This window comes from Chitiniphilus eburneus, from assembly GCF_005048205.1.
Classification (GTDB): Bacteria; Pseudomonadota; Gammaproteobacteria; order Burkholderiales; family Chitinibacteraceae; genus Chitiniphilus; species Chitiniphilus eburneus.
The window spans coordinates 1-57,671 of record NZ_SUMF01000006.1 but is presented as its reverse complement, the minus strand read 5'-3'; the positions used below and the strand labels follow the sequence as shown (position 1 = coordinate 57,671).

Annotated in this window: 51 protein-coding genes (1 of these 51 running past the window's edge); 24 read left to right on the top strand and 27 right to left on the bottom strand. The window is 61.0% G+C overall.

Annotated elements, in window-relative coordinates; genetic code table 11:
• Positions 1–331: the 3' end of a TniQ family protein gene (locus FAZ21_RS08050; RefSeq protein WP_136772753.1), read on the top strand. It extends 1,871 nt beyond the left edge of the window; the window shows 331 of its 2,202 coding nt (coding positions 1,872–2,202); its start codon lies off the left edge, out of view; it ends in the stop codon at positions 329–331.
• On the opposite strand, the gene FAZ21_RS08045 is transcribed toward FAZ21_RS08050, so the two are convergent.
• Positions 300–539 (bottom strand): helix-turn-helix domain-containing protein, encoded by a 240-nt coding sequence (locus FAZ21_RS08045; RefSeq protein WP_136772752.1) that lies wholly within the window; start codon positions 537–539, stop codon positions 300–302. The two genes, FAZ21_RS08050 and FAZ21_RS08045, sit on opposite strands and share 32 nt — an antisense overlap.
• Positions 540–614: 75 nt before the next feature.
• Between FAZ21_RS08045 and FAZ21_RS08040 the strand changes: the two genes are divergently transcribed.
• Genes FAZ21_RS08040 through FAZ21_RS08030 form a run of 3 tightly spaced genes read left to right on the top strand, consistent with a single transcriptional unit; the run spans position 615 to position 2,141 of the window.
• Entirely contained in the window at positions 615–932 is a 318-nt protein-coding gene (locus FAZ21_RS08040) for a hypothetical protein (RefSeq protein ID WP_136772751.1), read from the top strand.
• A gap of 40 nt (positions 933–972) precedes the next feature.
• Complete coding sequence (locus tag FAZ21_RS08035) at positions 973–1,542, top strand: 3'-5' exonuclease (protein WP_246038557.1); 570 nt, start codon at positions 973–975, stop codon at positions 1,540–1,542.
• A complete protein-coding gene (locus tag FAZ21_RS08030; protein WP_136772749.1) occupies positions 1,527–2,141 on the top strand; it encodes an HAD family hydrolase in 615 nt (204 codons plus the stop codon). The genes FAZ21_RS08035 and FAZ21_RS08030 overlap by 16 nt, the downstream gene beginning before the upstream one ends.
• A 123-nt stretch (positions 2,142–2,264) precedes the next feature.
• Here FAZ21_RS08030 and FAZ21_RS08025 read toward each other — a convergent pair whose 3' ends face one another.
• Entirely contained in the window at positions 2,265–3,083 is an 819-nt protein-coding gene (locus FAZ21_RS08025) for a BrxR family helix-turn-helix transcriptional regulator (protein ID WP_211243409.1), read from the bottom strand.
• A 140-nt stretch (positions 3,084–3,223) separates the two neighbouring features.
• On the opposite strand from FAZ21_RS08025, the gene FAZ21_RS08020 reads away from it, so the two are divergent.
• The 4 genes from FAZ21_RS08020 to FAZ21_RS08005 are packed head-to-tail and all read left to right on the top strand — an operon-like array spanning position 3,224 to position 9,620.
• Entirely contained in the window at positions 3,224–6,907 is a 3,684-nt protein-coding gene (locus FAZ21_RS08020; protein ID WP_136772748.1) for an ATP-binding protein, read from the top strand.
• Entirely contained in the window at positions 6,900–7,523 is a 624-nt protein-coding gene (locus FAZ21_RS08015; protein WP_136772747.1) for a RasGAP domain-containing protein, read from the top strand. Before FAZ21_RS08020 ends, FAZ21_RS08015 begins: the two co-directional genes overlap by 8 nt.
• A 4-nt stretch (positions 7,524–7,527) precedes the next feature.
• Positions 7,528–8,763 (top strand): hypothetical protein, encoded by a 1,236-nt coding sequence (locus FAZ21_RS08010; protein WP_136772746.1) that lies wholly within the window; start codon positions 7,528–7,530, stop codon positions 8,761–8,763.
• On the top strand, positions 8,760–9,620 hold the full coding sequence (locus FAZ21_RS08005; RefSeq protein ID WP_136772745.1) for a DUF7281 domain-containing protein: 861 nt from the start codon (positions 8,760–8,762) through the stop codon (positions 9,618–9,620). The genes FAZ21_RS08010 and FAZ21_RS08005 overlap by 4 nt, the downstream gene beginning before the upstream one ends.
• Positions 9,621–9,676: 56 nt before the next feature.
• Here the strand turns inward: FAZ21_RS08005 and FAZ21_RS08000 are convergent, their stop codons facing one another.
• Positions 9,677–10,879 carry a Fic family protein gene (locus tag FAZ21_RS08000; RefSeq protein WP_211243408.1) on the bottom strand — a complete coding sequence of 401 codons (1,203 nt, stop codon included), beginning with the start codon at positions 10,877–10,879 and terminating at the stop codon, positions 9,677–9,679.
• Between the two features lie 156 nt (positions 10,880–11,035).
• On the opposite strand from FAZ21_RS08000, the gene proA reads away from it, so the two are divergent.
• The 9 genes from proA to FAZ21_RS07955 all read left to right on the top strand — a co-directional run bounded on the left by proA (position 11,036) and on the right by FAZ21_RS07955 (position 28,018).
• Positions 11,036–17,662: an anti-phage protein ProA gene (gene proA / locus FAZ21_RS07995; protein ID WP_211243407.1), complete on the top strand. Its 6,627-nt coding sequence runs from the start codon at positions 11,036–11,038 to the stop codon at positions 17,660–17,662.
• A 432-nt stretch (positions 17,663–18,094) separates the two neighbouring features.
• Positions 18,095–19,486 carry a hypothetical protein gene (locus FAZ21_RS07990; RefSeq protein ID WP_136772744.1) on the top strand — a complete coding sequence of 464 codons (1,392 nt, stop codon included), beginning with the start codon at positions 18,095–18,097 and terminating at the stop codon, positions 19,484–19,486.
• Positions 19,487–20,266: 780 nt separating this feature from the next.
• Entirely contained in the window at positions 20,267–20,608 is a 342-nt protein-coding gene (hypA, locus tag FAZ21_RS07985) for a hydrogenase maturation nickel metallochaperone HypA (protein ID WP_136772743.1), read from the top strand.
• Positions 20,609–20,760: 152 nt separating this feature from the next.
• On the top strand, positions 20,761–21,633 hold the full coding sequence (gene hypB, locus FAZ21_RS07980; protein WP_136772742.1) for a hydrogenase nickel incorporation protein HypB: 873 nt from the start codon (positions 20,761–20,763) through the stop codon (positions 21,631–21,633).
• Positions 21,630–23,930, top strand: a complete 2,301-nt coding sequence (gene hypF / locus FAZ21_RS07975) for a carbamoyltransferase HypF (RefSeq protein ID WP_136772741.1) — start codon at positions 21,630–21,632, stop codon at positions 23,928–23,930. Before hypB ends, hypF begins: the two co-directional genes overlap by 4 nt.
• A gap of 45 nt (positions 23,931–23,975) precedes the next feature.
• Complete coding sequence (locus tag FAZ21_RS07970) at positions 23,976–24,221, top strand: HypC/HybG/HupF family hydrogenase formation chaperone (RefSeq protein ID WP_136772740.1); 246 nt, start codon at positions 23,976–23,978, stop codon at positions 24,219–24,221.
• An 8-nt stretch (positions 24,222–24,229) separates the two neighbouring features.
• Entirely contained in the window at positions 24,230–25,351 is a 1,122-nt protein-coding gene (gene hypD, locus FAZ21_RS07965; RefSeq protein WP_136772739.1) for a hydrogenase formation protein HypD, read from the top strand.
• Between the two features lie 69 nt (positions 25,352–25,420).
• Positions 25,421–26,464, top strand: coding sequence for a hydrogenase expression/formation protein HypE (hypE, locus tag FAZ21_RS07960; RefSeq protein ID WP_136772738.1), 1,044 nt, complete (start codon positions 25,421–25,423; stop codon positions 26,462–26,464).
• 198 nt (positions 26,465–26,662) lie between these two features.
• Entirely contained in the window at positions 26,663–28,018 is a 1,356-nt protein-coding gene (locus FAZ21_RS07955; RefSeq protein WP_136772737.1) for a TrpB-like pyridoxal phosphate-dependent enzyme, read from the top strand.
• A gap of 184 nt (positions 28,019–28,202) precedes the next feature.
• On the opposite strand, the gene FAZ21_RS07950 is transcribed toward FAZ21_RS07955, so the two are convergent.
• From FAZ21_RS07950 to FAZ21_RS07900, 11 genes are all read right to left on the bottom strand, one after another.
• Complete coding sequence (locus FAZ21_RS07950) at positions 28,203–28,604, bottom strand: response regulator transcription factor (RefSeq protein ID WP_136772736.1); 402 nt, start codon at positions 28,602–28,604, stop codon at positions 28,203–28,205.
• Positions 28,605–28,740: 136 nt separating this feature from the next.
• The gene (locus tag FAZ21_RS07945; RefSeq protein WP_136772735.1) at positions 28,741–29,271 is read right to left on the bottom strand and encodes an NADH-quinone oxidoreductase subunit B family protein; all 531 of its coding nucleotides are present in this window, start codon (positions 29,269–29,271) and stop codon (positions 28,741–28,743) included.
• A 9-nt stretch (positions 29,272–29,280) separates the two neighbouring features.
• Positions 29,281–29,820, bottom strand: a complete 540-nt coding sequence (locus FAZ21_RS07940; RefSeq protein WP_136772734.1) for a 4Fe-4S binding protein — start codon at positions 29,818–29,820, stop codon at positions 29,281–29,283.
• 20 nt (positions 29,821–29,840) lie between these two features.
• Positions 29,841–30,755 (bottom strand): respiratory chain complex I subunit 1 family protein, encoded by a 915-nt coding sequence (locus FAZ21_RS07935; protein ID WP_246038551.1) that lies wholly within the window; start codon positions 30,753–30,755, stop codon positions 29,841–29,843.
• Between the two features lie 5 nt (positions 30,756–30,760).
• Positions 30,761–32,440 carry a hydrogenase large subunit gene (locus FAZ21_RS07930; RefSeq protein ID WP_169307305.1) on the bottom strand — a complete coding sequence of 560 codons (1,680 nt, stop codon included), beginning with the start codon at positions 32,438–32,440 and terminating at the stop codon, positions 30,761–30,763.
• Positions 32,441–32,467: 27 nt separating this feature from the next.
• Positions 32,468–34,330 carry a proton-conducting transporter transmembrane domain-containing protein gene (locus FAZ21_RS07925; protein ID WP_136772732.1) on the bottom strand — a complete coding sequence of 621 codons (1,863 nt, stop codon included), beginning with the start codon at positions 34,328–34,330 and terminating at the stop codon, positions 32,468–32,470.
• A gap of 2 nt (positions 34,331–34,332) precedes the next feature.
• Positions 34,333–34,821, bottom strand: a complete 489-nt coding sequence (locus tag FAZ21_RS07920) for a hydrogenase maturation protease (RefSeq protein ID WP_136772731.1) — start codon at positions 34,819–34,821, stop codon at positions 34,333–34,335.
• A complete protein-coding gene (locus tag FAZ21_RS07915; RefSeq protein ID WP_136772730.1) occupies positions 34,818–35,696 on the bottom strand; it encodes an FAD/NAD(P)-binding protein in 879 nt (292 codons plus the stop codon). The genes FAZ21_RS07920 and FAZ21_RS07915 overlap by 4 nt, the downstream gene beginning before the upstream one ends.
• A gap of 12 nt (positions 35,697–35,708) precedes the next feature.
• Positions 35,709–36,770, bottom strand: a complete 1,062-nt coding sequence (locus tag FAZ21_RS07910; protein ID WP_246038549.1) for a 4Fe-4S dicluster domain-containing protein — start codon at positions 36,768–36,770, stop codon at positions 35,709–35,711.
• Positions 36,771–36,787: 17 nt separating this feature from the next.
• On the bottom strand, positions 36,788–38,701 hold the full coding sequence (locus FAZ21_RS07905; RefSeq protein WP_246038547.1) for a molybdopterin oxidoreductase family protein: 1,914 nt from the start codon (positions 38,699–38,701) through the stop codon (positions 36,788–36,790).
• A gap of 20 nt (positions 38,702–38,721) precedes the next feature.
• Positions 38,722–39,000, bottom strand: coding sequence for a hypothetical protein (locus FAZ21_RS07900; RefSeq protein WP_136772729.1), 279 nt, complete (start codon positions 38,998–39,000; stop codon positions 38,722–38,724).
• A 393-nt stretch (positions 39,001–39,393) separates the two neighbouring features.
• On the opposite strand from FAZ21_RS07900, the gene FAZ21_RS07895 reads away from it, so the two are divergent.
• Positions 39,394–40,290 carry an energy-coupling factor ABC transporter permease gene (locus FAZ21_RS07895; protein WP_136772728.1) on the top strand — a complete coding sequence of 299 codons (897 nt, stop codon included), beginning with the start codon at positions 39,394–39,396 and terminating at the stop codon, positions 40,288–40,290.
• 112 nt (positions 40,291–40,402) lie between these two features.
• On the opposite strand, the gene FAZ21_RS07890 is transcribed toward FAZ21_RS07895, so the two are convergent.
• Entirely contained in the window at positions 40,403–40,600 is a 198-nt protein-coding gene (locus FAZ21_RS07890; RefSeq protein WP_136772727.1) for a hypothetical protein, read from the bottom strand.
• 402 nt (positions 40,601–41,002) lie between these two features.
• Between FAZ21_RS07890 and FAZ21_RS07885 the strand changes: the two genes are divergently transcribed.
• On the top strand, positions 41,003–41,419 hold the full coding sequence (locus FAZ21_RS07885) for a GFA family protein (RefSeq protein WP_136772726.1): 417 nt from the start codon (positions 41,003–41,005) through the stop codon (positions 41,417–41,419).
• A 632-nt stretch (positions 41,420–42,051) separates the two neighbouring features.
• Here the strand turns inward: FAZ21_RS07885 and FAZ21_RS07880 are convergent.
• Positions 42,052–42,795 carry an SDR family oxidoreductase gene (locus FAZ21_RS07880; protein WP_136772725.1) on the bottom strand — a complete coding sequence of 248 codons (744 nt, stop codon included), beginning with the start codon at positions 42,793–42,795 and terminating at the stop codon, positions 42,052–42,054.
• Positions 42,796–42,896: 101 nt separating this feature from the next.
• On the opposite strand from FAZ21_RS07880, the gene FAZ21_RS07875 reads away from it, so the two are divergent.
• Positions 42,897–43,820, top strand: a complete 924-nt coding sequence (locus FAZ21_RS07875; RefSeq protein WP_136772724.1) for a LysR family transcriptional regulator — start codon at positions 42,897–42,899, stop codon at positions 43,818–43,820.
• Positions 43,821–43,839: 19 nt separating this feature from the next.
• On the opposite strand, the gene FAZ21_RS07870 is transcribed toward FAZ21_RS07875, so the two are convergent.
• Positions 43,840–44,301, bottom strand: coding sequence for a YybH family protein (locus FAZ21_RS07870; RefSeq protein WP_136772723.1), 462 nt, complete (start codon positions 44,299–44,301; stop codon positions 43,840–43,842).
• A gap of 121 nt (positions 44,302–44,422) precedes the next feature.
• Positions 44,423–44,848: a VOC family protein gene (locus tag FAZ21_RS07865; RefSeq protein WP_136772722.1), complete on the bottom strand. Its 426-nt coding sequence runs from the start codon at positions 44,846–44,848 to the stop codon at positions 44,423–44,425.
• 116 nt (positions 44,849–44,964) lie between these two features.
• Here FAZ21_RS07865 and FAZ21_RS07860 point away from each other — a divergent pair, with 116 nt between their 5' ends.
• Positions 44,965–45,609 (top strand): TetR/AcrR family transcriptional regulator, encoded by a 645-nt coding sequence (locus tag FAZ21_RS07860; RefSeq protein ID WP_136772721.1) that lies wholly within the window; start codon positions 44,965–44,967, stop codon positions 45,607–45,609.
• Positions 45,610–45,764: 155 nt separating this feature from the next.
• Here the strand turns inward: FAZ21_RS07860 and FAZ21_RS07855 are convergent, their stop codons facing one another.
• Positions 45,765–46,349, bottom strand: a complete 585-nt coding sequence (locus FAZ21_RS07855; protein WP_136772720.1) for a GNAT family N-acetyltransferase — start codon at positions 46,347–46,349, stop codon at positions 45,765–45,767.
• Positions 46,350–46,570: 221 nt separating this feature from the next.
• Between FAZ21_RS07855 and FAZ21_RS07850 the strand changes: the two genes are divergently transcribed.
• Together FAZ21_RS07850 and FAZ21_RS07845 are read left to right on the top strand one after the other, a co-directional pair.
• Positions 46,571–47,200, top strand: coding sequence for a DJ-1/PfpI family protein (locus tag FAZ21_RS07850; protein WP_136772719.1), 630 nt, complete (start codon positions 46,571–46,573; stop codon positions 47,198–47,200).
• Positions 47,201–47,270: 70 nt separating this feature from the next.
• The gene (locus tag FAZ21_RS07845) at positions 47,271–47,711 is read left to right on the top strand and encodes an acetyltransferase (protein WP_136772718.1); all 441 of its coding nucleotides are present in this window, start codon (positions 47,271–47,273) and stop codon (positions 47,709–47,711) included.
• Between the two features lie 124 nt (positions 47,712–47,835).
• On the opposite strand, the gene FAZ21_RS07840 is transcribed toward FAZ21_RS07845, so the two are convergent.
• On the bottom strand, positions 47,836–50,088 hold the full coding sequence (locus FAZ21_RS07840) for a heavy metal translocating P-type ATPase (protein WP_136772717.1): 2,253 nt from the start codon (positions 50,086–50,088) through the stop codon (positions 47,836–47,838).
• Between the two features lie 188 nt (positions 50,089–50,276).
• Here FAZ21_RS07840 and FAZ21_RS07835 point away from each other — a divergent pair, with 188 nt between their 5' ends.
• Positions 50,277–50,693, top strand: a complete 417-nt coding sequence (locus FAZ21_RS07835) for a VOC family protein (RefSeq protein ID WP_136772716.1) — start codon at positions 50,277–50,279, stop codon at positions 50,691–50,693.
• A 30-nt stretch (positions 50,694–50,723) separates the two neighbouring features.
• Here FAZ21_RS07835 and tauD read toward each other — a convergent pair whose 3' ends face one another.
• The 7 genes from tauD to FAZ21_RS07800 form a co-directional block, all read right to left on the bottom strand.
• The gene (tauD, locus tag FAZ21_RS07830) at positions 50,724–51,560 is read right to left on the bottom strand and encodes a taurine dioxygenase (protein ID WP_136772715.1); all 837 of its coding nucleotides are present in this window, start codon (positions 51,558–51,560) and stop codon (positions 50,724–50,726) included.
• Between the two features lie 78 nt (positions 51,561–51,638).
• Positions 51,639–52,481: a taurine ABC transporter permease TauC gene (gene tauC / locus FAZ21_RS07825; protein WP_136772714.1), complete on the bottom strand. Its 843-nt coding sequence runs from the start codon at positions 52,479–52,481 to the stop codon at positions 51,639–51,641.
• A complete protein-coding gene (gene tauB, locus FAZ21_RS07820; protein WP_136772713.1) occupies positions 52,478–53,281 on the bottom strand; it encodes a taurine ABC transporter ATP-binding subunit in 804 nt (267 codons plus the stop codon). The genes tauC and tauB overlap by 4 nt, the downstream gene beginning before the upstream one ends.
• A 124-nt stretch (positions 53,282–53,405) precedes the next feature.
• Complete coding sequence (tauA, locus tag FAZ21_RS07815; protein ID WP_136772712.1) at positions 53,406–54,395, bottom strand: taurine ABC transporter substrate-binding protein; 990 nt, start codon at positions 54,393–54,395, stop codon at positions 53,406–53,408.
• A gap of 259 nt (positions 54,396–54,654) precedes the next feature.
• Complete coding sequence (locus FAZ21_RS07810; RefSeq protein ID WP_136772711.1) at positions 54,655–56,412, bottom strand: GGDEF domain-containing protein; 1,758 nt, start codon at positions 56,410–56,412, stop codon at positions 54,655–54,657.
• A 420-nt stretch (positions 56,413–56,832) separates the two neighbouring features.
• Entirely contained in the window at positions 56,833–57,111 is a 279-nt protein-coding gene (locus FAZ21_RS07805) for a DUF971 domain-containing protein (protein WP_136772710.1), read from the bottom strand.
• Positions 57,108–57,671 (bottom strand): HEAT repeat domain-containing protein (locus tag FAZ21_RS07800; RefSeq protein ID WP_211243406.1); only part of this gene is annotated, 564 nt, incomplete at its 5' end. The genes FAZ21_RS07805 and FAZ21_RS07800, both read right to left, overlap by 4 nt.

Here is a 57,671-nt window from a genome sequence, read left to right as displayed (position 1 = left end):
CCTGGAGAAGCAGGGGCTGGTGCAACCACTGCGGTTCGGTAAGAACAGGCAGTTACGTCTCTATGAGCGTGACGCGGTACGCGAGCTGGTGCGGCAAGAGCGAGCGGCTCCTGATGGCCGGGCAGAGAAATCCTCTCCGGAAAAACCTACGCCGCTCCCGAAAAACCGGCACGACTGGCTGCCATTACCCGATGAGGACGCTGTAAACGGCGGACCACCGCGTTTGACGTGGGAGTCATTCTGGGAGGGAAAGCTGGAGGGCTGGGAGGAAGTCGAGCCCGCAGTGCAAGCTGCTGAAGCTAGACCTGCCACCAAGCCAGCTGGGTCATGAACTGATGCGGCGGTGTATTCAGCGCATGCAACCAGTCAGCCAGCTCAACCACGTCCAGACGGCGGTCGAGGTTTTCCACCTTGGCGACATAGGACTGCGGCTTGTCGAGCAGATCGGCAAGCTGGGTCTGGGTCGTGCCGCGCGACTCCCGCAGCGCAATAAGCTGCTCGATAAACTGCCGGTAGCGCGGATCGTGGATGGACTTCATCCACGCATGGGATCATTCAGTCTAAAATATCCCAAAATAGGATATTTGGACGATTTGACCCCAGGAGGATGAGGTATGGCTTTCCATCGCATCGGCGATTCGGTTTACTCCGACGAGGAGCTGCGCGCGCATAACGAATCCACCATGAACATCCTGGTGCCGGCCGTGGTGACGGCAATCGGCATCTATTTCCTACATGGCTGGCTCAGCCCGATGGCGTACTTCATGGTGCACACCACAACAGCCAAGGTGATTTATCTGCTGTCCGGGCTGATTCTGTTCTGCCTCGGCTACACCTTCCGCAAGTTGATCGTGGCTTTGGTGGCCCTGCTAGTGGTGGTGGGGATTTTCTTTTTGATGGGCGCAATCGTCTGGCAATGGCTGAGCGCATAAATGCAATCGCCAGAAGAAGAGGGGGCTGAATGTGATCTTGGTGATCGACCTGGAAGCAACATGCAGTAACGATGGGGCGATACCGCCGCATGCGATGGAGATCATCGAGATCGGTGCGTGCTGCGCCGACGCGAATGGCCGCGTCATTGACCAGTTCCAGTCCTTCGTGCGCCCCATAGAACGCCCGGTGCTCACGGAGTTCTGCACTCATCTGACCGGTATCCGGCAGCAGGACATCGATGCCGCGCCGACCTTTGCCGAGATCAGCGAGACGTTGCAGGCATTTGTTTTGCGACACGCCCAAGCCGAATCGGTGTGGATGAGCTGGGGAGCCTATGATCGCAAGCAGATCGATCTTGAGATCGCCCGTCATGGCATCCCCAACCCAATTGCCTTGCCGCACATTAATGCCAAAAAGCAGTTCACCAAGCTTCAGCGCGTGGGCAAGGAAGTCGGCATGTCGCGCGCGCTGACGATCTGCGGGCTGGAGTTAGAAGGCGCGCATCATCGCGCCTTGGACGATGCACTCAACATCGCCCGAATGCTGCCGTGGATCACCGGCGACCGATTACTCAGCGATGAGAGAAAGCCAGTATGGCGACCGTACTGAAGCCCATTCGGGCGGTAGTGTTCGATGTCTATGGCACCCTGGCGGAAATTCGGGATCGCCGTGCTCCATTCAAGCGGCTGCTACGCTATGCCGAGGAACAGGGACGGAAGCCGCAGGCTGATGATGCCGCGCTGGTCATGGCACAGCGTGGCGGTCTCCCAGAGGTGGCGGCCCGACTCGGCGTTTCCCTGCCGGAAGCGTTGTATCAGCTGTTGGAAGCTGACCTGCAGGCTGAGCTATCGAGCATTCGATTGTTCGATGACGTCAACGGCACCTTGGCGACGCTGCGTGACCGTGGACTCAAGCTTGCGCTGTGCTCAAACCTCGCAGAGCCTTACGCTGCGCCAATCGTGGCTCAGCTTGACCGACCTCTCGACTGCTACGCATGGAGCTTTAATGTAGGGGCGATCAAGCCTGATCCAAGAATCTATGCCTATGTGGTGCAGCAGCTGGGCTGTGCAGCTGAAGAGGCGCTTTTTGTGGGGGATTCAGTCGAGGCAGATTTTGCCGGGCCTACGCGGATAGGTATGCAAGCCCGGCTAATTGAACGCGGGAAGCCGCAGGCGCTTCAAGTGATGACCGAGGGACTCACGGGTTAATCCAAATAATATGGGAAAGCCTGCAAGTTTGTAGCGTAGAAGTTGCTGGGGCCGGTTTGTGCTTGGTGCCAGCGCGGGAAAAGCCGGCATTGTCAGAACCACGCCGGTTACGATAGCTGACTTTTAGCCTAGAACGGTCACAAACAGTTGCTGAGCGGCCGGATTCCCGGTTGGCTCCCCATCAAATTTAGCCTTCAGATAGAACACCATGGATTTCCGTACTTTCAGGATAAGCTCCATGCGATCTGGAGGCATCCGATACTCCGCCGCAATTGCCTGGCGCTGACCAGGCTCAAGACTTGGATTGGGCATGATCAACACGTCGACCATGGTATTCCAGTCATGATCCGCGCTACTGCTGACTTTTGAATCCCTCGTACCACGGGTCTCGATAATTCGGCCCAACACAAAATCTCGAAAATCATTGCGGATATGGCAATAAGCCCTCACATGCCAGCGTTCGTCATCGGAGGCAAAAGCGTGGGGTGCCAACCAGCGCCATTTTGACTGCTCGCCGGTCATGGATTGGTACCTCACTTCTACATCCTGGCGCTCCCTGGTGGCTGAGACCATCACCTGGAGCACCGATGGTGCTGCCACCCTTGCCGGCAATGGCCAGGTCGCCAATGGCACGGATTTCGACGCCATATGACTGAAGTCATCGATGGAAGTTGGTGAGATCAATGACGGCTTGAAATGGGGGAGCGGTACGTACCGTTTGAGGGACTTCCGGTACTCCATCGCGTTAGGAAAGCGCTCCATATAGGCTTTGAAATCCTTGGCAGCCTGAATCGGGTTGATCCCGAACTCTTCGATCAGATCTGCGCGCTTGAGCTCACCACGCCAGAAAAGGCAGCGCTCAATGTGCTGCATTCTCTTCAATACAGTGGTCGACCATTCCTTGTCGTCCGGGATGGCCTTCGGCGTTTTCTTGATAGTCACTGACGGGGGTCCTGCCCCTGATCCCCGAGGCGCGGTGTGCTTGTCGCGTTGACAAGTGTAGGAGTAAACGTTACTTTTAGCTACAGGTAGCTTATTGCTATATATTGTCAAAATCAACATAAACGATCTTGGGGGTAGGAATGGAACAGTCGAGCAATCATGACTCGAATGACGGCCTTGCACGCTATGCGTTGATCCGCCTCATTCTGGTTGACTCCTACACCGAGGGCAGAATTACTGAGCTGCCTATCGAAGGCGGCACCGCACTGGTCAGTGGTAACGGCCGGGGTAAGACCTCGCTGCTGCAGCTGATACCGGCATTCTTCGGGGAACGTCCAGACCGGATCGTAAAGCCGGTGAGTAACCAGGGCAGTTTTGCCAAGTACTACCTTCCGCGCTCGACTTCCTATGTCATTTTCGAATACCGGCGCGATCAGGCTTTATGCTGTGCCGTGCTGACATCGGATCCTACCGGTGAGGGCGTTGAATACCGGTTCGTCCGGGGGGGCTATCAGCGAGAGTGGTTCGTTCTGGATGATAGTGCCAGCCTGATTGCCAGCAATAACCTGCCGGAGCGCCTGAAGCAGCATGGGCTCGACTTCACCCGAAAAATGCCACTGGACCAGTACCGGGCCATTATCCAGGGTAAGCGGGCGCACGGTTCCGACCTCAAGCAGCACAGGCGGGATTTGGCTGACTATGCCTTCTGTCCCAGCGCACACCCCCTCCCCCACATTGAGCGGATCGTGTTCGGTATGTTCGCCCGCAAATCGAATTTCACCGATCTTCAGCGGATGATCGTCTCCACGGTAACGGATACGAATGCCAACATTTCGCTTGGCGCCGAGCGCAAGAAAATTGATGCCTGGCCTGATTCATGTGACAGCTACCTAGCTGTGATGGATGAGGCCACCCGTATGGCCAATGTGCAGGATGCGTATGACGGGATAATGGGCACTGAGCAAGAGCTCCGAAATATCCACGGCCGGTTTGTCTCATTCAGCCTTGCCTTGGATGAACGCAAATCAGAGAAAAATGGTGCGCTACTGGATATTACCGCCGCCAAAGAGCAAGACGAGTCCGCCTTCAAGTCAGCCAAGTTGGCCATTACCGAGTCACTGGCCGAAATCGACAGGGAGATTGGGGATTGTCAGGTCAAGCTCAATGCCTTGCGGCAAAAGCATGCCGACTACGAGAAGCAGGATCTGGTCGGGCTGGCCAAGTTGCTCGATCAGGAAACCGTGCTTCTGCAGGAGCAGCAGCAGCTGACAAGCCGGCGCAGTGCATTACTGGATCAGCAGTCCAATATTGAGGACGAATACCGGAAGATCCTCGACACGATGAAGCTGGCCCACCAGGAGGTGTTGCATCAGTTTGATCGGGAGCGCTCAACGGCCAACTCGGGCTACCAGGGTCGATTGAGCGATCTGCAGCAATCTACCCATGAAGAAGAAGCTGCAGCCCGGGCACAGTCAGATGCGTCCGAGGCGCCACTTGAGCAGGATATCGCCTCAGCCAACGAAGCCATTGGTGCTGCGCGCGCGCAGGCCAACAATCCCCAGCCAGATCCAGCCCTGGTCGCTGCACTTGAGGCTCAGGAGGACAAAGTGGAGGCCTGCCGTGGCCGGCACCTGAATGCTCAGGCGCAAGAGGAAGAGGCCAGGAAGGCGCTTGGTGAAGCAAAGCAGGAATACAATAAGGCGGAGCAGCTGCTTTCCGGGATGCGCAAGCAGGCAGCGGATGAATCCGACCGGGTTGATGCTCTGGTCAAACAGGCCTGCCCCGATGAGCGAAGTCTGCTTCATTTCCTTCGCACCAATCGCACCGACTGGGCGCAGGATATTGCCAAGGTGATACGCGAGGATTTGCTCGCCCGCCCAGACCTTTCCCCGGCCCTGGTCACCCTCAATGACAGCATCTATGGATTGCAGATCGATTTGGAGGCCTTGAGTACGCCCCTGGCCGCCGATGAAATCGCGCTCCAGTCCGCCGTTGATCAGGCCCAGACCGTATTGCGGGAACTGAATGCCCGGGTCGTTCAGCAGGAGGGCGAGCTTGCAACCGCCAGCCGCCAACTCAAAGCGGCAGAGGGACGGCGCGATGAATTGTCTGCTCTGACCTCAGTGGCAGCAAAGGCGTTGGATTCCGAGAACATCGTGTTGCAGAGCGCCCGGCGCGATGTAAAGCAAAGCCGAGACACCGCCGGCGCTGCCGCCAGGGCGCGGCTTACTGATGCCAATCAGGCTGCCGAAACAGCACGCCTGGCGCTGAATGCACACCGCGGCAAGCTGAAGGTCGAATTGCAGGCCATCCAGATCCGCTTCCAGGCAATGAAACGTGAGCTGCTGGGTGCTCTGAACGAACAACTGGCCCTTATAAAGGCCGCCGAGGATGAAGCCAAGGCGCACTACGCTAGCCAGTGCAGCGCAATCGATAACGAGCGCCTGGCCAAGCTGCAGGAAAGTGGCGTAGATACCGCGGTGCTGACGGAGTTGGAGCAACAGATCAGCGCACTTGGAATCAAGCTGAGCAAAATCACGACCTCCCGCAACCTTGTTGCCCAATGGCGGGTATGGCTGGGGTCAGAATGGTCGCAAAAGGGCGATCTTGAGATGCGGCTGGCGCAGTCAGAGCGCAATAAATCAACGATCCTCACAGACAAGGAGCGGCTGGATAAGGACTGGTTCGACAAGTCCGAGCGTTACAAGGCGCAGCTTCATCGGTTGACGCAGGACCTTACCGCGATTGATAAGGAGCAGCACCACATCACCAGCCAGCGCCAGGTCCTGCTGGCATTCCCGCCGAATATGGACGATCTCCCGGCGTATAGCGAGGCATGGAAACTTACCGTGCTGGTCGATCTGGCCATGAGCCAACTTCGAGGCCTGGATAAATGCGAGGCTGCGCTTCGTGATGAAATCACGGCCTTGAAGCGTGCCTTTACCGACCGTCGTCAATCCCCGCCTGACCAGTATTTCGAAGCCCAGCGCAAGGCGATGGGCCCGGATCGTGCCGACTCCCCGCGCGAGTGGGTTCCAGTCTTCAAGGATTGGTATCAAGTGGCGCACAAGGATTTTCGCCGCATCCTGCTTATTGAGGCCCGTACCATTGCGGATGCCGTGGGGGACTTCCGTGATCGCATGACGGTGTTTCATCACAAGGTTCAGCAGTTCAATCGTGAGCTGCAGGACAACATCAATGCGAATCAGGGCTTCAAAAGCATTGGCGGCCTGACCGTCGAGATCGTCTCTTCAATCCGCGAGCTGGAGTACTGGGCCACGGTGGAGAAGGTGGCGGAATCCCGCCTCGAATGGATGGCCGGTGATCTGGCTGAACTCCCTCCCCCGGCGTTCTCCATGGCGCTAAGGGAGCTGCTGGATCACTGGCAACTCCGGGATGGGATTCAGGCGGAGCTATCCAGTCTTGTCCGTATCCAGGGTGAAGTCATTGAGAACGGAAAGCGCCGGCCATTCAAGAAGGCCGAGGATCTGGAACACATTTCATCGAATGGTCTCTCGTATATCGTCATGGTGCTGCTCTTCATGGCCTTCATCAATCGGGTCCGCGGCACGGCCTCTGTGAATATCGTTTGGTCCCTGGATGAAATCGGGTCGCTGGACACCGGGAATACCGTGACCCTGGTCAACATCCTTAAGCGCAACAACATCACACTGGTCACCGCCTGTCCCGACCCCAAGCCTGATGTACTGGCTACCTTCAAGCACCGGCGCGCGATCAGTGCGGATCGGCGGATTTATGAGCCACGCACGCAGGCCGGCTGGCCAATGGATACCGCGCAGGTGAAAGAGGTGCAGCATGTTTGATCAGGCTATGACGTTATTGCTGTCCGGGGAATTCATCTGTGAAGTCCGGTATCCAGAAGCCTTCCGATACCTCGCCGGCGACGCCAACCAGAAGGATTGCATTGCTTACCTGACACGGATAGGACGGACGCTCTCCCGCACCGAGTTAGGTGGCGCCTGGTACGTGTCCTATGCAGCCATCGGGGATGAAGAGCGCCGGTTCATCAAAGCGGAGTTCACAAAGATGTGGCAACGGACTCGCTTTCTGGTGGAATTCTTTGGTAAAGCCATGCGGGCCTCCAATAAGGAAGAGTACTACTCCCGTGGCGACAAAATCGAGTTCCATGCCTTGATGGCGGCGGTAGATGGCAATCCCGGCCTGCGCGCAGAGTTTCAGAGCCTTAGCAGATTGACGGGCGGCAGCACCGGTGACGGGAAGCTGCGTTCTTTGCTGGCGCTCTGCTTCAAGGAGCTGGTGAGCGATGGGTACCTGGTGGTGGCCAATGCCGAACGTGAGATCTACCAGGTGACGGGGAAAGTCGAGTATCTGACTGAGGTGGCGCAATACCTGATGACCACCAGCAATATCTCCGATGACACGGTGGATCACGAAGATCCCACAGGTTCGTTGTTCTAATTCCATGGCGACCAAATCTGATCTCGTACTGCTCCATCTGGAGACGCTGTCAAAGTACCGCGGCCTGGTGGCTGCTGCTTACCATCATGGCGTCGTAGATAGCTCTGATGATCCCGCCGGCGGCCGGGGTATTGATGCCCTGCGCCAAGCCGGCATTCTGCTTCCTCGCAGTGAGGGCACTTACCGTTTGACGTCGTCGCTGATGCGGCACCTGGACGAAACCCTGCAAAAGGAGCGCCTGTATTCTTCATCCGGTGCCGATCTGGCGGATCTCGCTGAACGGTTGCCCGACATCTCGAATATGGTTGCGGATGCCGCTTACGAGGGCCGCAGCGATGATGTCGACCTGTACATCGATGAGTTCGACATCAAGGTCTTCGAGATCGCCGATAGCGTGCAGGGCGCCCTGTTGACCCTCCGATTCCAGTGCGACAACAATTTTGCGAACGTAAGTACGCTGACTGAAAAGCGGAAGCAAAACGAGTTCTACCTTGAGCGGGCAACCCGGATCAGCGAGACCCTGAGTGCGATTCACTCCGGCAACCTCTCCCATAATCTGGAGTCCCTGCCAGAAGGTAGCCGCATGCTGGAGGTCTATCAGTCACAGATCGCCAAGCACCTACCGGAGTGGCGCGCTCAATTACTGGACATTACGGCCATCCTGCAGGCTTATCTGCACAAGACCCGCCACATTGAGCTGGTGGCCAAACGGATGCGGGCATTTGAACTCTATCTGAAGCGGAATCCAAGTTATTCGCCTGGAGAGCTCGATGACACTATGGCGATCCCTGAATGGGCAAAGCGGGCCCGCCCACTGCCGCTGAGAGCTCATGCTGATGTCCAGAATCCCGAATTTGATGAGGATCTCCTCAAAATTGCTAGGAGCATCCCTGAGGTCAAACTGAAGGAGATCCCGCCGCCCCGTTTGGGCTCATTGCTGCCCGACACCGCCTTGGAGCCCGATGAAGGTGTTATGGCCATCCAGCCCTGGGAGATGGCTATCCTGTCATTGATCAATGGGCTCGGTATGGAGCCAGTCTCTGCGGTGAGCTGGAAGGCAGGCCAAACTGAGTTGGCAGGAATTGATGATGACATCTGGCTGCTGTGCTTGTTGCGGGAACAGGAGAACGATCTGGAGCGCAATGCGGATATCCGGTTTGAGCATGTCACGGAGCTGACTCCGCATTGGTGCGGCAACATCCCCTTATCCGACATCCTGCTTTCAAGGATTCATGCATGATAAGCAAGGCGACCGCGATCAGCCTGTTGAGGGTCATCCAGCAGCCTAGCCGTAATGAGTTCGATAGCTCGAAGGTGCTCAAGCAATTTGTTGAAGACAGCGGCATTGGCGTGCTCAGCGGCCGGAAGATCATTTTCAGTGAGTCCCATAAAGTCCGGATCCGCAAATGGCTGATCGCCGAAAAAGTGGACCCGGATGCCTCATCTGACTCCTGGGACCATGTCAGTCGATCCGAGGCACTGATGCTGGGCCCAGATGAAAAATGGTCCGGTACCGGCGTACGATGCGATCGGATTTCCATCAAGACATTCCAGGGTCGCCCGTTGATGGCGAATGGGACGTCGCTACTACTCCCACCCGGGGCCAATCTAGAATGGTCCACACAGCAGGCACTGACCTCCTTGCAACATCAGGATGTGGTGGTCGTGGAAAACTGGGAGACCTTCGAGGTGATTGATACCCTGCAGGTCGATTTGAGCCGCGTGTCGTCTAACCCTCTGGTGCTTTGGCGGGGCGGACACGGCATAGCCAGTGCCGGAGCCTCTGTACGCTTTCTGGAGGCCTACGGGCGTCCCGTATGGTCCGCACCAGACTACGATCCGTCTGGGCTCGCCATCGCATCAAGGCTGCCTCATTTGACCGGGGTGTTGGCACCGCATGATGAGGTCTTGCGTAGCTTACTCCGGCAGTCCAGATTCCATGATCGCTATACTGATCAACTGGCTAGTTCCATTGATTCCATAGGGGCTACGACCAATTCTGACATTCAGCGTCTCTGGCAGTTGATACTGGAAGCAGAAAATGCCGTGCCTCAGGAGTGGCTGCATCAACATGGTCATGACAAGGCCCCCGGTTAAACTGTACTGCGACCGTTTGCTGTCTAACCATTGCAAGCAAAGTGCTTTGTACTGCCTCAGTCGGTTTTCAACTCATAGCTGGTACTTCTTCCCCCCGAATTAGAGCGTTGCAGGACACCTCGCTCAAGCAGCTCGTTGATATCTCGCAGCGCAGTATCGGAGGAGCATTTCGCTAGCGCGGCCCACTTGCTGGTGGTGAGCTTGCCTTCAAACCCATCCAGCAGGCGGTTGAGCACCTTGATCTGGCGTGCGTTCAAGGGGGTGCCTTGCTGCCGCCGCCAGAACCGGGCCTTTACCAGTACGACGTCCAGCATCCCTTGGGCGTGGTTTACCGCTTCGTGCAGCATCTGGAAGAACCACAGCAGCCACTCGGTGACATCCAGCGTGCCTTTCTGCGTGCGTTCCAGCATATCGTAGTAAGCCTTGCGCTCGCGCTGGATCTGCGCGGACAAGCTATAGAACCGCTGTGGGCTGCCATCAGCACGGGCCAGCAGCAGATCACCAATAGCACGGGCAATGCGGCCGTTGCCATCATCAAACGGATGCAAGGTAACAAACCACAGATGGCCCAGTCCGGCGCGGATCAAGGCCGGCTCCGTGGCCTTGGGGTCATTCATCCAGGATAGAAAGCGCTCCATTTCTGATGCAAGGTACTCCGCAGGCGGCGCTTCGTAATGCACCTTTTGGCGCCCGACTGGACCTGACACCACTTGCATAGGCCCATGGGCGTCATCCCGCCATATACCGGTGCTGATCTTGCTAAGACCGGAATACCCAGTTGGAAACAGCGCCGCATGCCATGCGAAGAGGCGTTCTGTGGTGAGTGGGCGAGCACTGTTGCTCGTGGCGTCGAGCACCATATCCACGACACCCTCAACGTGGCGATCAACGGGTGCGAGAGAGCCGATGTCCACCCCTAGACGGCGAGCGATGGAAGAACGTACCGAAGCGACGTTCAGGTGTTCGCCCTCGATCTCGCTGGTTTTGAGGACGTCATCCGTCAGCGCAGCCAAGCAGGCCTCGTCGCGCAGACCAAAGCCTATGTCGGCTAATCGACCTAAGAGCAGCCCTTGAGCATGACTGACCCGCGCCATTGGCTCAGCCAACGCTGCGAGATCGTAGCGCCAGCGGGGCCAGTCGGAAGCCTGCCAAATGTAGAGATAATCGCCGCTATTCATGCGGTGATTATGGTGGTCATTTACCGCGTAGGCAAGCCATTCACCGCAAAAACAGCGTCGAATGAAGGTGGCGCGTCGCAATGATGGGGCTTCCAGATATATTGGGCTTTGCTGATGCAAGGTGCTTGAATACACTGGTTCTAAGCATTAGAAGACTGACTTAAGGTGAAAACTTATAAGTCGCACTTGAGGAGGGCCCCAGACGGCCCGTGTAGAAATGACGTCAGGGGTATGCGCATGGCAGAAATCGCAATGGATTCCCAAGGGAAACCAGTCGAAGAGCAATCAGAAGCGGCTCAGCAAGAGGTCGTTCGTGAACTGAAAATCGAGGCAACACTCGCGGCCAAGCTGAACTTGGCTGATTTCCAAAACGCTGTCCCCCTCATCCGAGAACTTCGCGTCGTCAGCACGTTGGAGCAGGATTCGAAAGCGCTCGAAGTCGTTCTCGAAGCGATCCCCGCCTTTGTAAGGCCACGAACTTGGCGCTTGGATTCGGTCGGCGCAGGCCAGACCTATCGACTACAAGATCTAGATGTTCAGCTAGATGGTGTTTTGTTTAGTCACTTGACCGAGGCTGAGCAGGCAACGGTAACAATCACCCTCCGGCACGTTGAGGCTGAAGCCCCTGATCAGCCTGTCACGGTGAGCAAGGTGGTAGAGCTGTTGCCCCGAAATCAATGGGGTGGCATTGCATACATGCCGGATATGGTTGCGGCATTCGTCCAGCCGAACGAGCCTGCGATTGACCGTCTGTTGAAGAAGGCGGCTGACGTACTGAGAGAGCACGGAAAAGATGCCGCCCTGGATGGATACAAGGGGGGGGCAAAGCGAGCCTGGGAGCTTGCATCGGCGATTTGGGGTGCGGTTGTGGCCATGAAGCTCGACTATGCGCTGCCGCCAGCAAGCTTTGAGCACACTGGTCAGAAGATTCGTTCTTCTGGGCAGATTGCCGACTCTGGGCTTGCCACCTGTCTCGATCTTGCGTTGCTGTTTTGCTCCGCCATCGAGCAGGCAGGGCTAAACCCCATTCTCATATTTACGCGAGGACACGCTTTTGCCGGCGTATGGTTAAAGGCGGAAGAGTTCTCAACAGCGGTCGTTGATGATGTGACCGCATTGCGTAAACGGGTAAAGCTTAAGGAGTTAGTGCTTTTCGAGACGACGCTCGTTACGCAGCGTCCACCCGTAAGTTTTCTGTACGCCACTGAGCATGGCGCAGGCCAGATCGCAGAGGAAAAAGCAGAGTCTTTTGAGCTGGCGGTTGATGTTCGTCGAGCGCGACTCCAACGTATCAAGCCCCTTGCAAGTACCGACGCTCAAGTTGTCGCAGCACAGACAGATGCACCTGAATCAAGTGGGGAGGCGCCTTTCGAGGAGGCGCCGGAACTGCCGGATGAGGATGATGATATTCAGGATGTTGCGTCCTTGGATCCCAAGGATCGTTTGGCGCGCTGGCAACGCAAACTGCTTGATCTCTCTCTCCGTAACAATCTGCTGAATTTTAGGGCCGGCAAGAAATCCTTGAAGCTGGAGGCCCCGGACCCTGGCGCGCTTGAGGATTTGGTCGCAGATGGGAAAGAAATTAAGTTACTGACTCGCCCCGATCTGATGGACGGCTCCGACCTTCGAGACCAAGCCATCCATGAAAGTCGCGAGCGTGAAAATCTTCGCAGGGCACATGCACTGGATGCACTTAAACGGCGAGAGGTTTTTGTCGGACTTGCTCAGGAAGAGCTGGATGTTCGTCTGGTTGAGCTGTTTCGGGCAGCAAGAACTACTTTGCAAGAGGGTGGCGCAAACACGCTATTCCTGGCGCTCGGCTTCCTGAACTGGACTCGGGATGACAAACCGGATCACAAGTACCGGGCGCCCCTCATTCTTATTCCCGTTACGCTGCAACGTAAAAGTGTCCGATCTGGATTTACCCTGACACTTCACGACGACGAGCCTCGCTTTAACCCAACTCTCGTCGAGATGTTGCGACAAGACTTCAAGCTCGAGCTCGGCATCAAAGAGGGAGAGCTAGATCGTGATGAATCGGGATTGGATATCGCCAAGATTTGGCGAACCGTTTCCGCAGCCATTAAAGATATCAAGGGTTGGGAGGTTTCAGAGGACGTGGTGCTATCCATGTTCTCGTTTGCCAAATACCTGATGTGGGTTGACCTGGTACAGCGCACTGATCAGCTAAGGCTCAACCCTGTCGTCAAGCATCTCATCGATACGCCCCGTGACCCCTATGCGGGACATGCCAGTTTCCCGAGCCCGAAAACTTTGGATCGTGATTTTGGCCCGGAGCACACCTTCTGCCCCTTGCCCGCTGACTCCTCTCAGCTCTCGGCAGTAATGGCGGCTGCTAGAGGCAAAGACTTCGTCCTTATTGGTCCACCTGGTACGGGTAAAAGCCAGACGATTTCCAATCTCATCGCCCAATGCCTTGCAGAAGGTAAACGGGTTCTATTTGTCTCGGAGAAGATTGCCGCACTGGACGTGGTGTATCGACGACTTCGTGAGGTGAAATTGGGTGAGTTCTGCCTAGAGCTGCATTCCAGCAAAGCCCGAAAACTTGACGTCTTGGCTCAGCTAAAAACAGCGTGGGAGGCGCAAGGCGTGATCGATGCTGATGCCTGGAAGGCAGAGGCCGAGCGCCTGAAGACCTTGCGCGAACAGCTGAATGGTTATGTTGAGCGCCTGCATCATCGGCATAGCAATGGTCGTAGCATCTATGAGGCCATCGGTATTGTCGTTGAGGGTGTTGATGTCCCCGTCGTAGGACTTTCCTGGTCGTCTCACGCAGCGCATAGCGTGAAGGACACTGACACATTAAGAGACGTGGTAGATCGCCTTGAGGTCAACGCTTCGGCTGTTGGTCAACAAGCGTTGGCATCGGGGCCGCTCTCGCCGATTCAGAACGGCGACTGGTCGCCAACGTGGCAGCAGGCACTGATCGATGCAGCAAAGGCGGTGATTCCCGTTGCCGAAAACGTCCGTTCGGCCGCGCAGAGTTTTCTCGACGTCATTGGCCTTTCTGCAGTGGTCCTAACCAAGCGGCCGCGTGCTGCATTGGCGGCGCTCTCTCGTGCTTTGCCCCAAGCAGCAGGGAAAGATTGGAGATTTGTATTCCGACCTGACGCAAAGGTGATTTCAGAGCGACTTCAGGAGGGGAGCAAACTACTCGTAGAGCACGATGTACTGACAAAGCAACTGTCCTCTGGGTGGCCAGTTACGTTAACTGCAAATGTGGAAGTGGCGCTGGGCGTGTTGGCTCATCGACGTGAAGTCCATAGCGCGCTCGCATTACCTTGGCCTCGCGAAACACAAGATGGTCTACGTAGAGGCATTGACCTGTTTGAACAGATTGGCAAGCTGGAGAAAAGACTATCCGTACGTTACACGGACGGTATTGAGCAGCTAAATGTGTATCAACTGCAGCGCGAATTCGCAAAGGCTGAGCAGTCTCTTTGGCCAATGTCTTGGCTCGGGAAGCGGAAGGTGCGGCAAGCGCTTGAGGCATTGGTCGCAGGACAAGGCGAGCCAAATATCTCGGATGACTTGGCTACGCTTGTTGGTATCCGAGATACCCGGAGTGAGATTGCAAAACTAGATATTGGTCCTGAAGTAGTTGGACTATGGCAGGGATTGAAATCCAGACCTGAGCATTTGCGTGCCGCTTTAAAGCTTCAAGATGCGTTGAAAGCGGCCCGTGAACGTGGTGCATGGTCCGACGACGGTTTGGACGTACTGGCTGCAGGACGAGCGGGCGAGGGACTTGCACTTGAAGTGCAAAAGCTTAGAAAGTTGGTCGAGCTCGATCAAGCAATCAATGAATTCACCGGACTGGAAACGCAGACGGAAGGGCTTTGGAAAGGTCTTGATACCAACGCATCTGCCTTGCAGGCGGCGCTTCAGTTTGCCAAGCGACTGGAAGTGATTCGTCCATGTGGTTATTTGGAAGAGGATATCCCCGAAGTTGCACAGGGTGTGTGTGGTGAGCGCTTTTACCAAGACCACACGACATTACGCCACCGCGCTTCAGTCGAAAGTAAACTCAACGCGTTTGCAGAGCTAAAAGACACAACAAGCGGGCTCTGGCACGACCTTGAAACGGATATCCAGGAGGTGGATAAAGCTGTTAGTTTTCAGGGAGCAATCGCTACAGCGATTGCTAATCTCGCGGCAGGCCCTGCAGACATTCCGAGCATCTCTTCAGCGCTTCAACATCTGGTCGTTGATGGTAATGCACTGCTCGATCACGACGGTCGCGTCGTGGCGGCTGGTCAGAAGTACATGGTCGCTTGGTCCAAGCTTCAGCCGGCTATCGATCAACTAGCACAGCAAGGTAGTTTTTCAGAGCAAGGGCATGCTGATTTTAGTGAGACCGATCTTGCCTCCTTGCTTACTCATTGCAATGCGATTCTCCAGCAGGAAACAAAGCTGAATGCGTGGTGTGCATGGAGGAAAGTCAGGCAACAAGCGGTTTCTATTGGCTTAGAGCCTTTGGTAGCCAGCATAGAAGCTAAAAGGGTAGAGCTCGGCGCTATTCGTGCCGCTTTTGAGACGAACTACTGCCGTTGGTGGTTGAATGCCGTCGTGGACAATGAACCGGTAATTCGAACCTTCGTTTCTGCGGAGCATGAGAAACGTATCGCTGATTTCCGTCGCCTTGATGAGAAGTTCACTGAGTTAACCCGAGCCTGGGTGCGTGCGAGTTTGTGTTCTGGTCTTCCTTCTCAAGACGATGTCACGCGAAATTCTGAGTGGGGCTTGCTGCGCCGAGAGATCACCAAGAAGCGCGGACATTTGCCACTGCGCGAACTCATCAGTGGCATTCCATCTGCACTGACCAAGCTCACTCCTTGCTTGTTGATGAGCCCGCTCTCAATCGCCCAGTTCCTCGCGCCAGATACTGAGCAATTTGATGTCGTGGTATTCGACGAGGCCTCTCAGATCGCAGTCTGGGATGCAATTGGTGCCATTGCTCGTGGTAAGCAAGTGGTGATGGTGGGTGATCCCAAGCAATTGCCCCCCACCGCTTTCTTCGATAGGGCGGAATCTTCCGTCGATGATGAAGATGTTGAAGGCGAGATGGAGAGCATTCTCGATGAGTGCCTTGGTGCCAACTTGCCAACTCTCAATTTGTCGTGGCATTACCGAAGCCGTAATGAAAGCCTTATTGCATTCTCAAACCATCGCTACTACGGCGGTGGCTTGGTCACGTTCCCATCACCAGTAACTGAAGATCGTGCGGTGAATTTCCATTTCACCAACGGGGTGTATGAGAAGGGTGGCGCGAGAGTCAACAAACCGGAAGCTAAGGCGCTGGTTGCTGACATTGTCGCGCGCCTTAAGTCTCCCGGATTCCGTGAATCTGAGCTGACTATCGGGGTCGTGACGTTTAATACCGAGCAACAAAAGCTCATCGAAGATTTACTTGATGAAGAGCGGCGGAAGGATCCCTCTCTAGAGCCGTATTTCTCGGAAGCTGAGCTTGAACCTTTGTTCGTCAAGAATTTGGAAAGTGTTCAAGGTGATGAGCGGGACATCATGTACTTCTCGATTACATACGGGCCAGACCCGAGCGGTGCGGTGTCAATGAATTTTGGCCCGATGAACCGTGATGGCGGTGAGCGCCGTTTGAACGTAGCTATCACACGAGCTCGCCAAGAACTGCGAGTGTTCTCCAGCCTCAAGTCGGAGCAGATGGATCTGTCCCGCACTCAGGCGCACGGTGTCCGAGACTTGAAGCACTTCCTTGAGTTTGCAGAGAGGGGGCCCCGAGCGCTGGCAGAAGTTACACGCGGTAGCTTGGGAGACTTTGAGAGCCCCTTTGAGGAGGCCGTAGCAGCAGCGCTGGCCGCGCGAGGTTGGGAATTGCATACCCAAGTCGGGGCATCTGCGTTCCGTGTTGATCTCGGGGTGGTTCATCCAGATGCGCGTGGCACGTACTTGACGGGTATTGAGTGTGATGGCGCAACTTACCACCGCTCCGCCACAGCCAGAGACCGAGACAAATTGCGAGAGCAAGTCCTAAGAGGTCTTGGCTGGGAGATCTTGCGCGTATGGTCGACGGATTGGTGGGTGGATAGACCGGGCACGCTAGATCGTTTGGATCAGCAGTTGAAGACACTGCTGGAGTCGAGCCGGGCAAGGCGTGCACTCGAAGCCGAAAGAGAAGTCGCAAAACAGGCTGCTGACGCCGCAATCGCGAAGGCAAACAGCCCCTCTGTTCCCCGCGACGCACAGAAGCCGGCATCAGGCGATCCCACTACAGGTCAGCTGCCCTTGGGAGAGCTTCATGCAGAAGAACAGTATGCTCGCAATGCGGTTGCACAAGCGGTAGGAAGTGCGAGCCAGCCACAGATGTCATTTGTAGAGACAGACCTTTCTCATTTCGCAACAACTGCGAACGCGGATGCATTTTTTGAGCTGTCATACGAGTCTGTATTGGCCGAGATGATCGCGCTGATTGTTGCGACAGAGGGGCCAGTTCTTGATGCGGTGTTGGCGCGCCGGATCAGTAGAGCTCATGGATGGCAGCGCACGGGAAGCAGGATCGTGGAGCGCGTAGAGGAGGTTGCCCGCAAGTGCTGCCGAACATCTGAAGAAGAGGTTGGTACCTTCTACTGGCCAGAAGCAATTGCCCCCGGCTCGGCAGTATCCTGGCGACCACCAGCGAACGAGCAGCAGCGAGCGATTGACGAGGTTTGCGCCGAAGAGCTTCGATCTCTAGCCGCCTTAGTGTTTGATCCGACCAAAGGTGAGGAGTGGACGCTGGTGCAGATGGCCAGACAGCTTGGGCTCATGAAACTACGGGCAGCTAGTCGCCCACGACTGGAGGCCGCAATTCGAGCGATAACTGCTTGAGCGGAAAGTGGCGGCACATAATGTAGAAGACGGCGATGCGAGTGAAAAATCATGCGCCGTATTCTGCTGCTAATGAAAAATTGTGTGTCGCCATCGAACAGATGTGAATGTCGTTCTTGTAACCAAGGGACTGATTCTTATCACGTGCGATTGAAAAATTATCTGTCACTCGACGACACAAAATCTTACACTGTTAAAAATTAAAAGCCTCGAATTTCGAGGCTTTTAATTTTCTAGGTTCCTGTATCTTGTTTTTATGCCTCAGGGTCGATCTACTGAATCGCTCTAGCGCAAATTGCTTTGGTCAATCCGCTAAGGAGTATACGCGTGAGTAGGGTCTGCGTCATTTTTCATCTATAGGGCTTGCGAAACATAGGGTGTCGTACTAAATATATGAATTGCAATGTTACGCTCACGAAAGAGATGAGACATATGCATGACATCCCGCGCTTTTTTGTTCCATATGTTGAGCTGCTCAATGGTATGGCATGGCAAATCAGCCAAACGATTGATGGCTTAGGGCTCGTTTCATCGCAATATTCCTCTCCATCTTCAGGGGCGCTAGCAACAACGGTATTTGATGCCGCACCAACCATAAGACTACTTCTGTTCGTCTTAACGCTTGTAATTTTACTAGTCGGGTGTCTTGTCATCACGGCAGCCTATGTCTTGGGTAGACGCAAAGGCACCTTGATATCTACGATATTGTTACTACTTCCCGGAATCCTGTCCGAAGCACACATGTGGCCTTCCATTTCACTGATGCCGCATGTGTACTATTTTGGTGGCCTAGGTACATTGGGAAATGTACGGGGTATGGTGGCAATTGTTAGTATTGCACTACTAAGTGGCTGGTCTCTTGCAATAATATCCTACGATGTGTTTAATCTAGAGGAGCGGTATCGTCTTTCCTTTGATCATCTTTGGTATGGCTCCGCGATAATTGCTGGCGTATTCTTCGTCGCGGACAACCAAGCTAATACGGACCGCGAGTCATTGAGTAAAGCCAATCGGACTAGCCGAGAGGCGAGCTCATATCTGCTTCGGCAGGCGCAAACGTACTACGCATTGTGTAGGCGTGGTTCTACTGCATCTCTTAGCTCATGCAAATGGGCAGCGAATGTGCAGCAGACGCTACTCAATTATTCAACATACGATGAAAAGCTTTATCCGACATTGGGGCCGCGAAGCACCAGAGACTTATACCCAATATACTATAAGTCGGAGAATGGTCAGAATGCCGAAGTCGCAGCGATAAGAACAGAGCTAATCGCCTACAACAAATTAGTCTGCCCGGTAAAGCACGCAGGAAACGGTTGGTCTTGGTCAACAGGCTCGCGCGGGGATTGCAAAGATACACCAGGGGAGTATGCCAGTTCTTTCCCGGAACCTTTAAATGGAAATAATCACGCGATTGAAAATTTCATTGATTACGCAATCGACAATGAGCACATTGTCCCAACATTGGTGGCCTTGACTAAAGATCAAAAAGTTCTTGCTGAGCGCGTAGAAGAGGGTGAGCGTAGTCGCCATTATCGGTGGCTATATTTCATTATTTTCTCCGCCATCGCAGGTGGAAAGATTGCGAACACTACGACGAAGCTTGTAGCAATTGATAAGCGCGATGAAAGTGAGCGCAACAGGCTTATCAGGCTTGCGGGTAGTGCCTTATCGGTTATTTCAAAGATTACTGTTCGTATAGCCGACGTCGTCTGGATGGGTGGCGTCTCGGCAGCACATCGGGCAGTGCTACTGATGCATTTGCTTCGTGCGAAGTGGTTGAAAAGACCACATCGGGAAGATGCTTCGGAGGATGGCCCCTAGTTATCGCATGCCTATACCTTTAGGGTGACTGACTCGCCTAGGGATCGATGCGGGCTCTAATAGTCTTTGGATGACGCTGGACCATCTAACGCGAGTGCGGCTGCCTAGTCGTCCAGTCCCGGCCGCATGGCCGAATTTGGCCGGCACGGCGGCTGCTGTATGCGTGAGTGAGAAATTATGCGTCGTTTTCTGCCAGAAATGAAAAATTATGTGTCGCCATCACGCGGGTGTACATGTCGTTCCTGAATGTAAGTGATTGATTTATCTCGTGTGAGAATGAAAAATTATCTGTCGCCCGACGGCCGGGCGACAGATGGTTTTTCATTTACGACGCATGATTCTTCACCCGAAGATAGATGATTTTTCATTGTGTTTTAGAAAAGGCCCCGCAAGTGCGGGGCTATTTTTTTGAAATTACAACTGGTCCAAATTTGGCAGAAAAGTTTTAAGCCGTTCAATGGTGTGTCGCCTTTTTTTGGGTTGGGTCGATTTGAAAGTTGTATCTTTATTCCCAAAACCCCCAATTTCATTGAGGGCATTCGGTTGACGCTTTCTTCCAAGCTGTCATCTAAGGTTTAGCCGGATCACGGCAGTCGGGCTCGTTAGCCGTCAAGACGTTGCTAGCACAATCCTTCCCGAAGCCCTGTCTGAACAACTTAATACCAATCCTGGCACTCCACTCAATATCCAGCCCTCATTCCTGACTTGTCTCAACGGCAAGCCGGGGAAAAGCGACTAGGCTGGTTGCCAGCGCGCGGGCTGCGCGAAGGAAGGCAAGGCATGCATGAACTCTCCCTGGCGGAAAACGTGATTCGCATCGTGGAAGCCGCCGCGCAGCAGGCGCGGGCGCGGCGCATCAGCCGGGTTCGGCTGGGCGTGGGGGCGTTGGCGCATGTCGAGGCCGAGACGCTGCAATTCTGCTGCGGGTTGGCGGCCCGGCAAACCATGCTGGCCGACGCGGTGTTCGAGGTGGAGCGGATGCCGGGGCGTGCGCATTGCAACGGTTGCGGGCAGGACGTTGCGCTGGAGCGGATCGGTCTGCCTTGCCCGCAATGCGGCGGATTCGATCTGCTGGTGACGGCCGGCGAGGAAATGCAGGTGCTGGAAATCGTCGTGGCCTGATTCTGGGATAGGCGAATCTGGCGGTCGATATCCGGTTTCAATTCGTATTGTGGGGTCGACTCGTGTCGGCGAGCTTTGCCGGTGCAAGGCGAAAGTCGGCGCTGCGAGGCCTATGGTCAATGCATCGGATCGAGCGATGCGAGGAGTTTGAAATGTGCACTACCTGCGGTTGCGGTCACGGCGAAACCACTATCAATGGCATCAGCCCGGTGCGCCGCAAGCGTGTTGCCAGCGCGGCCCATGGTTATCGCTTGCCCGGCGAGCACGAGCACGAGCACGAGCACGAGCCGGTGGCCGGGCCGCTGGGTGCGGTGCATGCGCCGGAGGTGGATCCGGAACGCACTTTGCGGCTGGAGCACGACATCCTGGCCAGCAATGATGCGTTGGCCGATCGGAACCGTGCGCGGCTGGCTGCACAAGGCATCTTTGCGCTGAATCTGGTTTCCAGCCCGGGCTCTGGCAAGACCACGTTGCTGGTGGAAACCATCCGCCACTGGCAGCAGCATACCGCCGTTGCCGTGATCGAGGGCGATCAGCAGACGGCGAACGATGCGGATCGCATCCGCGCGACCGGCGTGCCGGCGGTGCAGATCAACACTGGCAAGGGGTGCCACCTGGATGCGCACATGGTGGCACAGGCGCTGGATACCTTGCGGGGTGACGGTGCGCTGGCCTCCGACAGCCTGTTGTTGATCGAGAACGTGGGCAATCTGGTGTGCCCGGCGGCGTTCGATCTGGGTGAGGCGCACAAGGTGGCGATCCTGTCGGTGACCGAGGGTGAGGACAAGCCGCTCAAGTATCCCGATATGTTCCGCGCGGCCGATCTGATGATCCTGAGCAAGACCGATCTGTTGCCGTACCTGGATTTCGATGTCGAGGCGGCCATCCGCATGGCGCGCCAGGTACGACCCGGCTTGCCGGTGATCTGCCTGTCGGTCAAGACCGGGGCGGGGATGGATGAGTGGCTGGGCTGGCTCAAGGCCGGTTGCGGCCAGGCACAACGCGCCGCCGAGCCGCGTGAATGACCATGCAGCGCCAGCGCCTGACCGTGCGCGGGGTGGTACAGGGGGTGGGTTTCCGCCCCTTTGTGTACCGGCTGGCGCATGAGCTGGCTTTGAACGGCTGGGTGCGCAACGACGGGCGGGGGGTCACGCTGGAAGTTGAAGGCGCGCCAGCCTGTCTGGCGCAGTTCGGCCATCGTCTGCGCAGCGACGCGCCGCCGCTGGCGCGCATCGATCACCTCGATGCCATCGCCATTGCCGCAAGCCAACCGTTCGTGGACTTCCGGATTCTGCACAGCGAGATGGCGGGAAGCGAGGCGGCCATCGGTGCCGATAGCTGTATCTGCCCGGCCTGCCTCGCGGAGCTTTTCGATCCGGCCAATCGCCGTTATCGCTACGCCTTCACCAATTGCACCGACTGCGGCCCGCGCTATTCACTGGTATCGCGCCTGCCGTACGACCGGGCCAATACCAGCATGGCGCCTTTTATCCAGTGCGCGTGCTGCCAATCCGAATATGCCGATCCCATGCATCGGCGCTTTCATGCCGAGCCCAATGCCTGCCCCGATTGCGGGCCGTGCCTGCAATTGCTCGACGCGGCCGGCGTGCCGATTGCCGGCGATGCGATTGCGCAAACGCTGGCGCTGATCGGACAGGGCGGCATTGTCGCGATCAAAGGGCTGGGTGGTTTTCATCTGGTGTGCGACGCGCGCAATGCCACGGCGGTTGCCACCCTGCGGGCCCGCAAAGACCGCGAAGAAAAGCCACTGGCGGTGATGGTGGCCAATACGGCATCGCTGGCCGATCTCGCCGAGGTGGGCACGGCGGAGCGGGAGTGGCTGGAGAGCGCGGCCAGACCGATCGTGCTGCTCAAGAAAACAGCCAGTACGGACAGGCAGCTAGCGGGCATTGCACCGCAACTGGCGTCGATTGGCGCTCTGTTGCCCTATACCCCCATTCATTACCTGCTGTTTCACGAAGCCGCCGGCCGCCCGGCCGGAACGGCCTGGCTGGCGCAGCCTCAATCGCTGGCACTGGTGATGACCAGCGCCAATCCGCATGGCGAGCCGTTGGTGATCGGCAACGATGAAGCGCTGACCGAGCTGGCGGGTATCGCCGACGCGTTTTTGATTCATCAGCGCGACATCGTGATTCGCTGCGACGACAGCGTATTGCGCGTGGATGCGCAGGGCACGCCGCAATTCATCCGCCGCGCGCGCGGGTATACGCCGCGCGCCGTGCCGCTGGCGATTACCGCTGCGCCGGCCTTGGCGCTGGGCAGCTTTTTCAAGAATGCGCTGTGCCTTACCCGTGGCGACCAGGCGTTTCTATCGCAGTACATTGGCGATATGGATCGCGTTACCAATTGCCGGGCGCTGGAAGCCGCCGCCGCGCATCTGATGCATTTGCTGAACGTCCAGCCACAAATCGTCGCGCACGATAGACATCCCGATTTTTTCAGTACCCAACTGGCGCTGCGGCTGGCGGCGCAATGGCAGGTGCCCTGTATTGCCGTGCAGCACCATCACGCTCATATCGCGGCGGTCCTGGCCGAGCATCGCCTGGCTGGGCCGGTATTGGGTCTGGCACTCGATGGCGTGGGGCTGGGCGACGACGGCACGGCGTGGGGGGGCGAGCTATTGCGCGTGGATGGGGCCGATTGCCAACGGCTGGGGCACTTGCGGCCCATCGCCATGCCGGGCGCGGACCAGGCCGCGCGCGAGCCCTGGCGCATGGGGGCCGCAGCGCTGGCCATGCTGGGGCGCGGCGATGAAATTGCCACGCGTTTCGCCGCGCAAAAGGGCGCACCGCTGATCGCGCACCTGCTGGCACGCCCGCAACCGCTGACCAGCAGCATGGGGCGTTATTTCGATGCCGCAGCAGGGTTGCTCGGTATCGCGTCGGTGATGAGCTTTGACGCGCAGGCGGCGATGCAACTCGAAGGGTTGGCCGCGCAATACGGTGCCTGCCCTCCGGAAGACGATTTGTACCGCATCGATGAACGGATGCAACTGGACCTGTCGCCCCTGCTGGCGCGGTTGGCCGATTGCGGCGATCCGGCTTATGGCGCGGCGCTGTTCCATGCCGTGCTGGTCGATGCGCTGGCGAACTGGCTGGACGTGGCCGCGGCGCGGAGCGGTGTGCGCACGGTGGCGGGCGGCGGTGGGTGTTTCCTGAACGCCCTGTTGCGCGGCGGTTTGCAGGATGCCCTCGCCCGGCGTGGTCTGGCGTTCTACACCAGCCAGGGCGTGCCCTGTGGCGATGGTGGCCTGGCGTTGGGGCAGGCCTGGGTGGCGCAACGGACGGTGGCATGCGCTTGAAGTACTTTGGCTGTTGAATTTGATTAGTGTTGGAAAGGAATTCCCATGTGTCTGGCAATCCCCGCGCGCGTCACTGAATTACTCGAGGGCGATCAGGCCCGCATCGAGCTGGGCGGCGTGCACAAAGTGGTGTCGATCGCGTTGGTCGAGGAGGTCGCGGTCGGCGACTACCTGATCGTCCATGTCGGCTACGCCATCGGCAAGCTCGACCCGGAAGAGGCCGAACAGACGCTGGCGCTGTTCGCCACGATGGCCAGGGCCGATCCGACCAATCCGACTCCCTACCTGTGAGCGCCGCGATGAAATACATCGACGAATTTCGCGATGGCGAGCTGGCGCGCGGGCTGGCCAATGCGATTGCCGAGGTGGCCGATCCGGCGCGCGACTACCGGCTGATGGAGTTCTGTGGCGGGCATACGCATGCGATCTCGCGCTATGGCTTGCTCGATCTGCTGCCTGCCAATGTGCGCATGATCCACGGTCCGGGCTGTCCAGTCTGTGTGCTGCCGATCGGGCGGATCGACAGCGCGATCGCGCTGGCGACCGAGCATGACGTCATCCTGTGCACTTACGCCGATACGATGCGCGTGCCGGCGAGCGAGGGGTTGTCGCTGTTGAAGGCCAAGGCACAAGGCGCGGATATCCGCATGGTGTATTCGGCGGACGATGCGTTGCGCATCGCGCAGGACAACCCGCAACGTGAGGTCGTGTTTTTCGCCATCGGTTTCGAAACCACCACGCCGCCCACCGCGGCCATCGTCTTGCAGGCTGCGCGGCTCGAACTTGCCAAGTTCAGCGTGTTCTGCAATCACGTGCTGACTCCGGCCGCGATGGTGCACATCATGGAATCGGAACGCGACCCCGCGGCGGTGAAGATCGATGGCTTCGTCGGCCCGGCGCATGTCAGCACGGTGATCGGTTCCGCGCCATACGAGGCGTTCGTTGCGCGCTATGGGCGCCCGGTGGTGATCGCGGGGTTCGAGCCGCTGGATGTGATCCAGTCCATCCTGATGCTGGTGCAACAGATCAATGCCGGCCGTGCCGAGGTCGAAAACGAATTTACCCGTGCCGTCACGCGGGAGGGTAATCGCAAGGCCCAGGCGATCTGCGCGCAGGTATTCGAAATGCGCGATTCCTTCGATTGGCGCGGTTTGGGCGAAGTGCCTCATAGCGCATTGAAGATACGCGCCGAATACGCCCGATTCGATGCCGAATTGCGTTATGGCATTGCCTACCGGCAGGTGCCGGACCACAAGGCCTGTGAATGCGCCGCCATCCTGCGCGGCCATAAACGTCCGGCCGATTGCAAGGTATTCGGCACGGTCTGCACGCCCGACCACCCGATTGGCGCCTGCATGGTGTCGTCCGAAGGTGCTTGCGCGGCGCATTACACGTATGGGCGATTCAGGGAAACACGCTGAGGCGTCGGGTGCGATGAACGCATGCTCCGGCGCTAACTATTGAATCCACACTTTCACCACAGGCCATTCATGACGACTTATACCCGCCCCATCGATTTCAAACGTGGCCGTGTCGATATGTCCCATGGCAGCGGTGGCCGGGCGATGGCGCAATTGATCGATGAATTGTTCGTTCGTCATTTCGCCAACGACCTGCTTGCCGAGCAGGGCGATGGCGCGTGCTTTGCGCTACCGACAGGGGCCGGGCGGATGGTGATGGCCACTGACAGCCACGTGGTGTCGCCGCTGTTTTTCCCCGGCGGCGACATCGGTGCGCTGGCGGTACATGGCACGGTCAATGATGTGGCGATGATGGGCGCGCGACCCTTGTACCTGAGCGCCAGCTTTATTCTGGAAGAGGGCTACCCGCTCGCGGACCTGCTACGCATCGTCAAGTCGATGGCGCAGGCCGCGCGCGAGGTCGGCGTTGCCATCGTCACCGGCGACACCAAGGTGGTGGAGGCGGGCAAGGGCGATGGCGTGTTCATCACCACCACCGGCATTGGTCTGGTCCCGCAGGGCGTGGCCTTGAACGCCGGCCGGATCGCCGTGGGCGATCGCATCCTGGTGTCGGGCATGCTGGGCGATCACGGGGTGGCAATCATGTCGCATCGTGAGAACCTGACTTTCGAGACCACCATCCAGTCCGACACCGCCGCGCTGCACGGGTTGGTGGCGACGATGCTCGACGCCGTGCCCGACCTGCATGTGCTGCGCGACCCGACCCGGGGCGGGTTGGCCACCGTGCTGAACGAATTCGCCAAGGCCAGCGGGCACGGTATGTTGATCCATGAGAAGGCCATCCCGGTGCGTAGCGAAGTGGCTGCCGCCTGCGAGCTGCTGGGGCTGGACCCGCTTTACGTGGCCAATGAGGGCAAGCTGGTGGCGTTCTGCGCAGGGCAGGACGCCGAGACGCTGCTCGACGTGATGCGTGCGCATCCGCTGGGGCGCGATGCGGCAATCATCGGTGAGGTGATCGCCGACGAACATGCCTTCGTGCAGATGCGCACCGCGTTCGGCGGACGGCGTATGGTGGATTGGCTCAACGGCGAGCAGTTGCCGCGAATCTGCTGATGGGTTGCGCTGTAAGGGTTGCTGGCCGCACTCGCCGCAGGCGGCCCGGAAGGGTTGGCAAAAGGGGCGGGGCGGCCGATCCGGGCCGTTGATGGCCTGATGCCCGATCCGGCGGCATCGACCCTATGGGCAGTCAATGCATCGCTGCTTTTTCCCGGATAAGATCGGTTTTTTCAACATTTGCAGAGGCGCTACCCCATGCAGCAAACCAAGTTCTGGCTACCCGAATCCGATATCCCGACGCACTGGTACAACATCGTCGCGGATATGCCCAACCCGCCCGCGCCGGTGCTGGGACCGGATGGCCAGCCGATCAGCCCGGATGCGCTGTCGGCGATCTTCCCGAATGCGGTGATCGAGCAGGAAGTCAGCCGTGAACGCTGGATTCCGATTCCCGAGCCGGTGCGCGAGATCTATCAGCTCTGGCGTCCGACGGCACTGGTGCGCGCGCACCGCCTCGAAGCCGCGCTCGGTACGCCGGCGCACATCTATTACAAGTACGAAGGCGCCAGCCCGGCCGGCTCGCACAAGCTCAATTCGGCGATTGCGCAGGCGTATTACAACAAGCAGGAAGGCGTCACCCGCATGACGACCGAAACCGGCGCCGGGCAATGGGGTTGCTCGCTGGCGCTTGCCGGGGAGATGTTCGGCATCGATGTGCGTGTCTATATGGTGAAGGTGAGCTACGAGCAAAAGCCCTTCCGCCGCTCGATGATGCAGACCTGGGGCGCCAACGTATTCGCCAGCCCGAGCATGGAAACGGCCAGCGGCCGCGATGCGCTGGCCAAGGATGCCAACAACCCCGGCTCGCTGGGGCTGGCGATTGCCGAGGCGGTGGAAGAAGCCGCATCGCGTCCGGATACCAATTACGGTCTCGGTTCGGTGCTCAACCACGTGCTGCTGCACCAGACGGTGATCGGCCTGGAGGCGCAAAGGCAGTTCGCCATGGCCGGCGAGTATCCGGACATGATTTTCGCACCGTGCGGTGGCGGCTCGAACTTCGGTGGTGTGGCCTTCCCCTTCCTGGCCGACAAGGCGGCCGGCAAGAACGTGCGCCTGGTGGCGGTCGAACCCGCTTCGTGCCCCAGCCTGACGCGTGGCCATTACGCCTATGACTTCGGCGATACCGTCGGCCTCACCCCGCTGATGAAGCAGTACACGCTGGGCCACGATTTCATGCCGCCGTCGATCCACGCGGGCGGGTTGCGCTACCACGGCGCCAGCACGCTGGTCAGCCAGCTCTACCACGAAAAGCTGATCGAAGCCGTGGCGGTGCCGCAACTGTCCACCTTCGACGCCGGGGTGACCTTTGCCCGCGCGGAGGGGATCATCCCCGCGCCGGAATCCTGCCACGCGATCCGTGCCTGCATCGATGAAGCCGTGCGTTGCAAGGAGACGGGCGAGCCGAAGGTGCTGTTCTTCAACCTGTCCGGCCACGGCCATTTCGACATGGCGAGCTACGACAAGTACTTCCAGGGTGAACTCGAAGACTATGCCTACCCGGAAGAGGCCATCGTCGCGGCGCTGGCGCGGCTGCCCAAGGTGCCGGCCTGACCCGCAGGCCGGAATGCAGTTGCTGCAATGAAACAGGCCGGCATTCGCCGGCCTGTTTCATTTTGGAGCCGCTGGCAAAATCCAGCGCAGCGGTTCCGGTACTGGCAAATAGCGCGCAACGTGGACAGTACCAAGGGTACGGCCGGTGAGCAGCAAGCCGCCAGCAGGGCTTGGCGCGCGGCGCCTATTCGACCATTTCGTTCAATTTGCCCAACAGCGTTTCGATCTGTGCCGGTTTGCTCAGCATGCCGCTGATCGTCGGCAGATAGCTCTGCTTTTCGTTCAGCGAAAAGCGGAAATGCGTGAGCTGGTCGATTGCCGTCAGCAGCAGGATCGGTGTGTCGCGGATCGCCGCGTAGCGCGAATCCGGACGGTCGTCGCGGATCTGGTAGACCAGCTCGAAGCCGGCGGTGTCGGTTTCGAGCATCGCTTCGGTAATGATCGCGTCGGGCTTTTCCTGCAATGCGAGTTTGCGGCCTTCGACCGATGAATGCGCGCAACGCACCGTGTAGCCGTGTACGGCGAGTTGCTCGGCGAGGCTGTCGCACAAGGCGGAGTCTTTGTCGATCAGCAGGACTTTTTTCATTGGTATTCCTATCGGGCGGCCTTGGCGGGGCGGCAAGGCCTTTTCGGCGATGTCGCGCATGCTTGCCGTCCCCCATGTACTGTCTGTGTTTCGCGCCCCTTGCCGGAAACGCTATGTCGGGTGTGGCGAACCGTTGTTACTTCAGCAGTTCGTAGATCACGTTGCGCTTTTCCCAGGCTTCGTTGCGTTCGTACATGTCGATCGGGAACTCCATCTGCTTGAGTTCCACGGGCGCCGCCTGCTTGTCGACCAGACCAAGTGCCAGGGCGACGCCGTACAGGATGGCTTCGGGGCGCGGCGGGCAACCGGGAATGTAGTAGTTGACCGAAGAAAGCACCTTGTCGACGCCTCCGGTGACGTTATAGGTGTCGAACCAGGCGCCGCCGCCGGTGGCGCAGGAGCCGATGGCGAACACCAGTTTGGGGTTCGGAATCGCCTCGTAGGCGCGCTTGACCAGCGGCAGGGTCGGGCGGGTGACCGCGCCGGAGATCAGCATGGCATCGGCATGGCGCGGCGATGCCACCAGCTTGATGCCGAAGCGTTCCACGTCGTAGAACGGCGTCAGGATGTTCAGGATTTCGATATCGCATCCGTTGCAGGCCCCGGTGTTGCAGTGGTAGACCCAGATGGATTTCGAGAACATTTTCTTGCACAGTTTTTTCAGCATGTCCTACCCCTATTTTTCGCTCGGGCGCTGGTAGTTGTCGGACTCCTTGAGCATGTCCGGCGAGAAGGTCTCGGTGGTCTTGCGGACCATGGCGCGCTGCTCAAGGTTGTCGTAGCGGAAGCCCTTCAGGTTGATGCGGTCGATGGCGTTGGTCTTTTCCATCTCGTAGCAGCGGCCGCATCGCTGGCAGGTCATCATGAACAGCTCGAGCCGGGTGGTGATGTCTTCCTTGTTGTCGCAGGCGATCTCGAAGCTGTTGCTCATCGTGATCGCGCCTTCCGGGCACACGTCGGCGCAGCGGCCGCAATAGGTGCAGCGCGAACCGTCGTAGAGCATCACGCGCAGTTCCTGGCAGACGTCGCGGGTCAGGATGCAGCGCGACGGGCAATGGTCGGAACAGCCGCCGCAGCCGATGCACTTCTGGTGATCCCAGACCGGCTGGCCGCGCAGGTTCTTGGGAACCGGTGGGCGCTCCGCGGGGTAGTTCAGCGTGACGACCCCCGGTTTCATGACCATCAGGATCTGTTTGATTTTGCTGGTGAGCCACATGGCAGTTCTCCTTGAGGTCGTTAGAAGATCACTGCCGCGCCGATCGCGCAGAGGGCGATGACGAAGAGCACGGCGAAGTACCTGATCGCCTGGTCGATCCGGTAGCGCGGATGTGTCGCCGACAGCAGCCCGATCAGCAGGAACACCAGCGCCGTCAGCAGCATCTGTACTGCTAGGTCGGCGATGAAGTAGCCGGAGTGGATCAGCGGCACGAACATCGCGATCGGCAGATAGGCGTAGAACATCTGCTTGAGCATCATGTAGTACTTGAACAGCGCGTAATTCGGGCCGCTGTACTCGATGAACGGGCCACCCAGCAGTTCCTGCTCGGCCTCGGCGATATCGAACGGCTGGCGCGCAACGAAAGCCTGCAAGGCAAACAGGCTGACGACGATCATCACCACGCCCGGCCAGCCGAACCCGGCCGACGGTGTGCCGTAGATGACAGCGGTCAGGTCCAGGCTGCCGGTCTTGAGCACGCCCATCATCAGGATCATGAACAGGATCGGCTCGACCATGATCATGGTGGTCATTTCCCGACTGGCGCCGATCAGGGCATAGATGTTCTTGCTGGCGAAGGCGCCGAGCAGCACCGCCACGCCGCCCAGGGTGAGCAGGTAGACCAGCGAGATCGCGTCCGCGTAGGGCGTCAGCGCGGTGGCGCGGCCGGCGACCGGCAGGATGGCGATCACGCAGAGCATCGACGCGAACGCCACCAGCGGCGCCAGGCGGAACGGCAGGATGCCGGTCGAATCGATGTTTTCCTTGCCGAGCAGCTTGAGCAGGTCGTAATACGACTGCGCCAGCGGCGGCCCCTGGCGGCTTTGCACGCGCGCCATGACCCGCCGCACGATACCGTCGAAGAACGGGGCCAGCGCGAGGAACAGCACCAGGTTGGCGATGACCAGCAGGATCCCCATGAGAAGTTCGGGCATTGGGCTCATTTTTTGACTCTTTCCTGATGTTTTCTCGACATGGCGTCCAGCTCCGCCTTGGAAACCGAGCTGGCGTTGCCGGTCTGGAGATCGACCACCGCGACCCGGTCGGTGCAGGAGAAGCACGGGTCGATGCTGCCCATGACGATGGGGAAGTCGGCGAACTGCTCGTCGAGCAGCATCAGCGGGACCGCTTGCAGGTTGGTGAAGGTGGGCGCACGCACGCGCCAGCGTTCCGGACGGTTTTCTTCGCCGGTGATCACGTAGTGCACCGATTCGCCGCGCGGCGCCTCCACCACGGTGATCGCGTGGCGCTGTGCGGGGATCTTGTCCTTCATCTCGACGAAGATTTCGCCGCCCGGCATCTTGTCCAGGCACTGCCGGATGATCTTGATCGCTTCGAAGGTTTCGACGACGCGCACGACCAGGGTGGCCCACACGTCGCAACTGTCGAGCACCGGCACTTCGAACTTGACTTCGTCGTAGGCGGCATAGGGGTGATCGCGACGGGCGTCGATATCGACGCCGCGCGCGCGCGCCACCGGGCCGATCAGGTTCCAGTCGATGGCCTGCTGGCGGGTGATCGTTCCGACGCCCTTGGTCCGTTTGTGGATCGAGGTGTCCTTCTCGACGGCGCGGTAGATCACCATCAGTTCTTCCTCGATCTTCTTGACGACGGTGAGGATGTCCTGGGCGATTTCCGGCGTGATGTCGCGGCGGACGCCGCCGACAAGGATCATGCCGTAGGTCTTGCGGTTGCCGGTCAGGCGCTCGCACAGCCACATGATCTGCTCGCGTACGCGCCACGCCTGCATGAATACGGTGTCGAAGCCGATCAGGTGCCCGGCCACCCCCAGCCATAGCAGGTTGGAGTGGATGCGCTCGATTTCGAGCATCAGCGTGCGGATGAACTCGGCGCGGCGCGGAATGACGAGGCCGGCGGCGGATTCGACCGCCTGCGAAAAGGCGGTGGCGTGTACCGAGCCGCAAATGCCGCAGATGCGCTCCGCAATGAACGGCACCTCGTTGTAGCTGACCTGGGTCTGGCACAGCTTCTCGATGCCGCGATGGGTCATGAAGCCGCGGTAGTCGCAGCCCTTGATGGTTTCGCCATCCACGTACACGGCGAAGTGCTCTGGCTCGTGCAGGCTGGGATGGAACGGGCCGACCGGGACGATCTTGGTGCCCGGTGGTGCTTCGTCGAGCTGGTAGGCCACGTCTTCGGCGCCCTGCGGTACCAGGTCGTGCGGCACGTCCTTGCGCAAGGGGTAGATGCCTTCCGGCCAGTCATCGGCCAGCACCAGCTTTTTCGGCTTGGGATGGCCGGCAAACCGCAGGCCGAGCAGGTCGGTGACTTCGCGCTCGGACCAGCCGGCGGAGGGCAGGTCGGGCGTGATCGATTCGATCACCGGATCGTCGACCGGCGCGGCGGTGCGGCAGCAGACGAACTGGTTGCGGTCGTCGAGGGCGAAGGTATGCACCATCGCCAGCGTGCCGTCGCGATCGATGTTGTCGTAGCCCACGCTGCACAGATAACGGGCACCGACGCCGCAGATGATCTGGGTCGCCTCGCGGAAACCGGCGCGCTTGACGTCGACGAAGATGGTCCGCTCGTCGGTCTTCTCGACGCAGACCACGTCGTCACGCAGGCGCGCAATCAACTTTGCTTCTAGTTCTTTTCTCATGTTTCAACCCCAGGAATTCTTGGTCAATCAGGCGCCACGCACATTGCCACCCGTCCACTTCGTGAACTTTTTGAAGGCGTCGAAGATGTGGCTGCTCAGGTAACGGTTGGCGCTGTTGAGTGTCTGGTAGCCGCACAGCCAGACCGGTGCGGTGCGCTCCTCGGCGCCACCGGCCTTGCGCAGCCAGAGCGCGAACAGCAGGGCGACGACCAGCATGGCGATCATCACCAGCGGCAGTGAGAACGCCACGGGCGAATCGCCCAGCCGGAAGGTGACGCCGGCATACGATTGCGCCAGCGACGAGAGCATTTCCGGCGTGCCCAGCACCCGGGTCATCGCGCTTTCGGAGGTCGCGAGCACGCGGCCGAAAAGCTGGACGAACAGGAAGGGGAAGAGGCCCTGCACCAGGCAGACGGCAGCCAGCAGCAGCTTGGGGGCGAGCATGCTGGCGCTCACTTCGTGGATGTCGTTCTTCTCGTTCCATTCCACGCCCACCGACGTGAAGGTCATGCCGTAGAACTTGACGTAGGTCGCCAGGGTCATGGCGCTGGTGACGAGCGCGATGATGCCGAAGATGACAAAGATGCCCACGGCCTTGCCGGACAGCAGCGCCGAGCCGACGATGGCCCACTTGCTGGTGAAGCCGGAGAAGGCCGGAACACCCGACACGGCGATGGCCGCGATACCGGCGACGACCGCGGTCACCGGCATCAGGCCGAACAGGCCGCCGAGCTTGTCTAGATCCTTGGTGCCGGTGGTGTACTGGACGCTGCCGGTGCACAGGAACAACAGGCCCTTGAACACCGCGTGGTTCAGCGTATGGCAGAGCGCGCCGAAGAGGGCCAGCAGCGCCAGCGCGTGCAGGCCGACCTCCGGGCCGAGGAAGTAACGGGCGCAGCCGATGGCCATGATGATGTAGCCGATCTGGCCGATGGAGCTATAGGCATGCAGCCGCTTGGCATCCACCTGCTTGACGGCCTGCGAGGTGCCGATGAACAACGTCACCACGCCGACCAGCGCGACCACCATGCCCCAGTGCTGTAGCTCTTGCGTCGGCATGTTGTCCGGCGTCATCCAGAACAGCGTGCGCAGGATGCCGTAGATACCGGTCTTGATCATCACGCCCGACAGCATCGCGCTGATCGGGGAGGGGGCGACCGAGTGGGCATCCGGCAGCCAGAGCTGACCCAGCGGGAACATGCCGGCCTTCATGCCGAAGCCGAGCAGCGTCAGCGCCAGCAGCAGCGTGCGCAGGCCCGGATCGACCAGGCCGAGCTGCCCGGCGATCTGGTGCAGCGAGGAGCCCCAGGTACAGCCCGGCACCATCAGTCCGACCGCGAGGATGGCGACCCAGGCCAGCTCCATCAGGAGCAGGTATTTGTTGGCGCTGCGGACGATGACCTTGTCATGGTGATCGAAGCGGATCAGGAAGAACGACGCGATCGTCATCATCTGCCAGGCGATGGTGAAGCCGGTGGTCAGGTCGTCCACCGTCACGATGCCGATCATGCCGGCGACGAAGACCGGGTAGCAGAAGAAAAAGCCGCGCAGGCTGTAGTGGCGGTAATGATCCATTTCCATGTAGCCGACGCAGTAGAAGGCCGTGACGGCGGCCATCAGCGAAATCAGCGCCATGAACACGGCGGAAACGCCGTCGATCATGAGGGGAACGGCCCAGCCACCAAGGTGCAGATCGAAGGTTGCGGGGGCGGCGGCGCCGGTCAGCACCTGGCAGGCGACGCCGGTGAAGATCACCCCGGCGACAAGGCAGACCACGAAGTTCAGCCCGCCCGCGAGTTTCCGGTGCCTGGCGAAGAGGGGGATGACGATGGCGGATGCCACCAGCAGCAGCACCCCCATCATCAGGCCGTTATAAATGTTGAAATCCATCTTCAATTACTCCTTGCGATTCGCCCGAGAACCAGGTCGATCACTGTTTCGGCGCTATCCAGAATTGCGCTGCTTACCGTTGTTCCGAAATCGATGTCCTGCGCGGCGATCCCGAGCAGATAAACCTGCTTGCCATGCTGTTCGAACAGGCTGGCGGCCATGGAGAGGGCCAGCTTGTGGGTGGAATACCCGCCGCCGACCTCCATCTCCGTCAGCTTGCCCAGCACCAGCGAGCCGGTTTCGCCACCGGTGCCCTGCACCGCGTCGATCACCAGCACGTTGTGGGCGGCGCTTTCGGCGATCCGGAACACATGGTTTTCGATGACGTCTTCCGCATTGACGACAAAGTGCCCGCTGGTGGCCGGCAACTCGGCCTCGAGCCGGTCGGCGATGAGGGCGCCGACTGCGTCGTCGTTGCGCAGCATGTTGCCGACGCCGACGATGCACGTCGGGTGCGACAGGATCTGTGCGAGGTCGCGCGCGAAGGTCATATCTGCTCGCCCAGGGTCTTGATCTGGCGATAGGTGTAGACCGGGCCATCGGTACAGACGAGCGTGCGGCCGATGGCGCAGTGCTGGCATTTGCCGATGCCGCATTTCATCTGCCGTTCCAGCGTCGAGACGATGGCGTCCTCGCTCATGCCGCGCTTGAGGAACTCGCCGATGACGCTGTTGAACATGACGGGCGGGCCGCAGACGAAGGCGACGCTGTTGTCGATCGGCACGTTGGCCTTGTCGATCAACTGGTGCACGTAGCCGACTTCGCCATCCCAGCCCGCCTCCGGGCGGTCGATGGTGATGAAGGTCTCGAAGCCGGCGTTCTGCTTCCAGATCTGGATATCGGGCTGGTACATCAGGTCGCGCGAGCTGCGGGCGCCGTAGAGCAGGATGATGCGGCCGAAGTCTTCCCGATGTTGCAGGGCATGGACGATCGAGCTGCGCAGCGGGATCAGGCCGATGCCGCCCGCCACGTAGATGATGTTCTTGCCCTTGATTTCCTCGAAGGGAAAGCCGTTGCCGAAGGGGCCGCGCACGCCCAGCTTGTCGCCCGGTTTCAGCGCATGCAGTGCATGGGTGACCTTGCCGACGGCGCGCACCGAGATGTGGAAGCGGTCGTTCTCGGGGCTGGGGGGCAACGACACGGCGAATTCGCCGGCGCCGAACACCGTGCACATGATGAACTGGCCCGATTTGATGCGGAATTCGCGCTCGACATCCTTGTTCAGGAAGGACATGTAGAACGTCTTGACCTCGGGCGCCTCGTCCCGGATCTCATCGATATTGACGACCTCCGGAAAAGTGACGATCGGGCAAAGGCCGGTCGGTTTGCAATTTCCGTGGGCATGGCTGCCGTGGCAGTTGGACATTGAACGCTCCCCTTATTCTGTAATTTCGCGGCGAATGTACTGAACGACATTCGGCAGCCCGATATCGCCCGGGCAGACCCACTGGCAGCGGCCACAGCCGACGCATCCGGGGCGCAGGTATTTCTTCGATTGGGGATACGAGAGCTTGCAGAAAAAGCGCTTGTTGCGACGATCCTCCACCGGCTGGCGCGGATTGTGGTCGCCGGCCATGCGCGCATAGCCCTCGAAGGAACAGGAATCGTGAGTGCGCAACCGTTCGCATTCGCCGTCGCACATCCTGGCGTCCTCGACGTTGAAGCAACTACAGGTCGGGCAGACGAAGGAACAGGCGCCGCATTCGAAGCACTGATCGCCGATGTATTCCCAGGTCTCGCTCTTGACGAAGCCGGTGGTGATCCGGTTCATCACGCGGGCAACCCAGGCCTTGTTGTCGGTGGCCATTTCCGGGAACAGGTCGATGCAGCGATCGACCACCGCCTTCTGTTCGGACAGGTGATGCGCCTGCGCTGGCTTCCAGTCGTGCGCATCGGCCAGCGCCTGGCCCTTTTCGCTACCGACCTTGACCAGGTAGCCATCCTGCAATTTGGTCAGGTCGAGATCGTAGCCTTCGTCGGCATCGGGGCCGGAGTGCGTGCAGACACAGAAACACTGCGGAAAGGGATTCAGGCAGGTGTTGCTGATGAGCAGGCACTGGCGGCGATGAGTCAGGTAAACATCGTCAACGAATTCCTGGCCGAGAAAGAAGCGGTCGAGTACCTGGATGCCCGACAGATCGCAAGGCCGCAGGCCAAACAGCACTTTCGGCTTTTCGACATACGGTTTGGCCATTTCGACGTTTTGCGTCTCGGCATCGTATTTGTATTTGAGTACCTGCTCCATTTGCGGGAACAGGATTTCCTTCACCGGCATCGACGGAATCGGGGCTTCCAGATTCAGTGCATCGACATCGCCAAGCTGGTCGAAAAACACCTGCTGGGTTTGCGGGTCGACCTGCGGGCCGTAGACATCGTGAGAAGCGCGAAGCTCTTCGGCCAGTTGCTTGATCTCATGTGAAGACAGGATGTACATGGACATGGTGAGCGCCTCGCTGTTCAGGCTTCTTGGATTTTGATGGGAATCACGCTTTCCTCGCCGGCCGCATACGCGTTCTCGTAAGGGATCAGGAAATCGGAAATCATGTTCTTGATGAAATACGGGATATAAGCGGTGCCGTTCTGCACATCCGGCGATATCTTCACGGCGATCTTCATGCAGGTGCCGGTGCTGGAGCAGACGTTCACCAGCCACTTGTCACGCACCTTCAGGTGCGCGGCGTCTTCCGGGGAAATCTCGATATAGCCTTGCGGATACAGCCATAGCGTCTGGTCGTATTCCCGGCGCGGCACGATGGTCTTGCGCATCAGATTGTTCTGGTGCCAATAGTGCTGCGCCTTGCCGATCATCAGCGCAAACGGGAATTCCGGCGTGGTCGGCGATTCCCAGTATTCGATGTTGATTGCGTTGAATTTACGCTGGCGCGAATTGGGGAATGCCTTGGGGTTCCAGTGCTGGCCGAATCCCTTGCTCAATTGCGCATGGCTCAGGTCGGCATATCCGGGAACGGTGGCCGCGATATCGGCAAACACCCCGGCGGCATCCTGGTAACCCCAGGATTGCCCCATTTTTCCGGCGATCTGCTGGAACAGCGCCCAGCCCGGCAGCACGCCGTGCGGGTTGTCGACATTCTTGTGGGTGATCTGGACACGCCGGTCGGCTGCGGTGTAGGTGCCGTCGGTTTCGTTGTACGCCGGCAATGGGAAGACCACCTGCGCCAGATCCATGAAGGCGTTCTTGTAGGCACAGGCGTACGCGACGAAATCCAGCCTGGAGATGCGCTCCTTGTCGCGAATGATGCCGTCGTCGTGATCGACCACGAACAGTGCGCGAATGGGCGAATCGGGTTCGGCCAGCGCCTTGAACACGCTGTTGCCGGGCTCGCCTGAAACGCCCATGTCGAAGCTGCCCTGCAGATTGCTGATGCCCGCGACCGGAATCACGGCCGAATCCTCGTGATCCATGCGGTCGGTGAGCAGCGCCAGGTTGGTGATCGCGTCGATGGTCGGCCGGTCGAGGCCGGAAATGCCGCTGGAGAACAGGAAGACGATGGACCGGGCCTGTTCCAGGAACTTGGCTTCCTCCTCGATATCCTCGTAGCGGATGCCACTGGCGCGCTCGAGAGCCACGGAAGAGATGCTGCGCAGCGATGCGACGTACTCGGGATAGCCGGGCATCTGGTCCACATCCGCCCGGCGCTCGCGATTGGCGGTGCGGATGGCGAGCAGGGCCTTGGCCAGCGCGTTGACCAGCAACCCCTTGGTGCCGGGCTTTTGCCGGAAATGCCGCGTCGATAGCTTGGCGATCTGGGTATGGGAGCTGGACAGTGTCACCACGCGCGCACCGCGCCGCTGGGCGGCATGGATGTTGCCGCCGATGATCGGGTTCTGGCGGGTGATGTCGGTACCGATCACCAGGATGTAGTCGGCCTTGTCGATGCTGGTCAGGCTGCCGTGGGCTCCGGGGTAACCGAAAGCGTGCTCGAGCGCGGCCATGCTCTTGCGATGCCCGGCTTCGGCGCCGATGCCCTGGATACGGGTGCCGAACACCTGGTGCGCCAGCCGGCCAAGGGTAAAGCCATCCTCGTTCGACGAGCGGGCCGAGGCGAGAATGCCGATTTCGCCTGCCGCGCCGTCGAACTGCTTCATGCGCTCGACGACGAGGGCGATCGCTTCGTCGTAGCTGGCCTCACGCAGTTGCCCGTTCTCGCGGATCATTGGCTGCGTGATCCGGTCGTTGGTACTCAGCAGTTCGTTGGAATGCCACCCCCGGATACAGAGCTTGCCCTTGCTGACCGGGTGGGCGATGAGCGGCGCCACGCCAAAGACTTTCTTGCCGTCCGTCTTCAGGAACTGTCCGCACCCCGTGCCACAGAGATTGCACACGCACGCCTTGTAGTTCATGAGTTTCATAAGTCCACGAGCCTTTCGTTTCACGCAGCGACATTGCAGGAAATGAAAAAGGCGGACGAAATTTCGCCGCCTTCGAATTTGTTCTGTTTGACAAGGCCGTGGCGATTGCGCGACGCCAGCCTCACCATGGTGAAATAAGATTCTTTCTCGATTGCAATCGGCGTATCGATATCGAATATATTCGAACGCGGCGTCAGCCTGATTGGGAAAAACCTGAAAACGACGCCAATACTGATGTCGATCAGCATTGCGGCCGCTTTTGGCGCGATGCCGTCGGCCGTGAAAACGTCACTCAGCACGTTGTACTCCGCTGCATAACCAGTTCCTGGTCGATTTGTTGCGGTTAATCAAATTTTTGCAATACGTGCCGAAAGAACGGGGCGGGATTGAAGCACACAGCAGGCCGCCGCAGCGGCGGCCCGGGCACGAAGCGAATCCGGAATTATTGCTTGAGCCGTTTGTCGTGGATTCGTGAAATGCTTATGCAGCGACCTGCGCTCTTCCATTGTATTTTTGTAATATCGGAGAAGTGTTCAAAGCGTTGGTTATCGCTGAACACACTCGGAATTTGAACTATTTTTATGAACGAGTTTAGCGTTCCACCTGCCGGGAACGTTGCGCGAAGTCAAACAGGCCGCCCGGCTGAGCGACAAAAATGGCCGGGTACTTTGTTCGGATTACAGGAGAACTCGATGCACATTCCCAACGAAATGCTCAATGGCTCCATCTGTCCTGTCAGTGCGGCAGTGGCGGTGGCAGGCATTGTTTTGGCCGCGCGCTTTGCCATCAGGTCGGTCAACAAACCCGGCGCTCTGCGCTTTGCCGCGGTTGCCGCCCTGATCTTTGCCGGGCAGATGATCAACTTTCCGGTGCAGGACGGTACGTCGGGCCACCTGCTGGGCGGCGTGCTTGCTTCGGCCATGCTCGGGGTGCCGTTCGGCGTGCTCGCCCTGGCGCTGGTCGTGGCTGTTCAATCCCTTGTGTTCGCCGATGGCGGCTTGCTGGTTCTGGGGGTGAACGTATTCAACATGGCGTTGCTGGGTGCAGGGGCGGGCGGCTTGCTGCATGCGTTCCTGCTCAAGCGAGGCATGGGCCGCAATCTGTCGCTGCTGCTGGCGGGCTGGGCTTCGATCATGTTGGCCGCAACGGCCTGCAGCGTGGAGCTGGCCCTCAGCGGCACCATCACGGCGGGCAAGGTTCTGCCCGCGATGCTGGGCGTACATGCGCTCATCGGCATCGGTGAGGCATTGATCACGCTGCTGCTGGTCAATGCGTTGAACAGCAAGCGCGCCATGTCGGGCTCGTGGCAATTTGCCGCGCCTTGCCTGGCCGCGTTGCTGATCGGCACCATGCTGAGCCCGTTTGCCAGCGGGTATCCCGATGGCCTGGAATGGGTGGCACACCAGTACGGCTTCCTGAAGGAAAGCGCGCCGTTGTTCGTGGCACCCCTGGCTGATTACGCGGTTCCCGGCCTGGGCGATTCGGCCATTTCCACGGCGCTCGCCGGGCTGGCTGGCGTGCTGCTGATGCTGGGGGCGGGTTCGCTGCTGGCGGGCTTGCTGCGCGCCAGATCAGCGCCTGTGCTCTGAGTGCTTCGCGCGTGAAATAAAACGGCCCAGCATTGCTGGGCCATTTTATTTGCGTGAGGCTGGTTTTTGAAATATCCATGCCTGATATTTCAAAAATCCATGAGGGGGTTTTTTATTGCTTGCAGGCAATATAGTAATACTGATAGTTGCCCATGCGGATGCCAAAGTACTGCGAGCCCGGCCACGCAGCGTCGCAATAGGTCTGACCATCCACCGTGGTGGTATTGGGAAGCGTGAAGTAACGAACTTCATAGGCAAAAGCATTCATCATGATGCTGGACAACAGTACACCCAGTGCAAGTCGCTTCATGGCTATTCCTGTGAGATAAATGATGATGTATTGACCATGCTGCATTGCTGCCAAGGTGGAGGTGATGGCAGCAATACCGCATCGATGAGTAAGCTGCTACTCAGTCATGATGTTTGCATATCTTTATTTTGCTGTCTAGATTTGTCAAAATAATGTGACATTCTTGTGCACGGAAAAAAAGGCCAGTGTTGCCGCCCCGTGCAAGCCGATCCGGCTACCGCATCAAAAATGTGGCGGGGGTTGCCGCGCAGCCCGCTACCTGCTTCGTCAGCGGGTGCGCCGCCATGGCGCGAGCGAATCGAAATTTCAAATAATCGATCATGTTTGAATGTCGAATCCATTTGTAAAATGGATGCAATCTTTGATTGATGGGGTTCTTTCTGAGCACGGAGTGGCACCTGAATGCATGAATCGAAAATTCAAGGCAGTTGTCTTTGCGGCGCGATAACCTTTGAAGCGGATGCTCCGTTTCAGAAAATGATCCACTGCCATTGTTCGAGGTGTCGCAAAAGCAGCGGAACGGGTCATGCAACCAATCTGACGGTCGATCCCGGGCAGTTTCGCTGGCTGTCGGGCGAGGCCGCGATCCGGCAATACGATTTGCCGAGCGCCAAGCGTTTCAGCAAATGGTTTTGCGGGCATTGCGGCTGCCCGGTGCCACGACTGGCGCGCGGTGGGGCGATGATGATCATCCCGGCCGGCGCGCTGGATACCGTGCCGCCGATCACGCCGACTGACCACATCTTCTGGGCTTCGAAAACGCCTTGGGGTTGCCCCGACGGTGGGCTGCCCACTCACGCGGGGTACCCGGAGTCCTAGGGTAAATCGACATTCAAACGTGGGTGCGAAGGAGGAAGGCCGGATGCAGGGCAAGGCGTGCCGAGCGAAGTGGGGTGATCCCCACGAGCGAGGCACAACACAGCCATGCGCCCGGCCTTCATCCTTCCCTGCGGGTTGGTCCGTGGGCCGGTGTCTGCTTTGTCGCACGGCTTGCAGAGAGGAGGGCTCTCTGCGGCGCCGCGCTTCGCGCAGCCACCCGGCCCACGGACCAACGCATCCCATGTTTGAAGGTCGATTCACCCTAGTAGGGTGCCATGCCTGACGATTGGCTCCCGAACGATAAAGGCCCCGTTTCTCCCGGGGCCTTTTCTTTGATGGCGGCCAGGGCGTGTCATCCAATGTTTCGCGGCAGCGCTGGGCCGAAAAAGCGCCAGGCACCAGGCGCACGACGCAGCCAATAACCGGTTATTGGCAAGGAGTGCAACGCAGTGGATGGTGTTTTTTCGGCCCAGCCCTGCGGGTTCGGTGCATTTCGGGCGCCGCGCGGCGTCGCCGGCCGCTTGCGGTATCCATACCGCGGCGCGTCCAGCTCCTTGCACGGCATCCCGAACTGCACCGAACGCTGTCGTGAAACATTGGATGACACGCCCTAGGCTGGCCGGATCGTATCGTCAGGCGTTGAAGCCACCATCGATGGTCAGGCTGGCACCGGTTACGAACGCTGCCTCGGCACTGGCCAGATACGCCACCATGCCGGCGATCTCATCCGGGTGGGCATGGCGGGGCAGCGCCATGAGGTCGTGCATGAGCTTGGCGAAATCGCCCGATTCCGGGTTCATGTCGGTATTGGTGGGGCCGGGTTGCACGTTGTTGACGGTAATGCCGCGCGGCCCGAGATCGCGCGCCATGCCCTGGACCAGCCCCAGCAGCGCGGATTTGCTCATGGCATAGACGGCCGCGCCGGTGAAGGGGACACGTTCGGCATTGCAACTGCTGATGTTGATGATGCGCCCGCCCTGGCCCATGTGTGGCAGTACCGCCTGCGATGCGACGAACACTGCACGTACGTTTACCGCCAGGGTGCGGTCGAAGTCTGCCAGCGCAATGGCATCCACCGCGCCCAGTACCGCCACGCCGGCGTTGTTGACCAGGATATCGATCCGGCCAAAGTGGCGTGCCGCATCATCGATGGCCCGGGTCAGCGCGGCGGCGTCGGCGGCATCGGCCTGAATGGCGAACGCCTTGCCACCCGTGGTTTCGATCTCGGCGACCAGTGCCTGGGCCTGGGGCGCCGAGTTCTGGTAAGTGAACGCCACCGCTGCGCCGTCGCGCGCCAGACGGCGGACGATGGCGGCGCCGATGCCGCGCGAGCCGCCGGTGATGAAGGCAATCCTGCCTGTGAATCCTGTGGTCATTGCAGTGCTCCGGGGGAAAGGTGCATGCAGTATCGCCAGCCGATTCACCATGCGGTAGGTCATAATCGGGATCATCAATTTCAACTGGAAGTAACAGCCGCATGGATGCCCTGAACCTGTTCGATGCCTTTATCGTCAGCGCGCAGGCGGGTAGTTTCTCCGCCGCCGCGCGGCGACTGGGGCTGACGCCGGCGGCGGTGAGCAAGAATGTCGCCCGATTGGAGGCGCAGCTTGGCGTACGCCTGTTCCATCGCAGCACGCGCCGTCTTACCCTGACCGATCGTGGCGAGCAGTTCCTGCACGAGGCGGGCGAGCCTTATGCCCAATTGCAGGCCGCGTTCTCGCGTGCGGCGGAGGACGATGGCCAGCCTGCCGGCGTGCTCAAGGTCAGCATGGGGGTGGCATTCGGCCGCGAGTACCTGGTGCCGCTGCTGGATGAGTTCCTGCGGCGGTATCCCGCCATCGTGCCGGACTGGCAGTTCGACAATCGCCCGGTGGATCTGGTGGGTGGCGGTTTCGACGCCGCCATCGGCGGCGGCATTGCATTGAATCAAGGCGTGGTATTGCGCGAACTGGCCCCCGCCCATGTGATCGTCGTGGCATCGCCGGCCTATATGGCCACGCGGTCGATGCCGATGCATCCTGCCGATCTGGCGCAACTGGAAGGCATTGCCCGACGATCCGGCGCCACTGGACGTCAATATGCGTGGACCTTGCGCAACGGGGCGGGTGAGCAGGTGGCCGCCGACTACCGGGCGCGCCTGATTTTCGACGACCCCGATGCGATGGCGCATGCCGCCATGCTCGGCCATGGCATCGCACTGCTGCCGATGGCGCATGCTGTCCGCTGGCTGGCGCGTGGCGACCTGATCCGGCTGCTGCCCGGCTGGTATGCCGAACTCGGGTCGATCTGCCTGTATTACCCCAACCGCAGGCTGCTGCCGCCCAAGACGCGGGTATTCGTCGACTTCATCGTCGAAGCCTTTCGCGAAAAAGGCCTGGCCGCGCGCTTCGACGGGCGTTGAGGTTGCGGTATGGGCATCGCTACGTCGGGTTTTCCGGGTTGCTCGCGGGCTGAGGGCAGGTCAGCGTGGCGTGCAGCGAGCGATGGTCGATCGGTGCCGAAGTGTGCTCATGCACGATTTTCCAGACCGTGCCACGGCGCTGCAAACCCAGCGTGATGCGATTGTCGAGCGAGCGCAGCGGGCGCCCTTCGGCCGAGCATGCGGTGTAGGTGAGGATCGCGTGCCCGACCGCCAGGGTATCGGCCACGATGCATCGCGCTTCGCGGATGCGGACGTACACCTGTTCCGCGCCGAGCGACGAAAACCATGCGCCCGCTATCCCGCGCCACGCAGCGATACCCTGCAGCGACCAGGTGTCCCACATATCGAAAACGTATACGTCGTCGTCGTACAGCGCGGCAAAGGCATCCACATCCTTGGCCAGCACCGCCGCCTGATAGGCGGCGAGGATGGCTGCCAGTGGATCGGGCGGTTCAGGCATGCGGCAGGCCTCGCGATGAAGGAAACGGTGACGACAACGCCCCGCAATCGCGAGGCGTTGTCGTCGGTGGCAGCAGGCCGGGGCTTGCAGCAGCCTGTGCATCGTACACGGGGGGTGATCCTCAACCCTGCATTTCGCCGCCGTTCACCAGCCAGGTGATGCCATATCGGTCCACGGCCACGCCGAAGGTTTCCGCCCAGAAGGTCTGTTGCAGCGCCATCGTGATCTTGCCGCCTTCGCTCAGCGCATTGAAGCGCCGCGTGGCTTCTTCCACGGTGGGATAGGTGATCGCCAGGGAAATGCCCTTGATGCCTTCGAAGGTGCCGCCGCAACCTTCCATATGGTCCGAAGCCATCACCCTGCCGCCAGGCAGTTCCAGGCAGGCGTGCATGATGAGGTTGCCGTCGGTATTGGGCAGATGCTCGGCGGCAGGCGAATCCGCCAGCTTCAGCAGGCGCAGCGTGCCGTCCAGTACGCTTTCATAGAACCGCATGGCTTCGGCGCAGTTGCCGTTGAAGGTGATGTAGGGGCTGAGTCGTTGGTCCATTGTCGATCTCCATTGGTTGTCATTGATTGAGTTGTCGCAAGCCGCGTCAAACACATGTGTACACGGTACACATAACCTAGCATGAGATAATGGACGGTGTACACATAGGATCGACGATGAGCGACACCCCCTCTTCACCGCGCAGGCGCACCACTTACCGCCATGGCGACCTGCGCAATGCCTTGCTGGAAGCGGGCATCGCGCTGGCCAGGGCCGGCGGTCCGGATGCCGTGGTGCTGCGGGAAGCAACCCGACAGGCGGGCGTGGTCCCGAACGCGGCGTACCGGCATTTCGCCAATCGGGACGATTTATTACAGGCGGTGCGTTCCTACGCGTTGTCGCAAGTGGCGCGCGCGATGGAAGCGGAACTGGCCGGGCTGGACCCCGCCGCAGGGGCGCTGCGCTGGGCCCAGGACAGCGTGCGCGCGATCGGTACCGGTTACCTGCGGTTCGCCCATGCCGAGCCGGGCCTGTTCAAGACGGCGTTCTCCTCCCATGAAGGTGTCGAGGGCGACAACGATCCGACCCGGGCGGGCGACAGCGGCATGAACCCGTTCCAGTTGCTGAGCATGGCCTTGAACCGGCTGGCCGATGCGGGCGGCCTGCCGCCGGAACGCCGGCTGGGCGCCGAGTACCTGGCCTGGTCCGCCGTGCATGGCCTGGCGCTGTTGCTGAGCGAAGGCCCCTTGCATGGCATGCCCGAACCGCAACGCATGATGATCGGTCAGCGGCTGCTGGATATGGTGGAGAAGGGCCTGTAGCGCAAACGCCCGGGTGGCGCTGCCGACGCGGGGATGCGTCATGGGGGGCACAGGGGTGTTCGAGGAGGAGGGGGGCCATGCCGGCGGCCCGATTCCGTTGCGGGACTCGACCGCGAGCGCCTGGGCCCGGAAAGGGTACCCATCCCCACGGCAATCTATTGTTGCGTGCGGTGTTCCAGCCGTTCCAGCAAGCGCTGCCGCACCGCTGGCCATTCGTCGTCGATGATGCTGAAGCGCACCGAATTGCGCTTGCGGCCGTCCGGCATGATGCGCTCGTTGCGGATCACGCCTTCCTCCACCGCGCCCAGCCGCAGGATGGCCGCGCGAGATGCCATGTTGCGCACGTCGGTGGTGAACTGCACCCGCACGCAGTGCCAGGCCTCGAAGGCATGTTGCAACATCAGGAACTTGGCCTCGGTATTGGCCGCGGTGCGTTGCCACGACCGCGCCAGCCAGGTACTGCCGATCTCCAGCCGCCGGTGTTCGTGGTCGATCTTCCAGAAACGGGTGGAGCCGATCACCCGGCCGCTGGCACGCGCCACGGTCACGAATGGCAACACCGTGCCCGCCCGCTGTCCCTGCAATGCCCGGTCGATGTATGCCTCGACGGTGGCGGCGCTGGGAATCACCGTCACCGGTGACTGCCACAATTCGCCGTCGGTCGCGGCCTCGACCAGCGCCGTGGCGTCGGTGGTGCGCAGTTCGCGCAGCAGGACGGTGTTGCCAACAAGCTCGATCATCGGAATCGGCGCAGCATGGAAAACGCTGATTCTATAGCCTGCGCGATCGTCAACCAGAAGGAATATGGCGCGCGTAGGTTGCGCGGTCTGCCAGGGGTTGCTGGCGCAACCGGCGCGGCGTATCGGCGGGTGACTGTTGCGGCGGTGGGCGGGGGCAACTGTTGCTGTCGTCGCGCCATGTCGCTGTCCTAAACTGGCCCGCCCAGCCGAGTGGATCGCATATGGACGCAGCCAGCCCTTCCAGCCTTGCCATCGGTATCTACGTGTTCGACGACGTCGAGGCACTGGATTTCGCCGGGCCATACGAAGTGTTCACCACCGCCGCCCGGGTACACGGCCGTGACCACGCTGGCGCGCTACCGCGTTTTCGTGTCTTCACCATTGGCCGCAACCGTGACGCGGTGAAGGCAAGGGCTGGATTGAAGATGGAGCCCGATCATACCCTGGCTGACCATCCCGCCATCGATTGCCTGATCGTGCCCGGCGGCGTGGTCAGCGCCGAACTGGACAAGCCGGATGTGATCGCCTGGATCGCCGCCCAGGCCGGCCGGGTGCCGCTGGTGGCCTCTGTGTGCACCGGCGCCTTCCTGCTGGCCCGCGCCGGACTGCTCGACGGCAAGCGCGCCACCACCCACTGGGAGGATCTGGACGATCTGCAACGCATGTTCCCCGCCGTGCAGGTGCAGCGCGGCGTGCGGTGGGTGGACCAGGGCGCGCTGGTCAGTTCGGCCGGCATCTCGGCGGGCATCGACATGAGCCTGCATCTGGTGGAGCGCCTGCACAGCCGCGAACTGGCCGTCCGCACCGCGCGGCAGATGGAGTTCGACTGGACGGAAAACCCCCGGCCGTAGCCCGATCGCCATACCATGCTCGACTGATCGACTGGCTTGCCGGTTTGGCGGCGCGCCCCACAGGACACCCATGATCCGACTTCGACCTTCCACCCCCGCGGACGGCCCGAGCATCATCGACATCTGGCGCCGCGCCGTGGATGCCACGCATCACTTTCTCACCGCCCAGGATCGCCGCGACATCGACGCCGAGGTGGCCGCCTTCCTGCCCGTGGCGCCGCTGGAGCTGGCGGTGGACGACGCGGATCGCCCCATCGCTTTCATGCTGCTCGATGCGGGCCGGCTGGAAGCGCTGTTCGTCGACCCGGATCACCACGGCGCCGGTGTGGGCCGCCTGCTGGTGCAGGCCGCGCTCCAGCGCCATCCGGGTCTTTGCACCGACGTGAACGAGCAGAACCCGCAGGCGGCTGGTTTCTACGAAAAACTGGGCTTCGAGCGCATCGGCCGCTCGGCGCTGGACGGGCAGGGGCGGCCTTATCCGTTGATTCATTTGCGGCATCGATCCGCGTAACGGGGAAAAAGACTGCGCATTGCGCACAACCCCGCTTGGAGGCGAGGCTGGCGTGGAGGTGGCAGGTCGATTCGACAGGTTACGGCTGTGATGGCGACGGTTTTTCCTGCCATCCGAGCAGCAATCAGTTTGCCTTTCCTTGCCGCAACAGCCTCAACCCATTTCCCACCACCAGCAGGCTTGCGCCCACGTCGGCGAATACCGCCATCCACATGGTGCCCAGCCCGGCCAGTGTCAGCAGCAGGAACACGGCCTTGATGCCCAGTGCCAGGGTGATGTTCTGCACCAGCACGGCGTGGGTGCGGCGGGAGAGGCGCACGAAGGCGGCCACCTTGCGCAGGTCGTCGTCCATCAGCGCTACGTCGGCGGTTTCGATGGCGGTGTCGGTGCCCATCGCGCCCATGGCGAAGCCGATGTCGGCGCGGGCCAGGGCGGGTGCGTCGTTGATGCCGTCGCCGACCATGCCGACGGTGCCTTGTGCGCTCAGGCTTTCCACGGCGGCGCGCTTGTCGTCGGGCAGCAGGTTGCCGCGGGCCTGGTCGATGCCGACCTGGTCGGCGATGGCCTGGGCGGTGTGCGGATTGTCGCCGGTGAGCATCACGGTGTTCACGCCCAGCGCGTGCAGTTCGGCCACGGCGGCGCGGCTGCTGTCCTTGACGGTGTCGGCGACGGCGAACAACGCCAGCACGCGTTGCGCGTCCAGCAGCGCCACCACGCTGCGGCCCTGGCGCTCCAGCGCATCCAGCCGTGCTTCCAGCTCGGGCGAGCAGCGACCCAGTTCTTCGATCAGTCGGTGATTGCCCAGCCAGTAGTCGGCGTTGTCGATACGGCCTTGGACGCCACGTCCGGCCAGGGCGGCGAAGGCGTCCACTTCGTGGCGCGGCACACCATCGGCGTCGGCGGCCTGGGCGATGGCCAGCGACACCGGGTGGTCGGAGCGTCTGGCCAGGCTGGCCGCCAGCGCGCGGCAGGTGGCGGCCGGCAGGTCGGCGCGTGGCTCGAAGTCGGTCTGCACCGGTTTGCCGTGGGTGAGGGTGCCGGTCTTGTCCAGCGCCAGCCAGCGCAGGGTACGGCCTTGCTCCAGGTAGACGCCGCCCTTGATCAGGATACCGCGCCGCGCCGCGGTGGCCAGCCCGCTGACGATGGTCACCGGGGTGGAGATCACCAGCGCGCAGGGGCAGGCGATCACCAGCAGCACCAGCGCCTTATAGACCCAATCGTACCAGCCGCCGCCCAGCACTAGCGGCGGCACCACGGCAACCGCCAGCGCCAGCGCGAACACCAGCGGGGTGTAGACGCGGGCGAAGCGGTCGACGAAGCGCTGGGTCGGCGCGCGCGCGCCCTGGGCGGCCTCGACGGCGTGGATGATGCGCGCCAGCGTGCTGTTGCCGGCGGCGGCGGTGACGCTGTATTCGAACGAGCCGGCCTGGTTGATGGTGCCGGCGAATACGGCATCGCCCTCGGCCTTGTCCACTGGCAGGCTTTCGCCGGTGATCGGCGACTGATCCAGCGTCGAGCGCCCGGCGACGATCACGCCATCCAGCGCCAGCCGCTCGCCGGGGCGCACCCGCACCGTGCTGTCGGGCGCGATCGCGGTGGCGTCCATTGCCAGCCAGCCACCGTCGGGCTGGCGCACCGTGGCCTGCTCGGGCGCCAGTTGCAACAGGCCGGCGATGGCGTTGCGCGCGCGGTCCAGCGAGCGGGCTTCGATCAGCTCGGCCACGGTGAACAGCACCATCACCATGGCGGCCTCCGGCCACTGTCCCAGCAGCAGTGCGCCGGTTACGGCAATGCTCATCAGTGCGTTGATGTTGAGGTTGCCGTTGCGGATCGCCACCCAGCCCTTGCGATAGGTGGTCAGGCCGCTCAGCGCCACGGCGGTGATGGCGAGCGCAGCGGCCAGCCACACCGGGCCGGCCAGCCAGTCCACTGCCTCGGCGCCCAGCGCGGCGGCGCCCGCCAGTGCCAGCGGCCACCAGCGGGTCGGTGCGGGCGGCGCGGCCGGTTGCGATGACGCATCGTCGCCAAGCAGTTCCGGCTCGAAGTCCAGCGTGCGGATCGCGGCGAGAATGCGCGGCAACTGTTCCGGTGCGTGCACCACGGTGAGCACGCGTTGCATCAGGTTGAAATCCAGCGCGGCAATCCCCTCCATCGCTCCCAGCTTGTTGCGGATCAGCGCTTCTTCGGTGGGGCAGTCCATCTGCGTGATGCGGATCGCGCTGCGGGTGCCGGCGGCGGCATCCAGCGCGGCGGCACTGGCCTGCGGCGCGGGCGTATCGTGATCGCAGCAGTGGTCGTGCCCAGGGTCGTGCGAGTGGACGGGGGCTTGCGAGGGCGCTGGGCCGGGGTGATGGTCGTGGTTGCAGCAGCGGGCCATGTCGATTACCTCGTGGGGACATATACCCAGTACACACCCTGTAGCGGCTACAGGGTCAACCCCGTCGTTGCGCGGCAGGCCGTCGACGGTTTGCCGGCCTTGCCGAGGTCCGCGCAAGGTAGGCCACCGTCATGGCGCAATACCTGCGACGGGGCTTTAGTGTAGCCATTTCAACTCAGGAGCCCGCCATGATCGACCACACTGGCATCAATGTTTCCAATCTTCTGCAAAGCAGGCAGTTCTATCAGACCGTGCTTGCCACGCTGGGCTATACGATTCGTCTCGATTTTGGCGTGGCGGTGGGGTTTGGCGATGGCGACGCCGAGGCTGGCGACGATCCGGGCGGGGATTTCTGGATCAGCCAGGGCGAGCCCCATACCCCGCGCAGCCATATCGCTTTCCGCGCTACCAGCGTCGAACAGGTGGCCGCCTTCCACGCGGCCGCGCTGGCTGCCGGCGCGCGCGACAACGGCGCACCCGGCCCGCGCCCGCATTACCACGCCGGCTACTACGCCGCTTTCGTGTTCGACCCGGATGGCTACAACATCGAGGCGGTTTTTCACGGCAGGACAGCCCCAGGTCTTGAAGCAACCGCCACATCTTGAACTTCAAGACTTGGGGTCCGGTTTGCCCCCTCAGACCGGCACATCTCCGAGGATCGTCGCGCGGTGCATCACTCGGCGGGCCGGCAGGTAGTCGGCCACGGCGTAGTGCTGGGTGACGCGGTTGTCCCAGAACGCTACGTCGTTCACCTGCCAGCGCCAGCGCACGGTGAATTCCGGTCGGGCGATGTGGGCGTAGAGAAAGGCCAGCAGCGCGTCCGATTCGGGCGGCGGCAGTTGATCGATGCGCAGGGTGAAGCCTTCGTTGACGAAGATCGCCTTGCGTCCGGTTTCCGGGTGGGTGCGGATCACCGGGTGCGACAGCGGTGGATGCCTGGCGCGGGTGGCTTCCCATTGCGCGCGACCGGCGTCGGAGATGCCGTGGCGGCTGGCGGGGAACGACTTGGCGAAGTCATGCGTCGCGGTCAGCCCATCCAGCAGCGCCTGCAACCGGGGCGACAGCGCATCGAACGCCGCCGTGCCGCTGGACCATAGCGTGTCGCCACCGGTGGCCGGCAACTGCTTGGCGGCCAGCACCGCGCCCAGGGGCGGGGTGGCGATGAAGGTCACGTCGGTGTGCCAGTTGTCGTTGTCCGGCAGGTTATCGGCGTGGGTGTCCAGCACCAGGATCTGCGGTGTCTCTGGCACGTTGGGGTAGATCGGGTGCACGTGCAGGTCGCCGAAGTGGCGTGCGAAATCGCGCTGCCGCGCCGGGGTGAGCGGCTGGTCGCGAAAGAACAGTACCTGATGGCGCAGCAGTGCCTCGTGCAGCAGGGCGTGGCGTGCCTTGTCCAGTGGTTCGTCCAGCGAGAGGCCGCTGACGACGGCGCCGAGGGCGGGGCTGAGGGAGGTGATCTCGATCGAAGGCATGAGGGTTCTCGGATTGCCGGGAGCGGTGGGCAAGACCCGGCGCTGCGGTGCTGTCGGGTCGTACAACGCAGTCCCGTTTCAGTGGGGTTGGCCCTGCCAGGGCACCAGCCGGCGTTGCAGCGCGCGCAGGCCCAGCTCCAGCGCGAAGGCGATCACGGCGATGACCAGGATGCCCAGCACCACTACGTCGGTCACCAGGAACTGTGCCGCCGACTGCACCATGAAGCCCAGCCCACGCGTGGCGGCCACCAGTTCGGCGGCCACCAGGGTGGACCAGCCGGTTCCCAGCCCGATGCGCACGCCGGTGAGGATGTCGGGCAGCGCGGAAGGCACGATCACGTGGCGGATCAACTGCCAGCGGCTGGCGCCCAGCGATTGGGCGGCGCGCACCCGCGCCGGGTCCACCCCGCGCACGCCGGTGGCGGTGGCGATGGCAATCGGGGCAAAGATCGCCAGGTAGATCAACAGTACTTTCGACAATTCGCCGATGCCGAACCAGATCACGATCAGCGGCAGGTAGGCCAGCGGCGGGATGGGCCGGTAAAACTCGATCAGCGGATCGAGCACGCCGCGCGCGGTGCGCGACAGGCCGATGGCGATGCCCACCGGTACCGCGAACAGCATGGCGGCGATCAGCGCCAGCACGATGCGCAGGGCGCTGGCGCCCAGATGCTGCCACAGCGTGGCGTCCATATAGCCCTGGGTGGCAGTCAGCCACAGCTTGGCCAATACCGCCTGTGGCGGTGGCAGGAACAACGGCGGTATCAGGCCACTGGCGCTGACGGCCCACCACAGTGCCAGCAGCGTTGCCACCGTGGTCACGCCCAGGCGCAGCGTGCCGCGTCGGGGCGGGCGTTGCGGCTCGGCCTGTTCGGCCACGGGAAATTCATGTTCGCCCAGTGCGAGGTCGGCGGCGTTCATGCGATCACTCCTTGCGATACGTCGGCCTGGCTGGCGCGGTGTGCGAACACGCGTGCCAGCACATGTTCGCGCACGGCGATGAAGGCGGGGTCGGATTTGATCTCGCGCACCGGCTCGCCGGCGGCGTGGCGGCGACCGAAATCCAGCGACAGCCGCTCGACGATGCGCCCGGGCCCCGGCGACATCAGCACCAGTTCGGTGGCGAGGAACACTGCCTCCTCGATGTCGTGGGTGATCAGGAACACTCGCTTGCCGGTTTCGCGCCAGAGACGCAGCAATAGCGACTGCATCTGCTCGCGGATGAAGGCATCCAGCGCGCCGAACGGTTCGTCCATCAGCAATACGCGCGGATCGGCCGCCAGCGCCCGTGCCAAGCCGACGCGCTGGCGCATGCCCCCGGACAACTGCCATACGCGGTGGCCGGCGTAGCCGTCCAGGTCCACCAGTCGCAGCACCTGCCGCGCCCGCGCTTGCCGCTCGCGTGCCGGCACGCCGCGCAGACGCAGGCCGAATGCCACGTTGTCCGCCACGTCCAGCCATGGCAGCAGTGCGTCGTGCTGGAACACCACGCCGCGCTCGGCGCCGGGGCCGCTCACCGCCTTGCCGTCGAGCATGACGCTGCCGTGGTCCGGCGCGATGAAGCCCGCGATCAGGTTGAGCAGGGTGGTCTTGCCGCAGCCGGACGGTCCCAGTGCCACCACCAGGCTTTCCGGTGGCACGGTCAGCGAAACCTCGGACAACGCCAGGCCGGTGGCACCGGCATAGCGCACTGAGACACGATCGACGATCAGCGAAGACATGAGGGGCTCCAGCAAGCGCTGCCGACCAGGCCTTGCGGCGGCGGCAGGCAAGGCGCCGGGCCTTGCCTGCCGTATGCCACGTCGGGGCGGGCCGGCTGCGCCAGGGTTGCGGCGGTGGCGGCGTTTACTTCAGCGCGGCCTTGGCGTAGCGGTTGCTCACGTAGCTGGCGTAGCTCGGTTGCAGCGCGTCCACTTTGCCCTGGTCCTTGAGGAAGGCCGAGGTATCGGTCAGTGCCTTGGTGGTGGCGTCGGCCAGCAACCTGGCCTGCTCGTCCGCCAGCGGGTAGCGGTTGCCCGTCAGCAGCCCGGCCACTTCCTCCGGCTTGGAGCCGGTAACGCGGGCGATCTTCTCCACATTGGCCGCCTTGGCTGCGAACGCCTTGGGGTTAGCGGCATAGTCGGCATATGCCTTGAGCGTGACGCGGGCAAACTGCTCGACGAACCTGGGGTTCTTCTCGGCGAAATCCTTGCGCACGATCCAGGCATCGAAGGTGGGCGCGCCCCATTTGGCCACATCGGTGGAACTCACCAGCACCTTGCCGTTCTCCTTGGCCTTGCCCAGCGCCGGGTCCCACACGTAGGCGGCATCGATGTCGCCGCGTTGCCATGCCGCAGTGATTTCGGACGGCCGCAGGTTGACGATCTGCACCTTGGATGGATCGATCTTCCAGTGTTTGAGCGCGGCCAGCAGGCTGTAATGGGTGGTCGAAACGAACGGCACGGCGATCTTCTTGCCGGCGAGATCGGCCGGCTTGGCGATGCCGGCGCCGTTGCGCACCACCAGCGCCTCGGCCGAACCGATCTGCGCCGCGATCAGGAAGGTCTGGATCGGCAGCGAACGGCTGGCTGCCGCCGCCAGCGGGCTGGAACCCACATAGCCGATCTGCACATCGCCCGACGCCACCGCCGTGATCACCTCGGCGCCGCTCTCGAACTTGCGCCAATCGATCTTGGCGCCGCTCGCTTTTTCGTAGGCGCCGTCGGCCTGGGCCACTTTGGCCGGCTCGACGGTGGTCTGGTAGGCGATGGTGACGTCGGCGGCATGGACGGCAAAGGCTGTGCCGGTCAAGGCCAGGGCGGACAGCCAGCGGGTGGTGCGATCAAGCGTGCTCATCGTGTTGTGCTCCAGGTTGCCGCCGCGAAGGCAGCGGTCGATGGAGGCAATCTAACAAGCAGTATTTGTATATAAAAAGGAATATAAAACTATTTCAAAATAACAAAATGCAATATTTGGAAGAGGGCGTTATGATAAGGCACTGGTGTGGACACCGCGAGCACCGAGGAGAGAAAGCCCCCAGGGAAAGACTGTTCATCTCGTGGGTTTTCTCCGTGTCCTCGGTATCTACAGCGATTGCGTTTGGCCCGCCTAGCCGTCACGCGGCGCTCGCGCTGTTTTCCGCCGGTTCCAGGCCCACCACGCAATTGCGGCCCGAGTGCTTGGCCTGGTACAGCGCCGTGTCGGCCTCGGATACCAGGTCACCCCAGGTCGAGCGGGCACAACTGAGCGAGACGCCGAAGCTGGCGGTCACACTCAGGGTGCGGCCTCCCGGCAACTGCACGCTGGCGCCAGCGATCACGCGGCGCAGTTTTTCCGCCACCGCCCGCACCGCCTTGGCATCCGCCAGCGGCACCAGCACGATGAATTCCTCGCCGCCGAACCGTCCCACGTTGTCTTCGTTGCGACAGGTTTCCAGCACCGTCTGCGCCACCATCTTCAGCACCAGGTCGCCCACCGGGTGGCCGTGGACGTCGTTGACCTTCTTGAAGTGATCGATATCGAACATCACCAGCCCGACCCGCCAGTCGCCCAGCGCGGCATGGGTCAGCAACTGCTCGCCGATATCCTCCAGAGCGCGGCGGTTGTGCACGCCGGTCAGCACATCGGTCTCGGCCTGGCGCTTCAGTTGCTGGGTCAGTTGGCTCAGACGCTGCTCGGCCTGGACGCGCTTTTCCTGGCTGGAGCGCAGGGTGTCGAGGGCGTCGAACAGCTTTTCCACCTCGGGGCCGCTGCGGGGGCGGCGCAGTGGCATCAGATTGCCCTCGGCCAGCTCGATGATGCCGTGGCGCGCCTGGAGCAACGGCAGCAGCAGCCGGCGCCGGCTGGTGTACAGCAGCGCGATCAGCACCCCGATCAGCGCGCCGCACAGCAACAGCACCTGCACCGCTTCGCGCTTGGCGTTCACCACGCCCTGCTGCGACTGCTCGGCGGCCGCCTGGATGAGCCGCTCCTGCATCTGCTCGACCGAGCGCATGGCGTGCGTGTAGCGTTCGGTAAAGGCCATCACCGATGGCAGCCGATCCCCTGAGTGGCTGCCTTGCTGCAACACCTCGTCGAGCAGCCGATAGCCCTCGCCGAAGTAGTCCCGTTCCATGGCCTCGCGCGCCTGCTGCAGACCCGACTGCATCCGGTAGTTGCTCATTTGCTGTTTGAACCCTTCGGCCATATCGTTCAGGCGCTCGCGGAAGTTCCCGATACGTTGTTGCCGATCCGCGCCGATGGCCTCGCGTTTGATCAATGGCACCATCAGTTGCGCACCCACGCGCCCGGCGTGTTCGCGGGCAAGTCCCAGCATCCGCGACATCACCACCGCATAGGAAATTCGTCGATCCGTTTCAACTGAGTGCATTCCCGTCTCGATAATGGCCGGGCGCAGGTCGTTGGCGACGTAATACAGTTCGTCAATGACCTGCGTGATTTCCGTGCCGCCGCGTCGAGCCAGCGGCTTGTCAGCCACCGAGTCGGCCAGCTCACGGGCCCTGGTTAGATCCCGCCGCGCATGGTCCACGGCCTGGATCGACACCACGAAATCCTCCTGATGCCGCTTGATCAGGGCCGCGATCTGCTTCAGCTCGCCATCGCTGCGCTGACGGGCCTGCGCCACCGCGCGGCGCTGCGGGTAATTGTGGACTCGCAGATCGCTGATCAGCCGAAAGGTTTCGCCTCGCTCGGCCGCCAGCACATTGGCGGCATCCAGTACTGCGTGATACAGCGACAGGTTTTCCAGGCTTTTCTGGTTCAGCCGGAATTCCCGGTAGCTGTGGTAGATCAACTGCCCGGCCAGGGCTGCGGTGATCAGCACGATGACCAGCGAGCATAGTTGAAACTTCTGGTCGAGGGTGAGGCGTCTCATGACGGCGATCCGGTGGCGGCGATGCGCCGATACTGAAATCGCCGGTACGGGAAAAATTTGATCTCGCACAAACGCCACCGGCGCCCGGAGCGCCGGGCGTGGCACGACATGCACATGGATCGGGGGGCGCGGCGCGTGGCGAATTCGTGGCCGGCCGCGCTGCTTTCCAGTCAGATCGCCGCTTGCGGCGCGGCCCGGGCACGGCGGATGCTTGGCGGGACGCCGCCATGCGCCGGTGGCCGGCGCCGTTGGTGTGAAAATGCCAGACAGATTATTCCGATAGCGAAAGTGGCTGCCGCGCCGCCACCGAGGGGCTCCACCCAGCGCCGAGCGCGGTTTCCCACGCCGTTGCACCGGCGTCCCGCCGCGCCCTTTGCCCGGCTGTCGGGCGCTGGGGTGAAGCGATGCGGGCGCTGCGTTTCAATCCAGCCCCGCCATCTGCCGCAGGTATTCCCAAGGGTAGATGCCGCGTTGGTGCCCATCGTCGAAGCGCAGTTGCAGAGCGTAGTGCCCAATGGGCTCGGCGCCTTGCAGGCGGATCGCGGCCGGCGCCTGCGGTGACATGCCGCGCAGCGTCAGCGCGCGGCAGTCGGCGCAGCGGCAGGCGTGGCGCAGCAGCGGGGCGGGGAGCGTGATGTCGCCGTCGGGCCAGGTCAGCGCCAGGGCATCGGCAGTGAGGGTGACGTGATGCGGGGTCATGGCTGGTCTTCGCGGCGCAATCCGGCCAGGCCCAGCCGCGCGGCTTTGCGTACTTCGGGGTCGGGGTCGGATTCGGCCAGGCGCAGCGCGGGTTCCGCCGTGGCGTCGCCGATCTCGCCCAGGGCGATGGCGGCTTCCTTGCGCAGGTTGCCGGCGGCATGGCCCAGGCTGGCGATCAGTGCGGGCATGGCGGTGGCGTCGCCGATCAGGCCCAGCGCGCGGGCTGCCTTGATCCGTACCTGCCAGATGTCGCCGTACAGGCTGTCGATCAATGCCGGCGCGGCCGGGCGCAGGCGCAGTTTGCCCAAGGTGGTGGCGGCCTCCTCGCGCACCGCCCACTGTGGGTCGGCCAGCGCCGCCAACAGGGCCGGCAGTATGGCGGCCCCATCGGCGAAACCCAGCGCGCCGCTGGCGATGCGGCGTACCTCGGCATCCGGGTCGGTCTGTGCCAGCCGCGCCAGTGCGGGCACTGCGGTGGCCAGCTTGAGCCAGCCGAGCACGCCCACCGCTTCGCGCCGCACCGCCGCATTGGTGTGGGTCAGCGCGTCCAGCGCGGCGTC

Coding starts and splice junctions, on each gene's coding strand:
- FAZ21_RS07990 (WP_136772744.1), top strand. CDS start 18,095: ATGCATGACATCCCGCGCTTTTTTGTTCCATATGTTGAGCTGCTCAAT.
- proA (WP_211243407.1), top strand. CDS start 11,036: ATGGCAGAAATCGCAATGGATTCCCAAGGGAAACCAGTCGAAGAGCAA.
- hypD (WP_136772739.1), top strand. CDS start 24,230: ATGAAATACATCGACGAATTTCGCGATGGCGAGCTGGCGCGCGGGCTG.
- FAZ21_RS07945 (WP_136772735.1), bottom strand. CDS start 29,271: ATGCTGAAAAAACTGTGCAAGAAAATGTTCTCGAAATCCATCTGGGTC.
- FAZ21_RS07890 (WP_136772727.1), bottom strand. CDS start 40,600: ATGAAGCGACTTGCACTGGGTGTACTGTTGTCCAGCATCATGATGAAT.
- FAZ21_RS07920 (WP_136772731.1), bottom strand. CDS start 34,821: ATGACCTTCGCGCGCGACCTCGCACAGATCCTGTCGCACCCGACGTGC.
- hypE (WP_136772738.1), top strand. CDS start 25,421: ATGACGACTTATACCCGCCCCATCGATTTCAAACGTGGCCGTGTCGAT.
- FAZ21_RS08040 (WP_136772751.1), top strand. CDS start 615: ATGGCTTTCCATCGCATCGGCGATTCGGTTTACTCCGACGAGGAGCTG.
- FAZ21_RS07905 (WP_246038547.1), bottom strand. CDS start 38,701: ATGAAACTCATGAACTACAAGGCGTGCGTGTGCAATCTCTGTGGCACG.
- hypF (WP_136772741.1), top strand. CDS start 21,630: ATGACCATGCAGCGCCAGCGCCTGACCGTGCGCGGGGTGGTACAGGGG.
- FAZ21_RS08015 (WP_136772747.1), top strand. CDS start 6,900: ATGTTTGATCAGGCTATGACGTTATTGCTGTCCGGGGAATTCATCTGT.
- FAZ21_RS07805 (WP_136772710.1), bottom strand. CDS start 57,111: ATGACCCCGCATCACGTCACCCTCACTGCCGATGCCCTGGCGCTGACC.
- FAZ21_RS07835 (WP_136772716.1), top strand. CDS start 50,277: ATGATCGACCACACTGGCATCAATGTTTCCAATCTTCTGCAAAGCAGG.
- FAZ21_RS07875 (WP_136772724.1), top strand. CDS start 42,897: ATGGATGCCCTGAACCTGTTCGATGCCTTTATCGTCAGCGCGCAGGCG.
- FAZ21_RS07850 (WP_136772719.1), top strand. CDS start 46,571: ATGGACGCAGCCAGCCCTTCCAGCCTTGCCATCGGTATCTACGTGTTC.
- FAZ21_RS07940 (WP_136772734.1), bottom strand. CDS start 29,820: ATGTGGCTCACCAGCAAAATCAAACAGATCCTGATGGTCATGAAACCG.
- FAZ21_RS07865 (WP_136772722.1), bottom strand. CDS start 44,848: ATGGACCAACGACTCAGCCCCTACATCACCTTCAACGGCAACTGCGCC.
- FAZ21_RS07950 (WP_136772736.1), bottom strand. CDS start 28,604: ATGAAAAAAGTCCTGCTGATCGACAAAGACTCCGCCTTGTGCGACAGC.
- FAZ21_RS08020 (WP_136772748.1), top strand. CDS start 3,224: ATGGAACAGTCGAGCAATCATGACTCGAATGACGGCCTTGCACGCTAT.
- FAZ21_RS07845 (WP_136772718.1), top strand. CDS start 47,271: ATGATCCGACTTCGACCTTCCACCCCCGCGGACGGCCCGAGCATCATC.
- FAZ21_RS07955 (WP_136772737.1), top strand. CDS start 26,663: ATGCAGCAAACCAAGTTCTGGCTACCCGAATCCGATATCCCGACGCAC.
- FAZ21_RS08005 (WP_136772745.1), top strand. CDS start 8,760: ATGATAAGCAAGGCGACCGCGATCAGCCTGTTGAGGGTCATCCAGCAG.
- tauD (WP_136772715.1), bottom strand. CDS start 51,560: ATGCCTTCGATCGAGATCACCTCCCTCAGCCCCGCCCTCGGCGCCGTC.
- FAZ21_RS07895 (WP_136772728.1), top strand. CDS start 39,394: ATGCACATTCCCAACGAAATGCTCAATGGCTCCATCTGTCCTGTCAGT.
- FAZ21_RS07915 (WP_136772730.1), bottom strand. CDS start 35,696: ATGTCCAACTGCCACGGCAGCCATGCCCACGGAAATTGCAAACCGACC.
- FAZ21_RS07880 (WP_136772725.1), bottom strand. CDS start 42,795: ATGACCACAGGATTCACAGGCAGGATTGCCTTCATCACCGGCGGCTCG.
- FAZ21_RS07855 (WP_136772720.1), bottom strand. CDS start 46,349: ATGATCGAGCTTGTTGGCAACACCGTCCTGCTGCGCGAACTGCGCACC.
- FAZ21_RS08030 (WP_136772749.1), top strand. CDS start 1,527: ATGGCGACCGTACTGAAGCCCATTCGGGCGGTAGTGTTCGATGTCTAT.
- FAZ21_RS07885 (WP_136772726.1), top strand. CDS start 41,003: ATGCATGAATCGAAAATTCAAGGCAGTTGTCTTTGCGGCGCGATAACC.
- FAZ21_RS07935 (WP_246038551.1), bottom strand. CDS start 30,755: ATGCCCGAACTTCTCATGGGGATCCTGCTGGTCATCGCCAACCTGGTG.
- hypB (WP_136772742.1), top strand. CDS start 20,761: ATGTGCACTACCTGCGGTTGCGGTCACGGCGAAACCACTATCAATGGC.
- hypA (WP_136772743.1), top strand. CDS start 20,267: ATGCATGAACTCTCCCTGGCGGAAAACGTGATTCGCATCGTGGAAGCC.
- FAZ21_RS07810 (WP_136772711.1), bottom strand. CDS start 56,412: ATGAGACGCCTCACCCTCGACCAGAAGTTTCAACTATGCTCGCTGGTC.
- tauC (WP_136772714.1), bottom strand. CDS start 52,481: ATGAACGCCGCCGACCTCGCACTGGGCGAACATGAATTTCCCGTGGCC.
- FAZ21_RS07860 (WP_136772721.1), top strand. CDS start 44,965: ATGAGCGACACCCCCTCTTCACCGCGCAGGCGCACCACTTACCGCCAT.
- FAZ21_RS08010 (WP_136772746.1), top strand. CDS start 7,528: ATGGCGACCAAATCTGATCTCGTACTGCTCCATCTGGAGACGCTGTCA.
- FAZ21_RS07910 (WP_246038549.1), bottom strand. CDS start 36,770: ATGTCCATGTACATCCTGTCTTCACATGAGATCAAGCAACTGGCCGAA.
- tauB (WP_136772713.1), bottom strand. CDS start 53,281: ATGTCTTCGCTGATCGTCGATCGTGTCTCAGTGCGCTATGCCGGTGCC.
- FAZ21_RS08045 (WP_136772752.1), bottom strand. CDS start 539: ATGAAGTCCATCCACGATCCGCGCTACCGGCAGTTTATCGAGCAGCTT.
- FAZ21_RS07930 (WP_169307305.1), bottom strand. CDS start 32,440: ATGAGAAAAGAACTAGAAGCAAAGTTGATTGCGCGCCTGCGTGACGAC.
- FAZ21_RS07840 (WP_136772717.1), bottom strand. CDS start 50,088: ATGGCCCGCTGCTGCAACCACGACCATCACCCCGGCCCAGCGCCCTCG.
- FAZ21_RS07925 (WP_136772732.1), bottom strand. CDS start 34,330: ATGGATTTCAACATTTATAACGGCCTGATGATGGGGGTGCTGCTGCTG.
- tauA (WP_136772712.1), bottom strand. CDS start 54,395: ATGAGCACGCTTGATCGCACCACCCGCTGGCTGTCCGCCCTGGCCTTG.
- FAZ21_RS07870 (WP_136772723.1), bottom strand. CDS start 44,301: ATGCCTGAACCGCCCGATCCACTGGCAGCCATCCTCGCCGCCTATCAG.
- FAZ21_RS07970 (WP_136772740.1), top strand. CDS start 23,976: ATGTGTCTGGCAATCCCCGCGCGCGTCACTGAATTACTCGAGGGCGAT.